The sequence below is a fragment of the Marinicella sediminis genome (assembly GCF_002000055.1).
Lineage (GTDB): Bacteria > Pseudomonadota > Gammaproteobacteria > Xanthomonadales > Marinicellaceae > Marinicella > Marinicella sediminis.
The window spans coordinates 1-57,671 of the sequence record NZ_MVBD01000017.1; the positions used below are offsets into that span (position 1 = coordinate 1).

Consider the following 57,671-nt stretch of genomic DNA (forward strand, 5'->3'; position numbering starts at 1 on the left):
AGGGCTGTGACCATGATCGGCGATCGGTCAAGGCAAACTGCCACCAAGTCACCGGCGCCTATGCCCCTGGCTTGCAAATAAAGAGCCAACTGACGGCTGGCCAGCTCCAACTCACCATAAGAGATGACCTTGCCTTCATGCAACAAAGCGGGGGCACCGGGGGTACTTTGAGCCTGACTTTCAAACAGTTGATGCAAACACCGATCTGCAGCCAATTCAACTCCGGTGTCGTTGAATGCAATCAACAACTGATCTTTTTCGATTTGACTGAAATAATCATAGGCATGAAGGGGTTTGTCTGTGCTTGATAAGACGTTGTCCAACAACACACAAAAATGTCCATACAGTTGCTGAATGTAGGCTTCTGAAAAACAGTTCTTATTGTATTTCAGATTGATTTGGTAATGATCGCTGTGCTCCAGCACCTCTAATTCCAGTTCCCGCTCACCCTGTTGCACAATGCCTTCAACTGGTTTGACACCCATGGTTGCATAAGTGTCTTCGGCTAAACCCGCGTCTTGTATGAAATTCTGGAATACGAACGTCACTTGAAACAACGGTTCACTGTTTGCTTGATTGGGTTTGAGGTCTTTAATGATTGCTGGCAATGGGTAATTGGCATGATAGAGCCCATCGACCATGGTAGCTTGAACCTGGCGAATGAAATCAATCAATGGTGCATTGGCATCAGCCGTCAGACGCAAAGGGATCACATTGACAAAGTAACCAAATTCCGTCTGGAATTTTGGGTCCGTGCGGCCCATTGAGGGCATCCCATAAATGATTTCATTTTGGCCTGAATAATGGCTTAATAAAACATGAAATGTGGTCAAAAAGAGTACAGACGGTTGGGTGGTGTGATCCTTGGTAAATTGTTTGATCAATGCAAACTGGTCTTGGGACAATGTCTGGGTTAAAACACCTGCATCTACCTGACTGGTATTGAGGGCTTTTCTGTCCGGAATAATCGTCAAACCGGGTAAGGAACCTGACAGTTGCTTTTGCCAATAACTTTGATGAGACCGCCCTTCATCAGAAGCCAATAGCTGGCTTTCCCACTGGGCAAATTGGGCATATCCATTGACCACATCAATGGTGGGTTGGGATTGTCCGGAGCGGTGGGCCAAATAAAATTCAAACAGTGATTTGAGCAAGATCAACGAAGAAGTCCCATCAATGATGGCATGGTGAATCACCACCAGAAATACATCCGCGTCATCAAACCGATGCAAACTAGCCCGATAAAGCGGACCTGTGACCATGTCAAAAGTTTCTTGAAATGCGGCCTCTAATGTTTGCTGTTTTTGCTCAGCGGTCAAGCCTGGATGCTGCAGCACATTGATTGATTGTTTCAAGTTGGTTTTGTGGCTGAAAAACAATCGATTTTCTTGTTCCTCGACACAAGTACACAACAAAGGGTATTTTTCCAGGACTGACAACCACGCGCTGTGTAACGCATCAAGGTCAGGTTCGGCATTGAACTCAAAGCACAATGGCACATTGTAAGCGGTCATTTCAGGTGCCCGTTGTTGTACCACAAACAAACCCTGCGCACCAATTGACATGGGGAAGTGTTGCACCACTTCACCAGTCAGTTCGGCATGGTCTGATGGTTGTGCCAAACCAGCAGAGCCGAGCAATTCCATCAGCTTGGGTTTGTATTTAATGATGTCCTCTTTGATGCTGGGCGTAATCGCCCCTTTTGCAGCAAAACAATTCAGTTGATCACCTTCAACTGACAACCTGATGCCTTTATTGACCAAAACAGTGAGAAAATCATGGAGTTCTTTCATTGCCTCATCCCCTTAAAAAGTTAATTTTTGAGTTGAGTCTTGGTCAGTGTCTTCACCGGCCTTAAGCATTTCCAACATGTCTTCCAACTGTTGAGGATTGCTTTGCTCAGTTGTCTGGCTTTCTTGGTTTTGCATGTGATCACCTAAGTAAAATGGTCTTTTTGGTCGCGGCATGGGTTGTAGAACAAAGGCATCAGAAGGCGCTCCCCTGGTATCCGATGATTCTGGTATTTTGAACACCCGCAACTGTTCCAATTGTTTTTCAAATTGCGCACCCAAATGATTTGAGAATGCCTCAATCGTCACATGTTCAAACAAGATACTTGGCAGAATATCAACGCCCAATAAATGATTGAGTTCTTTGATCAACGCAGCCAACCCCATTGAAGACACACCCAATTCAACATAATTCAGGTTTGTGGCCACCTGTTCGGTGGGGGTTTTCAATAAACCTGCAATGAATTGTGTGACAAATACCCGGGCTTTTTCCTCAACGGTCATCACCAACTCACTGCTTGCTTCAACCACTGAATCGTTGTGCTCTGGATGGTGAAAGATGTAGCCGGTGTTTTGAGGTTGTCGGTCTGCCTGTTTGAATTGCAGTTGTTCAATGACCATCAATATATGTCCCTGAGCATCAAGGATGTTGACATTCACAGCACCTGAATCAACGTGTTCAATCATCACATACTGTGGTGCACCTGCGGTCATCAGGAGGTGCAATGACGCAAAACCCACGGCAATTACCGCTGGGTAATCTTCAGTCGGTTTTTCGCGGAGCAACAATGCACGGGCAGGTATGACAATGGCAGCTAAATCAATGGCTGCCAGGCCATCAATCACGTTGCTTTCATCAGACCGGCATAACTCAACAACAACCCGTTCCCCATGATGGTAAAAACTGTTTTCAAAGGCGATATGTTCAACAACAGCTTGTGCTTTGAATTCAGTCACATCAAAAGTCAATGGCTGAAGTTCCCCTGCGGCCAAATCAACATAACTTTGCAAACAGACTGCCACTTCATCGGTTGTTTTACGGCACAGTTCCACACCCATTTGGTTTTTGCTTAAGGGCAGCAAAGAGACTTCAAAGTGACTGCTGTCTTCCACAACCACAGGTTGCTGTGCCCAGGCAGTGTTGGTCAAGTGCAAAACAAAACTGGCTTGTTTATCAGGCATGGAGGCTTTGATTGCCAGCAACGCCATTGCCAGTTGTGTGCTGGGTAAAATAATCGCCTGATCACCTTGTTTTTGCACAAACCGATTTGATTGACTGATTTGGGATGTGAATCGCAATTGACTCAAATCCGACTGGTTTTGTTGCAACAACGGATGAATGACTGATCTGCTGTCTGCCTGACCATTGTTTTTAGCGGCCAGTTGTGCTGCCTTGAGGGGCTCAGTTGCAACCCAAAAACGGCTCCGCTCAAATGGATAAGTCGGCAATGGAACCCGCCTGGCGGTGTTGCCATACAATCGGCTGTAATTCAGTTGATAGCCTTTGACAAACAAGTCACCAAGGGTGCTCAGTTGTTCCAGATAAACCCCTTCATCAGGCTCGCCAGGCTGCACCACATGGGCTTCGCATTGCTCAATACAGTAATTACCAAAGTTCTTCAGGGCAACCTGCTCTTTAACGGTAAAGCCATCTACCACCCCTGCAAATACAAACCCTGACTCACGCGTGTCCAGCCAACCTTTCAGCTGTAACCTCAGTTCCTCTGCACTTCTGGACACACAGGCCAGTCGATGCTTGAATGTGCTTCGACCAGACAACAATGTATGGCCAATGTCCAGCAAGGAAAAATCTTGACCAGTCTCAAGCCAGGCAATCATGTCAGTGATCTTTTGTTGCAACTGTTGCGCCGTTCTGGCACTGAACACAATCAGGTTACCAAGGGTTTGGTCAATGGTGCCTGGCCGCTTCCCGGGCTCTTCAAGGATGATGTGTGCATTGGTTCCACTGAAACCAAAAGCACTGGCAGCCGCACGACGAGGCTGGTCATTTTCCGTAGTCCATTCTTTGAGTTGGGTGTTCACATAGAATGGTGACAGGTCCTGGCCCTCGGTTTCGTAAGCCGGCTCTAGATGAGGTGTAGGTGGAAGTTGTTTGTTTTTCATGGCCAACAACAATTTCAGTACTCCGGCAACCCCAGCTGAACCCACCGTGTGACCAATGTTCATTTTGACTGAACCCAGCGCATGAGTTGGACCGTTTTGGGCCTTGTTGTCAAAAACGCGTTTCAATGCCAGGTGTTCAATGGAATCACCAAAAGCCGTACCTGTTCCGTGTGCTTCAAGGAGTTGCACTGAAGCCGGATCAATTTCAAATCGCTCATACACCGATTCAAGCAATTCGATCTGGGCTTTTGCGTTGGGCGCAATGATGCCATTGGAACTGCCGTCCTGGTTGATGCCACTGCCAATGATGGTGCCATGGATGTAATCACCATCTCGTTGTGCGTCAGACAGTCTTTTGAGGACCAGTACACCGGCGCCTTCACCCGGGACAAAACCATCACCCTGGGGGTCAAATGAGCGACACGAACCCGTCCCTGATAACATGCTGGCACGGTTAGCGACCTGGAAAAAGCGTGGCGTTGGTTGCAGGAAAATACCACCAGCCAGTGCCATTTCAGTTTCTCTGATCCACAAACCCTGACATGCCAGGTGGATGGTCACCAAAGAACTTGAACAAGCTGTGTCAATTGCAATTGTGGGTCCACGCAGATCTAATTCATAAGCAATCCTGGTAGGAATCATCGATTCGGAATTGCCCCAAAATGATTGGGCAGGCGGTTCTGAAGTGATTAAACTGTCATAATGTGAACCACCACAACCCACATAGACACCGCATTGTTTACCACCGATTTTATCTGTGGCATATCCGGCATTTTCCAGGGCTTTCCAGGACTCCTCCAGGAAGATCCGTTGTTGAGGGTCCATGTAAGTGGCTTCTTCAGGTGATATCCTGAAGAACTCAGCATCAAATTGATCGATGCCATTAATAAAACTGCCTCGTGTGCAATAATCTTCGGCATTGATCTGCGATCCCGCACACTCGGCCTGAGGCCATCTGGTCACTTCATCAACCAACTCCCTGCCTTGTTGTATGTGGTCCCAAAACTCATCCAGTGAATCGGCCTGAGAGAAACGGCCGCTCATTCCTATCACGGCAATCGGTTCAATTTCAGCCTGACTCAGCGTTGCGTGCTGCTCAGCTTGTACCTCCCTTTGACTGGGATTCCAGAAACGGGATTCCTGGTTCACAAGATCCAAGCGGGTTGAAGGTTCAACCGAATTGTTTTGTGGCTGCCCGACCAGGGCTGGTTGAGTACCCTCCGGTGCTTGTTGCCCAGAAACCACCGCGTGGTTTTTATTGATGTGTTGCGCCAATGACTCAACATTGCTGTGTTCAAACAACACCACCGTTTCTAAATCAATGTGTAATGCTGAGTTGATGTCACGAATCAAGCTGACTCCAATGATTGAATCAACGCCATACTCTGCAAACGGTGTTTTGTTTTGGATGATTCCTGGTTCAATTTTCAAGGCGCTGGAAAGGCTTTGTTTGATCACATTCTGGATTTCTGACAAGCCCATTTGGCTGCTTTGTTGAGTCGTTCGCTGAGCGGTTTGTTCGACCACTTGCGCATCAACAGCTGCCGTTTCATCTGATGCCTGGTGTGCCAAGGTTCCAGCGTAATTCTGCGTGACATACGCTGCCAGTGACTCAACGTTGCTGTGTTCAAACAACACCACCGTTTCTAATTCAATGTGCAACGCTTCATTGATGTCTCGAATCAAGCTGACACCAATGATTGAATCCACACCGTAGTCTGCAAACGGTGTTTTGTTTTGGATGATTCCTGGCTCAATTTTAAGCGCAGCTGATAGTTTTTGTTTGATCACATCTTGGATCTGTGTGTTCATGATGTCCTCTGAATCGAATGAGGTTGTGTCTTGAGTTTGTTTGACAGTGGGTTGGCCTTCAACATGTTCAATCGGCTGGTTTTGCCGCGGTGCTTGCGACGGAATTGGGTATGGCTCAGACTCCTTTTCATTACCATTGACCTGGCGGGTCAGGCCATCGCTTTGTGCGACGATGATTTGTTGACCCAATGAGTCGGCGATTTTGGCAGGGAATTGAACCGCATGAAAACCTTCATCAAACAATACATTTTGCCAGGTTTTTGAGTTCAGTCCTGGGTTGCCAGGGATGCGCAACTCACCATCTTCATACAACCACCAACCTTCAAGCAAACCAAAGGTAAGGTGACCAAACAGTGTCCAGGTACCTATTTCATTGATCAGTAAAACCCCTTCTTTAGCCAGTATCGCTTTGCTGTTGCGGATGGTTTCCCGGATGTTTGGGGTCGCATGCAACACATTGGTTGCAATGACTATGTCGTAATCTGCAAATTGAGTCGCTTGTTGATTCAATGGTTTTGAAACATCAAACATACTGGTTTTTAAGTATGGCATTTGAGGTGCATATTGCTGTTCTGCATACAGCAAAAATGCTTTGGAAATATCGGTGTAACAGTATTCATCAATGCGGTCTTTGTAGCCATCAAGCAATGGGATCAGCTGTGATGTGGTGCCACCAGTTCCTGCGCCCACTTCGAGAATCCGGATTTTGTGCTGGGGCGCGGTTGTTTGTAAATGGTCCAGCTGAGCTTTGAGTGCTTCTTTCAGGACCCGGTTATAAAAATCTGCCACCACGTTGTCTTTGTAGATCCCTTCAACCAATGCCATGGATGAACCAGGGAACATGACTTCTGTGGCCAGCTTACGTCCCTGTAATACCTCAGGCAATGATTTCAGGCAGGTTTCCAACAGGGTGATTTGGGCTTTTCTGTTGGGGTTTGTTGACCACCTGGCTGTGGCTGCATGCCACTGATTCCACAGCGTTTCTGTTGAAATGGTCGCGTCAGCAGAAGTCAAATCGTGGTTGTGTAAATAAGTCAGCGTGCTGTGTAACCATTCACGATAGAATTCCGGGACATCAGCATCCATGTTTGCCTTGGTATCGGGCTGTTCAAGATCGACACCTGAGTGACGCAAAATCGACGCCAGTAACTGCCCGGCCAACTCATCCAGCTCACTGCTGTTGTATTCGTTCTCCAACGCCTTCAGTTCATCGGGTGGCAGGTTCGCTGTTTCAAGTTGACTCATGTCAACCACTTGAGTCGAGGTAAATTGCCTGGCTGGCGCCAAAGTTTCTTTTACAGACAAGTTCTTCAATGCTTTTGTGCCCAGGGTTTTGATCAGTCCCAACTGATCAAACGGTCCTTCCATCAATTGTTGCAATGCCTCAAGGCCTTCCTCTGATTCGATGGAGCCAATACCCGCACCTTCCATGATTTTTCGATAACCCTCGTTACCCACAATACCAATGTTCCCCCAGTAGCCCCAATTGATGACTTTTGTGACCCATTTGTTTGATGCAGAAATGGCCGATGCGAAAGCATCTTTGAAGGTACAACCTGCTGAATAATTAGACTGGCCAGGCGTCTTAAAGAAAGAAATGATGGAAGAAAAGAACAACATGAAATCCAATTCACAATCCCGGAATACTGATTGCAGGTTTACGCTGGTATCAACCTTGGCCCGCAAGGTTTTGGTAAACGCCTCATCGCTCATCTGGGCAATGCTTTGATCTTTCAAAACAATCGCAGAATGAACCACACCATTGATTTGGGGATGAATTTTTTGCAATTCTGATGCCATTGATTTCAGCGAGTTCAAATCAGTTGCATCGGCTTGAAAATATAAGGGTTGATTGCCTTTTTCACCCAATAATTCACACTTGGCTTTGATTTCAGCATTGAATTCGCTTCTGCCAATCCACACTATTTTTGCATCGTATTGCTCAATCAAGTGACTGCTCAACAATTCGCCCAAGCCACCAGCACCACCCAGGATCACATAAACGCCGCCCGCTTTGTATACCGGCTTAAACTCTTTGCCCAGTTCAACCTGACCCAGACCCATGCGGTACCATTGACCATTGCGGTGAGCCAGCGGATTGCCCATTGGGTCAAATGGTTGAGACAAACATGATTTGGCCTGGGTTGTGTGCAAAGACTCAATGTCCAACAACCTGATGTCCCAATGCGGGCACTCCTTGGCCAGGCTACCTACAAAGCCAATCACACCACTGTGGCAAGGATTGATAGATTGCCTTTGGGTGACGAGTACAGCTCCCTGGGTGATGATGGTTAATTTCAGCGGCTGGCTGCCTTTTTTGTCGTTGATCAATGCCCGGGTCAATTTAAACAAAGCAATGACACCGCGTTCCTGTTCCTCGATCATGGCCTGGAAATCTTCTGCGCTTTGGGCTTCCTGCTGGACATCAGGAGCCACCCAAACCAGTTCGTCAAATTTGGCGCTGGTGATCCTGTCAACTTCTTCACTCGTCGGCGCCGTCACCCACCGGGACTTTTGGATGTGCCCGAAGTCTTCACGCAACCACTGTTCCTGGTCTGCTGTGGAACAAACCAGGTATACACCCTCTGCAGGGGTGACCGCTGGTTGGCTTTCTGGTGATTGAGGCAGAACTTCCCATACTGGAGCCAATGCATTCAATTGCTCGCCAACCACGGTTGGCTCAACGGCGCCTGAAGGCAATGGTTTACCAAAAATTTTACCAAAATTACTCCGATCAAAAGGTTTTGATAAGAAGTTTTTCATCCTCACCAATACGACCCCGTCGTGATCCAACAGCGTGACTGTCACCCGGTGATCACCTTGGCTTGATGACGCATTTTCATCTGACCAGGTGACATACCCATAATGCAGTTCAGTCAATGGACCATAAATTTGAATTTCTTCCACAGAAAATGGCAGGTTCAGTGCCTTATCGATTTGATTAAGTTTCAACAAACCCATCGAGGTATGTAAAGAACCGTCCATCAATGCAGGGTGCAGCAAATAATCGTCTGCCCCTTGCTGCAAATGAGCGGGTAATTGAAGGACTGATAAAGCCTCAGTTTGAGAGGCGTGAATGGTTTGAACAATCTGGAACCCTTTGTCCAATTCCAATCCTGAATTGTGAAGCAATGAGTACAAACCGGGTGCATCATAAGCCAATTCAGTACAGCGGGATTGAATCGCTTTGATATCAAGTTGCTGTCTGGGGTGGGCGTGTTGATCAAAAGACAGCGCGCCTTTGCTCAACACCGTGTTTTCACCCGCTTTGAAGTGTGTCACATCAAAACCAACCTGCATTTTTCCAGGGTGCATGGTGATTGCTAATTGACCACTGTCATTATCATCATGAATGTAGGGTTTAAACCAAACTAAATCGCGGATGGTCGTCACCTGAGAACCGACGGATAACTCACCCGCCTTACGGGCCATTTCCATGTAGGCGACACCTGGCAGGATTTTCTTCCCGTCAACCACATGCTCAGTCAAGAAAAACTCCTGTCCATTCAACATGGTGGCAAATTTTTGTGCTGTAAGGGTTGATACATTCATGTGAACCAACGGGTGTATGGTACTTAACTCCTCACCATGGTGACCGGCTTTGCCTTTTCCAGCATTGGACTCGTTGATGATCCAGTGTCGGTTGCGTTCAAATGGGTATGTGACCACTGAGAGTCGTTGTGGCTTTTTGGCTCCATACAATAGCGTCCAATCGATGGCCGAATCAGACACCCAAGCCGCGGCAATGGCAGACCAGTCCTGACTGGCCATTTTATCAAGTTGAAATTCCCGGACTTCTGTTTTGTCTGGTCCCTGCAAAGCCGGTCCGCTGATGTTCGTGAATACGTCAGGGTGATCTGTGTTTCCTTGTGCCACATCTCCCAATTTATCAACGAGATCAGTTTGATTGGTCGCCACCACACATAATTTATGAATCATGGTGTCTCGCCCGACTTGTAATGTGTATGCAAGACCATTCATGTCAACGGTGTTCTTATGCAAAAATCGCAAGAGTTTATGCACATATGTCTTGAGGCTGGTTTCCGTTTTGGCTGACAGTGGGATGACAAACAGATCATGCTCATTAGCCACTGGCATCACTTCAGGTGGCAAGTACTCTTCCAGTAAAATATGAGCATTGGCGCCACCGAACCCAAAAGAGCTCACCCCACCCCTTCTTGGTAAATCTTTACCGTTGCTGTCTTTTGCCGGAATCCAGGGCTGTGTTTCTTTGACAATATAAAAAGGTGTTCCAGTCAAATCTATGTATGGGTTCACTTCCTGCACATGCAAAGAGGCAGGTATTTGTTTGTTTTGGATGGACAAAACCAGCTTCAAAATCCCTGCAATGCCTGCCGCGGTTTCCAGGTGACCTATGTTGGTTTTCACCGAACCAATGCCACAATGCGGGGCTGCTGGTTGTTCAGTGCCAGCGCGCTTGTACAACTCATTGAAAGTCCGTTTCAATCCTTGGATCTCAATGGGGTCACCCAAACTGGTGCCGGTGCCATGACACTCAATGTATCCGATGGTGGACGGATCCACGTGCGCTTTTTCATACACATCAATCAGCAACTCTGATTGGGCATTGGGATTGGGGGCTGTCAAAGCGTTGGCCTTACCACCATGATTTTCACCGGTCGCTTTGATGACTGCATAGATTGGGTTGCCATCTGCTTCGGCCTGGCTCAATGGTTTCAGGAATATGGCTCCCACACCCTCGCCCCTCACATAACCATCTGCGCGGCTGTCAAATGTTTTGCATTTGCCATCAGGGCTGAGCATGCCTGCTTTACCAAACGTGATGAAGCCAGATGGTGAGGCCATGACCTGAACACCACCGGCAATGGCCATGTCACAACTGCCACAATGAATGGACTCAAGGGCCCGGTGAATCGCCACCAATGAACTTGAGCAAGCAGTGTCCAAAGGCGCACTTGGCCCATGGACGTCTAACAAATAGGAAACCCGGTTTACCAACACGGAATGTGAATTCCCGGTTGATGTGTACGCCTCGATACCAATGTCATTGGTGGCCATGATGTCCACATAATCATTCGTGGCAACCCCCACAAACAAACCGGTTTTGGTACCGGAAAGGTCAGCAATTTTATGCCCGGAATCTTCAACCGCAGCCCACACGCATTCTAAAAACAGACGCTGTTGAGGATCCATGAATTCGGCTTCATGAGGTGATATACCGAAAAACAAGGAATCAAACTTGTCAATTTCCTTCATGAATCCGCCCCATTTTGAGTTGGATTTATTGTCCTCTTTTAACGGGTCGCCATAATAATCTTCCCAGTTCCAGCGGTCTCTGGGAATCTCAGTAATCATGTTGACGGCATTGGCCAGGTTATCCCAGTATTCATCCAGATTTTCTGATTGTGGCATGGACCCGCTGATGCCGACGATGGCGATGGGTTGATCGGTGAAGCGATTGGCCAATGAAACAGTTTGTTGTTCACTGGTTGTTTCAACCCCTGCAGGCCATTTGCTTTGTATATCCAGTAACGTTGATGGATTTTGGACCTCTTGCAAAGGAATCGGTTTTGCCGCAGTGGCTTTTTCCCGGGATGAACTGGCACCACTTGTTGAGTGAACTTTACTGACGGCTTCCTGATGTTCTTCTGTCAAACATGTGGTCACATCATCAATAGATGGATATTCGAAAAACAGCACAGGGGTTACGTTCAATGCGTAATGCTCATTGATTAAATTGGCAAAACTGGTTAACCCGATCGAATCAAAACCAAGGTCAAGTAAAATGGCATCTGATGAAATGTCACTTTCGTCTAATTTCAGGAAGTCCATCACCATTTGAGTGAGTTGTTTTTTGACCAACTGACTCAATTCTGAATTCGCTTCAGCAGGCTCTGCTGCCGCTGTTCGTTTGTCATTGGAGGATTCGGATTCCTCACTTAAAACGGGTGTTGTGTCTACCTGTTCAGTGAAACCAAAAACCTGTTCAACTTTTTCCCGCTCACCTTCCATGATTGCAATTTGCGGGTACCCCGAAGCAATGCCACCCAACAGGGCTGACAGCCCCGTTTTCACGGAAAGTGGCACAATGCCCAGGTTATTTTTGAAGAACACCGCAGTCGCTTCATCAATTTGCATACCACCTTCAGCCCAGATGGACCAATTGAAACTCAAGGTATTCCCACAGCGCATGTCTGACTCGGTGAGCCGCTGGCGCTTGTGCGCAAAAGCATCCATGTAACTGTTTGCAAACGCATAATCGCATTGGCCCGCATTGCCGCCAACTGCAGACATGGAAGAGCACATCACAAAAAAGTTCAGGTTATCTTCCCGGGAATGTTGATCCAAGTGAACAGCACCCAACAACTTTGGTGCCAAAACAGCATAAAAATCTTCGCTGTTTTTATCCCGAATATAAGCATCCCTCAGACAACCAGCGGCATGGATAATGCCATCAAAATGGCCAAACCGCTCCCTGCCACGGGCCAATGCATTGGCCACTTCCTCACCATCGGTGATGTCTGTGCTGATGTATTCAACCTGACCACCCAAATGGGTCAATGCGGTCAGTTTTTCTTCCAATTGTGCTGACATGGATGAGCGACCCAATAGCACCAGATTGGCTTGGTATTCACGGGCCAGGTGTTCAGCAAATATCAATCCCAGACCGCCTGCTCCACCACTGATTAGATATGTACCTCGGTGTTTGATTGGTGCTGCCAAGCTGTCATCATTTCCGGCAAAAACCGGTTTGGTGGTTGCCAGGGTTCGTTTGATGTATCGGTCCTCGCCCTGGTAGCGCACCACTTCTACTTGGTGAGCATTGATGGCAAACTCCTGAAACATCAACTCCCAGGACCGGCCTGCGGTTTGTTGGTCGCCGATGAGCTCAACCGTTTTACATGAAAATTTATGACCTTCTTGTTTTAAGGTATTGGCAAATCCGCTGACTGCAGCATGCAGTGGAAAATGGCCAGGTTCTGACGAATGATACGCATAAATGATTTGAACCTTATCCTTGATGTTACCCGCCAATAATGCCTGACTGAGGTGCATTAAGGCAAAGATTCCAGTGTTCAATGCCGGCTTGAGCAGAGCAGCGTCTGCCAATTGAGACTCATTTTTTGGTAATGAATGAGCACCCCAGGTGAAACAAATGTTTTGAATGGTGTGCCCTTTTTGCTGTAAATCACCGACCAATTGCACAAAATCTGCAGGGTTTTCTGGGTTGAGGCCATACAACCCGTTGCTTTTCACCTCAAATTGTTCACTTTGATGGACACGAATTACCTGTTGATCAGATGCAGATATTCCTGAAAAGGGATGATCAACGTCCTCAAACAACAGTACCGTGTCGACGGTGTTAGGCAAATGCACAGGCAATGGCGTTGATTCCCATTGAGGTGCATAAGACAATGGCACGACCCCTTTTTCGTTGGGCTTTTCATGGACTTCTGTCAATGGCACACCGACACATTCACGCACTTTCACCAACACTTTCCCAGTGCCGTCAGCAATCACAACGTTCATTTTCGACAGATTTGACTTGCTCTTTTTGGCTTCTTTCACTGCCGTGACGTAGCTGTAACACTCTTCAGTCAATGGATGTAGTACTTCCACTTCGCCAATGGTATAAGGGACAAACAGCTCATCCACATCATCACCAATGGCCGCTGCCATAGCGACTTGTAATGAACCATCCATGAGCGAGGGGTGCAGAACAAAGGATTTCAAATCCAGGACGCGCGCAGCTGGCAATACCAGGCGGCCAAGTGCTTCGTCGTCATTTTTATACACTTCTTGAAGGACTTGAAAACTTGGACCAAGATAAAGCCCAAGGTCTTTGAACAATGGGTAAGCATCTTTACCTTCAATGGTGAAGGTGGTTCTTTTTTTGATGGCCTGGATGTCAATGTACTCATCCTGAGCAGCTGTATCCTCGGGTGTTTGATAACTCACCCTACCCTGTGAATAGAGTTGCTTGTGATGGTCTTCTCCTTCGCTGAATGTTTCAAAATGAACCTGGCCATTTTGTATCTTCAATTCAGTTTTGGCGATGGTTGGCTGATGATCCTGTACAGTCAATGGGCTGACCCAAAGGATGTTTTGAATCTTCTGTACTTTACGACCCAGTGCCAACTCGGCAGTGCTTCGGGCCAAGTCCAGATAAGCAACGCCAGGGAGCGTCGGGATGGCAGAAACCAAATGATCGTAAATGTAAAATTGATCATCCATAAAGGTTTTCTTAAAAACCTGCCTTTCAAACGTAGACTCATTCACATCAATCATTGGATGAATGAACGCACCTGCGCTGGCCGTTTGAGTGGGCTCTGCTTCTTCTGGCCAATGGCGTTTGTCAGCAAATGGATAGGTGGGCAGAGAGACGGTAATACCCTTAATTAAATCACGAAACCCCTGCCAGTCCTGCAAGAATCCTTCCGCCCACAGTTGTGCCAACTTGAATGGGTCATACTTGTCGTAAAGCATCTGTGCAAAAGATTGTTGTTCGGTACCATCCAAAACTCCGGATATACCTTGCGTTGACTTAACCACACCGCTGATGATGAAAGGCGAGGCTTCATCTGCCAGTAATAATCCAAGTCTTTCAGCCAACTCATTGATGTCTGATGCCAGTACCACTGCCCGGTGATCAAATGATTTTCGGCGCAGCTGCAAGGTGTAAGCCACGTTATTGGGGTCTGTGCCGTTCTGATTCTCCACATGCTGTTTCAGGCGCCTGGCCACATCCTTGAGTTGTGGCTCACTCCTGGCAGAGATCGGGAACACGTACAAATCCCTGTCATCACTGAGATCCACTGGCAAGTCTGTTGCCTGGTAACTTTCTACAATGATGTGTGCATTGGCACCACCGGCACCAAAAGAACTGATGCCTGCCCTCAGGGGATATGTGATGCCATCTATTTCTTTGGGCAACCATGACTCAGCTTGTTGTTGAACAACAAAGGGCGTACTTTCAAATTCGATGAATTCATTCAATGTTGATGAGTGCAGCGAAGGCACCAGGGTTTGGTGACGCATTTGTAGCAGCACTTTACAAACACCAACGATACCGGCGGCGGCTTCTAAATGGCCGATGTTGCTTTTAACTGAGCCGACAGAACAACTTTGTTGCTCCACATTGTAATCAGCAAATGCTTGAGTTAAACCGGTGATTTCTATGGGGTCACCCAATTCTGTTCCCGTGCCATGAGCCTCAATGTAGCCGATGGTTCTGGCGTCCACACCACCCCTTTTTAAGGCATCCAGGACCAGTCCACTTTGCGCCTTGGGGTTAGGCACAGTATAGCCACCACTGCGCCCACCATGATTGACCACAACACTTTTGATCACGCCATGGATGTTGTCATTGTCTTGTTCAGCCTGGGCCAATGGTTTGAGATAGATGGCACCAATGCCTTCACCTGCCACATAACCATTGGCACCTTCACCAAAACTCCGGCAATAACCGTCTTCCGACATGGTGCCACCTGACACCAGGATTTCTTGTTTGCTCTGATGTAAATCCAGGTTCACCCCACCAGCAATCGCACTGGTGCATTCTCCATTCAGGATGCCTTCCACAGCCAAATAAATGGAAGTCAGACTTGATGAACAGGCCGTATCGATGGTCATGCTGGGACCAGAAAGGTTCATCCAATATGACACACGGTTAGCAATACTCCACAAAAAAGAGTTGGGGTTAACGGTGTTGTTGTGGGCTTTTTCATCAACTCCGATCATTTGGAACATGGCCCACACAGCCCCCACATACACACCCACCTTGTGAGGACCTTCTCCTTCACCCAGTATCTCAGGGTAGTAGCCCGCATCCTCAATGGCTTCGTATGCCACCTCAAGAAACAAACGCTCCTGAGGGTCCAGCATTTCCGCTTCTCTTGGAGAAATGTTGAAAAACAGAGAATCAAATTTGTCGATGTCGCTGACAAACCCACCGCGGTAATTTAATGGCCTGGCAGACTTTAACCTCTTTTTCACCCGCTCCATAGGCAGGTCAGTGATGCAGTCTTTTCCATTGAGTAAATTGTCCCAAAGTGCAGCCAGGTTATCTGCTTTCGGATACCTGCCAGCCACCCCTACCACAGCGATGTCGTTGGAATTAGTGCCCCTATTATCGACCGGTCTCACCTCAATTGCCTGGCTGATGTTTTGGTTTGTTGTTTGCGGTTCTGGTCTTTGTTTGACCGGTTCTGATATAAGCTGATCCTCCCCAGAGCCGGCAACCTGATGATACTTAACCAGGAGGTATTGCTTATTCCCTGGCTGATACTCTGCGTTATGTTGCTCATTGAGCGTTATTTCCGGGATGGTGTCCAGCTGCTGAGAAAACTGCATCAAGGCATCAACAATTTGCTGCACCGAATCTGCCGACAGCCCCACAGGAATGGCCAAACGCACCAAGCCCTTCAAACGCGAATGTTTTTGCATGCCGACACTGTGGCTACCGGCGCGAATACCGGTCTTTAAAAACAACCAGGCCAAGAATGACTCTACAGGGTAGGCAAAATTTTGTAATTCAGGTATCTGTTTGACATCCACGATAATGCAATGACCACCCGTGGTATGTTGAACTGGGAAATTGTGTTCTTTCAGGGCCGCTGAAATTTGTACAACCGCATCCATTCTGGCAGCCACAAGCGACTCAATTCTGGATCGACTGTGTAAGGCGGCGGCAATCAGTTTTTTGTCTATCACGTCCAAACCACAGCCTTTGGCATCTGTCAGTTTGGTCAATTGATGCCACAATGATTGATCATTGGTTGCAATCAGTCCACCTGTATTGACCCCAAAATCTTTGGCCAAACTCACTGTGATGGCGTCGGCACAGCGCAATATTTCATGCACAGTGTTCCACAAATCAGTTTTTTCTCCTGCTTTTTGCGCGTCAACGAAAATTGCATTTTCAATGATTCGGGTGGCATCCATAACCAATGGCACCTCGTGTTCAGTTAAAAAGGCCTTCACCGTTTTCAACTCGTCCAATGACACAGGTAAACCACCGGATGCGTTGTTGCTGACTTCGATGACCACAAAGGCAATGTCATCCTCAGCGTCCAACACCTGCGCTTTCAGTGCAGGTACATCCACACCGCCGGCAAACAACACATTGGAACCGGTTTCAAAAACATGTGGGTGAGGTATTTCAACTGGATTCAAACCATGTTGGATCTCTGAAAACACCCAGGTTGGGAACAATAAATTCTGTAAAACCTTCGCCGTACCCTGCCAGGCTTCACAAAGCACGGATTCTGCAGTCCGCCCTGACTCAGTCAAAACAAAATAAGAAAATGGAAATATTTTTTTCAGTGTTGCTGTCAGGTCATTCGACCGGTGCAGTTGCTGATAAAGTACTTGCATGTGGTCTTCAGTGACTGAAGGATCAAGCTGAGCCCAGGAATCTGTGCTCAAGTCAATGGGCACGTCTTTACTGTTCACGGCAAGGGGATTGAAGTGATGACATGAGAGCAATTCTGCCCGCCCATCAAAGGCACCCGATTGCAGGTGGTTCACGGCATTGATTTGTGGTGCTGTTTTTGGGGCACTTTGTATTGCCGGCTCTACCTGTGATGAACCCTCTTCATGACTGGCTTGTGATGTCGTCAAGGTTTGCATTCTTTTGGGGTCTGCAATCATCATTACAACATCGATGGCGCTTTCGCTGTTTTGGTTTGTGGCTTCTCTGCACAGGTATATGGTGTTGTTTTCCGGCCTGAATTTATTCTTAAACTGCAGATTTCCGATGTCATTGAAGATATTCTGTTCCCTGAGGTTATCCAACAAACCATCAACATCATCGTCTTTGTTGTCTGGCTCTTCCAGCTTGGGTCCCAAGGTGGCGCCCAGGCTGAGTAAGTCACAACCTTCACCAATCAAGACGTCAATGATCTCAACGATGGTGTACTCCAATCCACCCAATGGCATGTCTTGTGGATAAAATTCCAAATCCATCAAGTAACCGTTCAGTTTTTTTGAAAGTGGTGAAATGATCACAACATTTTGTAAATCACCATTGATGCGGGTGGTGAAAATCCTGTGCTGTTTATCCAACGTGCCGTCCAATATTTCCTGCCTTGCTACGTGAACCAACGGATTAACTTGCGTTCTGGTCGAGCACCATTGATCTATCACATCAACAATTTGTTGGGCTATCTGCTCATTCGAGCCAACAATGAACTCTTCGGTTTGACACTCACCGGCTTTTTCAAATTTATTGACCAAATACCGTAAACGGCGCATTTTTCCGCCTTGCAAAGAAAATTGTTGCAAGCCGTGTACCCGTTGCAGGGCGCCAAAAGGTGTGGCTGTTACGTTGGTGCTACCAATCTGCCTCAGGTGTTGGTTCACCAACAGGTTGAATTCCAGGTTTTGCTTTCTGCTGTAAACAAGAAATTCGTTCACTATGGTCTCAAAGTAAGAGTCCGGACCTGTGTATGCATAAGCCAAAACAAGTTGTCCATACTGACTGAAGTGGATGTAGCCCTGACGATCAGCACCAATGAACAGTTGCGGCGCAATGATTCGGGTGCCACGCGATACAGATGACTCACCCTTGTGTTCATCGTAGATCGATTGAACCAATGGGCCCAGGTGTTCATCGGCAAGCGCCAAACGTTCTGAGATCACAATGGGTTGCATCAATTCAGATTGACGATTGATTGGCTTTGCAACGGATGATGGTGCTTCACTGGATATTTTGGCTGCACTGTTTGCTGGCTTATTTGAAGCAAATTTTTCCAGCAAAACCGCTTCATGATTCTCCACAAAATACTGACTTAAATCATTGATGTCAAAATTTTCAAACAACAATGTTTTTGACAGTTTTCCAAAGACATCCTCTAACTTTTTGATGATTTTCAAAACATAAAAAGAATCAATACCCAGTTCCAGAAAAGGTGTGCCAGAATCAAGCTGTTCAGTGGGAATTGAAGACACTTCCGAAATGATTGATTTCAAAAGATTGTCGGTGGCTGTGCGTAGTTTTTGCTTTTTCATTGTAAGCTCTGAATATTGAGTATATGCTCCCAGTGCGTGGGGGCATGGCAGTAATGTATTTCACGTAAAAAACTGTGTGAAAGTATGGTTAAGGTCAACCTGTGATGTGTGGCTGCCTCGTGCTTTGACTGGCACTGGGTGACAACCACAACATGCATCACAAACCTTCAGTATTTTTCTGTCAAATGGCGGTAGCTTTTGGAATACAAATGGAAAAGTAATGACGAAGTAACCAACAGGAAGATCGCCATCAAATACCAATGCAGCTCAAATAAATAATAGAGGAACAGCACAGAAGTCACTGGTAACAGCAGAGCGAAACCCAATGCCGGTTTGTAGTTGAACAACAAACTGACCGCCCCAAGTAACTGGATAAACTTCATCAAAGCCCAAAAATAGGTGGTTTGAATTAAGCCCGTAAAAAACGCATCATCTGGTTTGGGGGCCATTTCCATGTCTAAAAAGAGGTACATGCCCCCATCAATGGCTCCAATCAAATAAAACAACCCCAATAAATACCTTGCAATAACTTGAAATACCTTTAGTTTCATAACCTCAACTTCCCAAATAAAAATTTTCATTCAAGTCAAAACAACCCTACTCAATGATTGCCGAAAGCAACAACAACCCCAACAAAAACTGATGGAGTTGTTTTGATCAATGGCTACTTGACCTATCCGAATCTAACTGTTATTCACCACGCAAAATGTCTGCTGGCTCTAAGCGGACCACTTTTCGCGTAGGCCAGTAGGTGGCGAACATCACGGCTGTGCTGATGATCAGCACCAGACAGACTGCGATGATTAACAGCGATGACCCATCGATACCGAACAACTGCGACATCCCAAAACCCATGGCACAACCAACCAGCAAACCAGGAATGCCACCCCATAACAGGTGCTTGAAACCTAACCAAAGCAGCTCCCTGGTGATGCGATCATCACTGGCTCCCAAAGCCTTCTTCACGCCAATTTCCTGCGCTTTGGCGTTGACCGTGTTGGACATCACACCATAAATTCCACTGGCAGAAAGCACCACAGCAGCAATTCCAAAAATAAGAAAAATGGCACTGCCGAAGCGCAAAGGTGCAATGTTCCGACTGACCGTCTCATCGTAGGTTTCAATGCTGAAAGCAGGCAGATCAGGATCCAGCGACAGCATCACCTGACGCAATGCATCTGTGACTTGTTTTTCCCCAGCCTGCATGCCCATCGCTATATTCAGTTGGGTTCCAGGATCTTGCGAATAGGGCCTGAACATGGTGGGCGGCTTGCCAACATCATCCACTGGAGATCCTTGAATCGTGTGCTCTACCACACCAACAATCTGCAACCAGTTAGGCTGGGAGTCATCTGACTCAACCACCCTCACCCGCTGCCCCAAAGGATCTTCATCTTTGAAGTGTCGGGCAACAAAGCTTTCAGTCACAACGACACTGTTTTTGCCTAATCCTTTGTCACTGGAATCAAAATACCTGCCTTGCAGCAGAGAAACCCCTAAATTCTGCAGGGTGCCAACCGTCGCCGTGATGTAATTAACCCGCGGATACGACGTGTTGTCTGTATCACTGTATTCTCTGTTTTCCAGAGCGATGTTTTTCCTGTCACTGTAATTACCCGGCAACGCTGATGAAATCATCACCCCATCAATTTCGGGCCGGTTCTTTAAATTGGCTTCCAGGGATTGTACAAATTGAACTTTTTGCTCATCAGTGGCGTATTTCGACTCTGTCAGGATCAAATCACTGACCAACTTGCCAGAGGTATCCGCACCGTAGTCTGCTTCCGTGGCTTTGTAAGTGGCAAAAGAGATCACTGCTGCCGCAATCAACACAGCCATTGAGATAAAAATTTCACCAATGACCAGTAATTTATTTATCCTGCCGGTTTTTTTACTCGTGGCTCCCCTTGTTCCATCACGTAAAACGGCATTGAAGTCACCACCCGTGTTTTTGAGTGCAGGAATCAACCCGGTCAGTACAACCGTGAGAACAACAAACATCACCAACAACAAGATGGTGAATCCATCTATGCCAAACACCCACCAAAATGGCGGTTTGTCAATTGAGAAAGATGCGGTTGCAGACTCGGTCAAACTCAAGCCCAGACTGATCAACCCAAGCGCCGCCAGCCCCGCCACCAGGCAAATCAGTACGCTTTCCAACATCAACTGTCCCACCAGGCGGTACTTAGGAGCTCCGAGTGCCACACGAATGGCCGTCTCTTTGCTGCGTTCGATGGCCCTGGCAAGCATTAAATTCGCCACATTCACTGAGGCCAGAATCAAGATCAATATCGCCACAATGTGCATTGAATAAACAACCGTTAAACCATCACCAACCACTGCCATTTGAAAAGTGTCAACGTATGCACTGATTCCTGTGTTGGTCTTGGGATACCGCTCGCTCAATCTTTGCATCACAGTATTGATGTCAAGATTGATTTGTTCTACTGACGCAGAATCATCCAACCGTGCAAGTCCATACACATGTTCTGCCTGGTTGCGATTGACCGTGCTGCGGTTTTGCTTCAATGGCAACCAGAGCTCAGCCCTGACTGGGAAAGAATAGCCTTTTGGCATCACTCCTATGATTTGGTGTGGCGTGCCATTGATTTTCAGGCTTTCACCAATCACCGAATCGGCGCCAGCAAAGCGGTTTTCCCACAAATCATGGCTGATCACTACAACGGCCTCAGAATTCGGCTGATTTTCAACATCATTGAATCCCCGACCCAAAGCTGGCTTAGTGCGGGTGACCTGAAATATGTTGGGTTCTGCCAAGGTGGCGCTGTATCTTCTGACCCCATCGCGGCCAGATACATTCACACTCTTGCTGGTGTAGCCACCAAACTCAGTCAACCCCTGTAGATTTGTACTGATTTCATGATAGTCACTGAGGTTTAGTTGATCACCCGTTTTGAAGCCGCCTTCCGAAGCACTGATCTGAACAATCTTGCTGCCATTTTCAAATGGCAAATCCTTGAATAACATGGTATTCAGGAATGAGAACATGTATACGCTCAAGCCAATTCCTGTGGCCATCACGAGGATGGTCAACAGGCTGAACCCTGGTTTCTTAAGCAGCAACCTTAAGGTGTATTTAATATCACTGAGAACCATCAGCTTTGAGCCCTCTGTGGCATCGTCACAGTGTTGCTGGTTGGTTTATCGCCCACAACCTTGCCATCAAACAATTCGATGATTCTTTGGGCTTTGCTGGCTGACCTTGGATCGTGGGTCACCATACAGATGGTGGCACCATCTGCGTGTAACTTATCCAGCAAGTCCATCACCGCGTCGGCATTTTTTGAGTCCAGGTTACCGGTTGGCTCATCCGCCAACACGATGGCTGGCTTACCTGCAATGGCTCTGGCCACGGCAACCCTTTGTTGCTGTCCACCTGACAGTTGTGAGGGGTAGTGTTTTGCCCTGGGTGTCATGTCCACTTTCGCCAAAGCTTCGGCCACCATTTGTTGACGCTGCTCTTTATTCAAGTCATCTCGGTAAGTGAGCGGCAATTCAACATTTTCTTCAACGCTCAAATCACTGATCAGGTTAAATGCCTGAAAGACAAAACCAATTTTCTGATTACGAATGCGCGCACGATCTGCTTTTGAGATGCCTGTCACTTCATGACCAGCCAGCGTGTACTGACCTTCACTCATCACATCAAGCAAGCCCAATAAAGATAACAAGGTTGACTTACCACAACCGGAGGGGCCAGATATCGACACGTATTCACCCTCGTTGATGGTCAGGTCAATGTTGTTCAAGGCATAAGTTTCAACCTCATCCGTTCTGAAGACTTTTTTAACGCCTTGCAATTTAATTAAAGCTTTACTCACAAATTAATACCTCATTATCTAAATCATTTAATTGATACGAAACTTGTCATAACCATCAAAGCGTGACGGGTCGGACACGATGATTTTGTCACCTTGTCTGAGTCCGTTTTCAACCTGTATTTGATTCACAGAACCCAGGCCCCATTCCACCTGTATACGCTCAGCCAAACCGGACTCCATCAATTTATAAACGGATGAAGCACTGAGGCTTTGGGAAAACAAAGGGCGCTGGACAAACAGCGTTTGTTCTATTTCAGCAATTTTAATTTCACCATCAACACTCATGTCAGGGCGAACATCAGATGGCAATGGGTCGGTGAAGCTGACATCAACTTTCACATTACCATTGATGACTGCTGGGTCAATTCTGGAAATGATGCCAAAAAACTCACTGTTCCTGGTGTCTATGAGAACTTTTTGCCCAATGACGACTTCTCTGATTTGTATTTCAGGTATTTGCAGCTCTGCAATCAAAGAATCTTGTTGAGCCAGCTTCGCTACGTTGGCTCCAACATTGACACGCTCACCGATTTCTAATGGCACATCAAGAACAATGCTGTCAAAACTGGCCCTGACTTCAAGGTCCCTTACCTGTCTTTTGATGCGGTCAAGACGCTTCTTTGTTTGCTCAAGGTTGGCCAAGCGCATTTTGGCTTGCGCCTTATTGTTTTCACGCATTTTTTCGACCAGTTTAGTACTCGCCACCCAGCGCTGTTCTGCTTGTTCCATAACAACCCGGGAACGCTGAAAATCGAGCTCTGAAACAGCGCCTGTTTTGACCAGTTTCTTACGGGCTTCATACTCTGTGACCGTCCTTTCAAATTCCAGCTTGTTATTGTCAGCGGTATTTTCTTGAGAGATCATGGCTGTTTCGTCAGCAATCTTACCGGCATTGACCTCTTCCATCATGGCTTCTAATTCCCATTCAGTTTCAGCCTGGAGATCCTTGATTTCCTGATTGTGTAACTCAATGATCAAGTCGCCTTTTTTAACCACATCTCCGGCTTTCACCAGGTTGCGCTCCACCTTTCCTTCTACTCCTGCAGACAACCAACGAATGTTGTCGGGCACAAGCACGCCTGAACCGCGAACCATGACCGTAAATTTGCCTGATTTCACCTCAGCCACAGTCAGGCTTTCTTCATCTACAGAAAAATCAGACTGGCCTAAAAAGACCAGATATTTGACAATAAAGAACAAGATCACTGCTGATACAGCAACGTAAATGTACTTCTTGTAACTCGCCGATTTCTTCGGGCTTAACTCAATATCCATGGTTTAGTAGTGTCAAAAATGAGTGGGTGTGATGAATCATAAAATTCGGTTAACTTTGTCTTGCACATGGTTTATATTTTTATATTACAATCATGTGTTTAGGCATGTTTTGTACCCTTTTTTTCGAATCCGCATAAGTAAAGCAAACATTGGCTCAGATACCGCGGGAAAAGAAGGCCCTCTTGAACACAACTTGCGCATCAATTTATCCTTTTACAGTACTGACTTCGAGGCTGATGTGCAGTGTTTTTGTGTAGTATAGTATAATATAGCATGGGTTTATACCACAAATATTATGCTGCAATCGCAACATCATTGGGATTTGCTTATCAGCCCTCATTTTTTCTCCTCAATTACTGCAAATTGCTGATTTTTTCCTGACAAAAGCCTCTTCCGGCCTCCACTTAACACGACTGAGCTGAGGGTTTCATGTGATGATGCTGAAGCCTCGAATGACTCATTGAAACAGCTGTCGTGAAGGACGCGGCACATCATCTGGCAACCTGGACTCAAAATGTTCAATGTATGATTCTTCCCCAATGTCTTTTATGATCAGTCTCAACTTATCCAACAATTGTCCGGTCACTTCAGTTTGTTGGTATTTGGCTGCTCTGATCCACATTTTCTGATAATGTGGCAATGCCTTGAGGTGCGCCCCGGATCCCATATGGATATCGCACTGAATACCCTCTAAAATTCCTTGCATTTGACCACTGTCCTGATGTTTGCATAACTCGTCCAAAAGGGCTTGCGCTTTGGTTAATTCACCCCGTGCCACACGTTGCAACAAAACATCCAAACTTTGTCTGAATTGGAACCCGGCAGGTGAACCTTCATAAGGGATTTCCTCAATGATTTTATCTTCATAGGCAGTGCTCTGATCGTTATCTCCCAATTCATGCCATGAATGCGCCAAAGCCCGCCATGTCCATATCAACCGATGCCATGCCTGGTGCTTAAGGTAGACCAATTCTGCCTTGTTCAACACCTTCACCCGCTGTGGCCAATGTTCACCAGACCTGTGATAAGCATCCAAAAATAATACCGATTGTTGAAAGAGTGGCAATGAATCATGAGGCACCTCACTGGAATTGGGATCCAGCCAGTCCGTCACCAAAGCCGCGGCAGTTTTGAAATCCACACCTTGGGGCGATTGCCCTTCATTCAAAGCACTTGTGGCCATGACCAACCAGGCGATTTTTCTTTGCTCATCATCAAGAGCATCAAATGGCTCAGTCCTGGAAAGTAAATCTGACTTCCAGGCCAAAAGGTCATTATCAATACCCGCTTGTTTGAGCAATAGAGTCAATCCAGACACAGCGGAAAAGAAGCCCTCATATTCACCACCAAACCACAGCCTTTCAAGATGCTTGGCCCAATGGCGACGATTGATGATCAAATTATTAGACAAGCTGCTGTTGGGTTGTTTAAGCACCACATCCACCAATGACCTGACACCTTCACAAATGACTTGACTGAACAGCAACCCGATACGATCATTGCTTTGTTCTTGCTCATGCAAAAACCCCAAACAATCAGCTGCTATGGTTCTGCCATGTGGGAATCGATCAATGAATCCTGCCTGTTCCATGACAGCCAGCCCCTCACTAACTTTGGCTTCAGAATCCCCCAAGGCTGTCAACAATTTTTTGGCTGGGGCATAGGCCTGTTTCTGATCACAAACCATCATGATCATTTCCAGTAACAAACCAGGGGTGTTTTTGCACAACACCAGTAGTTTTTTCCATACCTCCGGCAATGATTGCCATTGCCAGGCATAAAATGCCTTGATCAAAGGCTGATTGTCTGACAAAACCATGTCTTTCAATTGCTTATTCACTTCGTCCAAATCAACTTCAGCACCCAACATGGGCAGGCACTTTTTGATCAGCCAGGGGTTGCCACAAAGGGCGCTCATCAAGCTTGCCGGAACCGCTTCAACTGAACCTGTATGCTGCCTCAATACATGCGAAGCGAGCAACCTTTGATCATGAGCATTCATCGGCTGCAGACTCAACCTGATGTTTGCATTTGACAATGGCCTGTCTTCCTGCTCTGTAATCACGATCACTGATTGGCCGTTGTGCACCAGTGATTCAATCATGCTGACCCATTGTGCTGACAGGATTGTTTGATCGATTGCACTCAGATCAAATACAAAACAACAAGCAAGTTTTGCGATGGCTTTGACATCGGTCTCAAGTGCTTCAATTTGCACCACTTCTTTGACCATACCAAGCATCTGCTCAGGATCCAGTGAGTCCTGTCCCAAAGCAAAGTAAAAACCATGATCGATGTGTTTTTTTAGGGCCAGATAGGCGCACACAATGTGGCTCAAATGAGTTTTACCCAACCCGGCTTTGCCCAGTATGACAGACAAACTACCTCGCTCTTCGCTGAAGCTTTGACGTATGTGCTTGATCAACGTCAATACCTGGCCATCGCTGCTGTTGAACAACAATGGCGGCAACATTGAATTTAAAAAGCCAAATAACCGTTCATTCAATGGTCGAAGTTGGGACATCGTCTCAGCATCCGGCATATTTGGCCTGGCAAAAAACACCACTGGCCGATCACCATAATGGATCAACAGCGGGCCCACATACAAGGGTACAGGTTGCAATGCGCCGGTTTCATACCCATTGATCACCTGTAATGCCTTGCGGGTTTCAACCACAGCTTGTGCCAAATCATGTCCCTCTGCCAGTTTGTGCAAAAACGTTTCAAAAACATGGTTCGCAATTTGTGGCAAACTGGCCTGGGCTAATCCAATCACATGACAGACTCCACATGTCAGAGCCACTTCACTGATTCGACTCAGTTTCTGGCCATCACTCAGGTCATCATGGACAGGAACTGACGGGGCGATGAACCACAATGGCACTCGGTGCTGGCCCAGTAGTTCTGCAACCAGCCTGACATCGGTCCATTCATCACCGATCAATATTTCAATGTGCTGCTCAATCGATCGGATGGGGCCATTGTAGTAAAAAACATGGGTATCAACCTGGCGGGTCATCAACTGCTCTTTGAGCTGTTCAAAGGTATTTGAAAAGTCACCATCCAAAGCAAAGTGACCGCCTTGTGCGGTGACTTTAAACAGTAAGTTGATCAAATCGCCAGATACTCTTGAGAGCCCTCTTGCCGTCTCACCCTCCGGCGAGTGACACAGGATGCGCAATGGTTTATCTGCCGCATGTCCTTGACCAGTGGCTGGCGAGGTTTGCGGTGACAAAAGGGTGTTGATGTTTTGTTCCATTGCAGAAGCAACACCCAAATCAAAGATCAACGGCTCAGCCGGTTTCGTGTCTGGATAAACGCGAGAAAATGATTTCGTCACGCTTGAAAGCACAAAATCCGAATCTGGCAACACCGTCAGTTCCCAGGGGGTATCTGACTGTTGATGGGTATCAGATTCTATTTTCACCGTTAAATGATGATAGCCGTTTTCTTCAATGATTTCTTTGATGTGCAACAGTTCATGGTTGTCACCCAACAATTCATCACCCAAGTTACGACCCACTTGAATGGCCCACTCAGCAACTTTTGATAACGCTGCGTTTTCTTCCGGAGCCAGTGGGAACTCAAACAAATACTTAACCAAAGATTGTTTGAACGATGATGTGGCAGGCGATTCAAAGCCATCCAACACAAACTGTTTGGTCAATTTTTCTGATTCGAATGAGACGGTCAGTTGGTGCGCATTTTGAACAGACCTGTCTGAAATGGTTAACAACATCATTGATTGCCTGGTTTCCTCGTTATCATCATTGCTGATGATGCCCTCTGAATGTGTATTCAACATTGGTTTCACCTTTCAGCGGCAACGCCGCTTTGATTTGAATGGCAATTTCCTCTGCACCTTCACGCCTGATTGCCAGAGAAATGGCATGTTCATCACTCAACTCAATTCGCCAAAAACGCCACTTTTCCGGCACATCCTTTCGTCCCGTTTTGAACTGAATATTAAGCTCATCCTCATCATTAAAGATAAAACTGAAATCCGACAATGGAATACTCAAGCCCATGCCACAGGCTTTTACATAAGCTTCCTTTAAGGTCCAAAGGTCAAAATACCGTTGCTTTTTCTTTTCCAGATCCTCCAACGCCAATAACTGTTCGACCTCATCAGGCGAAAAAAAAGTGTCGGCGATGTCCAGCCAGTTACCTTTGCGCTCCAGGTATTCCACGTCAACACCCAGGTACTCATGCTGAGCTATGGCCAGCATCACCAGATTTTTTGCATGGGATATGTTGAAATGAACCCTTGGTGCCTGGGTTTCATTGGCAATGTAAGGTCTTCCATAAGCATTTGTTTCAAATTGCCATTCCCTGGGTTCTACATCTTTGTGGTATTTCGACAGCACCACCCGCAATAGTGAACGCGTCACCATGTATTGGTGGCGGTCTTTGGCAAAATAAAAACGCGACATCTGGGATTTTTCAGCAGCAGACAAGAGGCCATGGCAGTCTGACTTCACCTTCGCATCCACTATGGCCTCATCTTGCACATACCACAGATCGATTTGATTGCTTGCGATTGGCGGTGAATTCATTTTGATCACTGCGTTTGCCATCAATCTGCCACCCATACTGTTGGCTTGACGCCCTTCAAATCAAAGGACATCGCCAACTGGGTTGTTTTGTTTTTTGTGTACCGTTGCATGTCATTCAGCAAGCTATGGTTAAGCCGGTGTGGTTTGCATTGTTTGGCTTTTCAATGACCGACTCACAGCCTGATCAAGTGAATGCAGGTTTCGACCAAATTGATTCATGGTGTCGATGGCCACAGATTGATGCTCTTCGGTCATGATGTATTTCACAAACGTCGCCAGGGTTCCACTTGGACCCAGGTCCATAAACACGTGATCCCCCTTTTGCAGCAGCATCTCAATGGTTTGAGAAAACTCCACTTCTTTGGCAAGGATTTGCCACATGTGTTGTTCATTCAAATCAGTGATGAGACTCGAATTCACCGCCGAGAAAACCGGCACCGAAGGCTCACTGAATGACAGGCTTTTGGCCATCTTCAAAATGTCACTTTGATGACGGTCCATCAATGGTGAATGAAATGCATAGTGGATGGGTAATCGCTGCGTGACGATGCCCTTTTTTTTCAATTGACTTTGCAAGTCAGCGATGTCATCTGCGGTACCGCTGTAGACACTGTTTCCAGCAAAGTTGTGACCTGACAACCAACATTTCTGAAACAAATGCTCATATGCTTTGAGTGTTGTTTGAGTTTCCAGCACCGAAAGCATGCCACCTTTGACGCCATCGGTTTCCAGGGTTTGTGCAGACTCTATGCAAAATTTCAATCCAGCTTCCAAACCAATCGCCCCACTGACCACCAGGGCCGCCATTTCGCCCAGGCTATAGCCAACCATGATGTCAGGTTTTATCCCTTGCTCCATCAACACCTTGGACAAACTGAATTCAACACAAAGAATGGCCGGATTGGTAAAGAGTAATCGGTCGAAAGGATCACCCAGGTTTTTCTCCGGTCGAAGTATTTCATTGAGCAAAGAGGTGCCCAGGTAATGGTAGGCCAACTCATCACAATGATTCATCCATGACCGAAAGCGAACATGCTGTTCATACAGTTCCCTGCCCATGTTGAAATACTGGGATCCCTGGCCTGAAAACATGAAAACGATGGGCTTACTCATGGTTTCAGATGACTTCTAACTCATCAATGTCAAAGTAACCTTTGTAGCCTTTCATATAGACGGCAGCCCTGTGACCAAACAAAACGGTGGCTTCAGAGCTTGTCTCTAAATCATCGTACGATGTGAAGCTTGATTTAACTTTGGTGCCCACGGGAAATCGCTCATTCCATAACGCCACCTTTTCATCCGCGTTCTTTCCTGACATGTCAGCGTGCAGATTGGTTTGAGTTTTCGGTTTGGATTTTGTTGCTTGCTGATCTTCTTTGTTTTCAGCCTGCGGCTTAGGGTTTGGACTGGCAGTTTGTTTCGGAACAGACGATTGTGCCTCATCGGATTGACTGCTTTTTTCCACGTGTCGCTGAATGCTGGCGACCATTTTGGTCAAAACATCGCCATGTCCAAGTTCCGTGAACGTCACATCTCCTTTGCTCAACAACAACCCAACACCATCGGTCCAACGAACAGAACCTGTCAATTGAGATGCCAGGTTTTCAATCACCTCATCGTCTGAATAAGGTTCAGCAGTTACATTGGCAATAACTGGTATTTGCAAAGGTTTGAATTTGAACTTACGCAAGTAATTCTCAAATTTACCCTTGATGTCCTGCATATAACGTGAATGAAAAGCCCCACTGGTATTGAGCGGGTAAAACAGCATGTTGTCCTTTTCAAACAAAGGCTGAATCTTGGCCATATCATCTTTCTTACCTGACACAACGATTTGTGTTGGCGTATTGAAATTGGCCAAATCAACGCCGTCAAATCCATTGACTTTCAATATGCTTTCTATCTGTTCTTTGCTGGCATTCAATACTGCAGCCATGCCACCACCTTCAGCCTGGCTCATCAACTCACCACGTTTTTTCACAATTTTCAAACCAGACTCAAAACTGAAAGCACCTGCCGCTTGCAGTGCATTCAATTCGCCAAGGCTGTGACCCATCAAAAAGTCAGCGTGATCCCCTCCGTCGGCCATCTTCTTCATGAAAGACAATGCACTGACCACATAGAGTGCCGGTTGGGTGAAACGCGTGTTAGCCAACTCTTTTCCTGGATCCTCAAGACAGAGTTCTTTGATCGAGTAGCCTAAAATTTTGTCGGCTTTTTTGACCAATTCAGGGAATTCGTCGAAAAGTTCGCCGCCCATTCCTTTCGCTTGAGACCCTTGTCCCGGAAACATATAAACGTTCATAGCTCATCTTCCTCAGTTGTGTTTAGTGTGTTCTGTAAAATTTACTTGGTTTCAAACCCTCGCCAGGCACAGGGCAGAATTAACGCCGCCAAAGCCAAAACTCAGTGTCAGCGCATGTTTTATTGTGTGGTCCTCCGATTTGGCTGGCACGAAATGACATACCTCACAAATCGGTTCCTCTAAATTTCGGCATGGGTGCAATGCTTTGGCTTTCATTTGAAGCAAAGTCAGAATACATTCAACGGTTCCTGCCGAACTCAGGCCATGCCCAATCAGAGACTTGCTGGTATTGATCCAGGCTTCATTCAACCCACAATGCCGGATGGTTGACAACTCCGTTTCATCACCCAAAGGTGAACCTGTTGCATGCGGGTTGATGTAGTCGACTTGTTGACGGTTCCATTGGGCGTGTTCAAGGGCTTGATTGATCGCGGTGATTTGGCCTTCGCTGGATGGGTTCGGATTGCGATTGCCGTCCAAACAAAAGCCCCAACCAGATATCCGGGCGTAAGGGTCTTTGGCTAAGCGATTAACTTGATCTGACCGTTCAATCACGATGGCGCCACAATTCTCACCAAATATAAAGCCATCACGTTGTCGATCAAATGGGCGGGCCGCCAGTTCAGCCTGTGCGGCAAATTGTAATGACCCCATTGCCCCCGCGGCCGTAAACCCCTGGCACTCCCAATAGGAAAGATCCATGAGCGCGCCTACAACAATGCAGGCGTCAACCTGCCCTGATTGCACAGCTTGGGCTGCTTGGATGATTGCAATTTGGCCGCTGGCCGAAGCGCCACCCAGGGTGTATGCGAATCCTTTGATGCCGAATACTTCAGAACACAATGCACAGGTGTCACTGTCCATGAAGTTCATCGCATAAGCTGGCCGCAGGAATGCCTCTCGACCTGCGAACTTGTTTTGAACCAGTGCAATTTCCCGTTGTTGAAAATTCGAGCCACCAACAATCAAGCCAATCCGATGCCCCTCCAGACTGCTCAAATCTGCATCTTGCCAGGCCTCATGCAGCGTTGCCAGCGCCACTGTTGATGACCATGAAGCCGTACGCAAATGTTTGGCTGGTAGTGACTCAGGCAAACACAAGTCTGTTATTTCGGCACCCAAGAAAGCACTTTGTTCGTTGCTTGCTGTGGCGTACTGGCGGCCTTCACGATTCATCACTGAAAACTCATGATTGCCATTGAGCATGGCCCTGGTGACTTCAGCAGCACCCTGCCCGATGGGAGTGGTGACGCCAAGACCAGAAATAATCAGGTCCGGCTGATCACTGTTTTTCATACAACAAATCGACCAACTCTCCAATGTTGGTGGCACCTGCCAATTCAACCAGTGGCACATTCAATGACAACGATTCCAGGGTCATCATCACTATTTCAGAGCGGTCCATGGAGTTGGCCCCCAAGTCTTTCAGTGCATCGCTTGAATTGATTTCATGTGCAGTCAGCGAAGGCAACACTTCTGTGGTATTTTGTACGACTGCATCAAATATTTCTTTTTTTTCCATTGTCATTTCTGAATTAAAATTGATTGGGGATAATCAGCCTGGTCCACAGAGAAGACACAGCAAACCAAATGATTTAACCCTCATTGTTCCCAGGGAAATTGGCCAGTATCTACGTAAGTACTGATTTTATTGATGTTCTTGACATCACTGAATATATCTTGATTGGTCTTCAGCGCCATGGCTTTGTCGCTGATCAATCCACCACTGAGTGAGTTCATGTAAGTCTTGTGCTTCATGATGGCGCTTTTATCTAACCTACGCAATCGCAACAGATGCTTGCGAAGCAGGTTGTCGACATTGTCATCCAGGGCGTCGGCCAGTCCCCATTGCACAGCTTGTTCCGCGGTAATTGATTGGGTCATCAGGGTCATGTAATTGGCCTTTGATTCACCCACTCGCCTGATCAAAAATGGAAGTACACATGCTGGAATGAGGCCAAATAACAATTCTGACAAACCAAAATCAGCGCCTCTTTCACACAAAACCACATCACAAGCGGCCACAAATCCCACACCTCCTGCATTGGTTTTACCTTTGACTTGAGCAATCGAAATATAAGGACCTGTCGCCAGGTTTAACCAAATGTTGTACAAAGGTTCTGGATTATTGGGGGCTTGAAAAGCATTGGCCTTCATTTTTTGGGCAATCTGATTGAAGTCCGCCCCAAAACAAAACACCTCCGGCAACCCTTGTAAGACAACAACCTTGGCGTACTGCTTGGCTGCTTCCAGCAGCTCATCCATTTCTGCAATCAATTTATCATTGATGGCATTTTTTGCTTCCGGGCGATACATTTGAACATACAAAATGTCCTGTTCTTTTCTGATTCGCAGGGTTTCATAGCCCCCTGACTGTTCGTGTGCTAGCCTAACCATACGTACTCTCTGTGAAATTCTTTGATTTGTTTCAAAAACAAAGTGGGTTGTCCCAGGGTTTCCCTGGCTTCTGGAATGAAGTCTTCATCAAGAACCGTGTTTCGGGTGCCAAACTTGAGGGCTGTACTGCCAGTCAGAATACCGTCGTATTCCTCCATGCTCAACTCATGACGGGCATCTAACTTGTCATTAATGTTGAGTGCCCGCAATTTCTGCTGACCTTCTTTGGTGACCACCAAACTGAAGAACTCAGAGCAACAACCAGATCCATATGAAAACACACCAATGCGTTTGGGGTGTTCAAAATCCCCATTTTCTATGGTACTTGTCAATGCCAGAGCTGCGGTTGCCCCCATGATATTACCCACCCGTTGGCAGTAATCCAACCCAGGCAGCACCCGCAGTGAAAAATCAGCTTCAATGACATCTGGTTTGGCCTTCAACAGCTTGCGCATCATGTTTCGATGAGCCCCTTTTACCATCCCGCCAAACGGCGTGTGATAAGCAATGTAATCAAAGGTTTCATCGAATTTGACCCCTTCAACGCGTTTACAATATTCCAAAAAGGCATTTTCACAACAGTCAAGGTATGACAACAATGACAAATCAGAATCACCCGCATCCGCGTCTGGTGATGGTCGGCAAGTGTCCATCACTTCATATCCATAATAACCATTGGCACCCACATCAATTTGAGCAATTTTCGGCTGGTCACTGATCAGCATGGCCACGGCGCCAGCGCCATTGCTGGGTTCGGCAAAAGACCAATCCGCAGTCAGGGCATCTCCACCTTCTTCCACCATGAAGCGGGAAATATCTGTGGCAATCACCAGAACCTTGGCACCGGGTGAAACCTGAGACAGGACCATGTTTACAGCCATTTGTATGCCTGCAACGCCTGAATAACAAGCGTTCTTTAGCTCAAACAGCCGACAGTTTCTGTTCAGTCCCAACAAATCATGGCAATACGTACTCATCGACTTACCAAAGTCAAATGATGACTCGGTACAGGTGATAACCATTTCGATGCGGTCTTTTTCTTCATCAGACAAGCTGTCAATCAATGGCTTGGCGGCATTGACACCAAAAGTGATTGGGTCCTCAAAAGGCAACGCCACCGTTTTTTCCTTCATCAACAGATTTGAAATTCGCGACATGTCAAGCCCTCTGTGCTTGGCCAATTTTTCAACATCCAAATAGACGGTGCCACCAAAGACATTGATGGCTTCGATTCCTACAATTTTCATACGATGTATATTCTTAAATTATTATCAATCCCTCAACAGGGGAGATGGATTAGCATTGCCATCCTGAGCCTGTCGCTTCATTCTTTGAAACCAGGCCTACAGGTCATTGTTTATTGCGCTGTTATTGAATGAGGCTCCTCTTTTGAAGATCTATCCAGATTAACTGTTATTTAAAGTCGAATAATTTCGCACGATTTTGCCCTTTTCTTAAGCGAAATGATGCAAATGTATTTTTATCTTTAAATTGTAAATAAATATTATTATAAAGTAAATCTGAAAAGTACTGTCCTGGTATCTTACCATAAGAATGTCCTGGAAAAATTTTTGTGCTTGGTTTTATATATTTTTTCAAAAACTCCAGACTTTCAAACATTTCATAGGCCGCAGCAGTGTCTGGACAGGTTCCACACCCTTCCGCAAAAAGCACATCTCCCGTGAATAAATTGTTGCCCACCATGTAACAAACACAACCCGGTGTGTGCCCTGGTGTGAACAAAGGACGGATGGACAATCCGCCAACCAACCAAGGCGTTTCTTCAAAGGTTTCCAAACGAGGATGTTCAAATCCCGAAAAACCGGCCTCTGCTTGAGACATCCATATGGGACATTTGTAGCGGTCTGCCACCACCTTCGCCAAATTGATGTGATCTGCATGTGTATGGGTGATCAAAACACCTGCCAGCTTTGCTCCTGCTTGCTCAACGGCCAGATCCACTTTGTCCATTTCCCAAGCCGGATCAACAATAACTGCCAGCCTGGTGTCACGATCAATCAACAGGTAATTGTAGTTTTTCATGAACTGATAAAACATCTCCAGCACAACCACTTCCGGTTCACTGCCAAACACGCTGTTCATGCCAACAAAACTTCTCATGGCTGTTGATCCTGCTGGCGGCTGGCGGTCATAAGGCGATTGATCTCTTGGCTCATGAACCTGGCTGTTTCACACATGAGCTGCTCTGCAACCTCTGCCACCCGCCGGTTTCTCCAGTCAGCCAATGGCGTGTCCTTTACCCACTGATTAAAGGCGCCAAGGGCTGGGCCCGTGTGTACCTGAAAGTCTATTCTTTTTTCACTCATGCCTTGAAGCGCATACCTGGTAGTGAGGCTGAAATATTTTTTGAATACCAATGCGAGCTGATGTTTTTTACATTTATGTGCTTTTTCAATGATTTTACTGTTCCCTTTTTGCAGGTGATACTGCTCTACTTCAGCCCAAACTGCGGCGAAACCCTGTTGAAAATATTTTTGCTCAATTTGTTTTCTGGTGGCTTCGGGGATGTCATCCCACCCACGGTATTGTGAATACAAGTCATACAGTTTATTGGCTCGGGCTGCAAAAAAATTGCCCTTTTTAAGCACCTGTACCTTGGCTCCAATCTCAAACATGTCACCAGCCGGCGCATAGTCAGTGTCCTGAACATTGATGCTTTGCAACATGTCTTTCACCTCATCACTGGTGGCCGCTTCCACAGTGCATTGATTGATTGAGCCTGTGAGGATGAAATCGGCCCCCATCATGAATGCCGATGCGGCAGATTGTGGCACACCAATACCTCCCGCAAGCCCAACATGAATGGCATCTTGATAAGCGTATTTTTCCAGCACAGTTAACCTGAGGGACTGAATGGATGGCAACAACACGGAGGGTATTCCCCGGTCTGTGTGTCCCCCTGAATCAGCCTCCACACAAATGTCAGAACACATCGGAATTAATTGGCTCAATTCACTTTGTTCTTTACTGATCTTGTTTTCAGCCAACAACGTCTGAACCATTTTTAAGGGCGGTGGCGAAAGGAACTTCTCAGCCACTTCTGGTCGTGATAGCTTGGCAATAATTTTATGGGCGCATTGCACCGTACCATCTGCCGCTCGTGATAAGCCACTGACCCGGTAATAAACCAAAGCCAATGTCATTTGCATATAAGCAGATGCTTCAACAATGTTTACGCCATGCTTGACGTACATGGCCACAGTGTTCAGCTCAGCCTCGGGATTTTCCATTTGGCTGATCAAATTAACACCAAAGACTTCATTGACAGCCAATTCAGCTTGTATGGCAATGATGTCATTTTCAACGGCTTGTATATCCCTACCTCCGGTGCCCAAAAAACCCAGCAGCCCTTTTTGCGCCATGGCCACAACCAACTCTTTTGAAGCAATTCCCTGATACATGGCACCGGACAAATAAGCGTACTTGATTTGGTACCTGCTTTTGAACTCAGCTGACCCAAGTGATTCAGGTGTCAGCGAACAAAACCATTGGTCAGATTGCACAGGCTTTGACTGTTTCATTGCTGTTCTTCCATTGCTGTTTTTCATAGTCATTTTTCTTGCCCGCTGAGCACGGATTTCTTCACTGACGTTTTTCCATCCGTTGTTTTTTGATCAAGGGTCATAGCACGCAGGTAAAAATTCTTGATTTTCATCAGCACCTGTCCGGACTCACTTAAAACGACCAGCTGGTAACGATTGAATTTACTGCTCCTGGCATTACCATCTTGTAAATAACTGACGTGTACATAACACGTTTTTGTCAATGGCCGGATCATTTCTATTTCGTCCACTGCAAAAGGCACAAAAACCTCATCAATTTCATCGGTTGGAATGATTGCTGAAACGGTTTGCAATACGCCATCCAGTAAAGCCGGGTGCATCAGGTATTTTTCAAACCCAGGCTCCAGGTGTTTGGGCAAAGTCAATTGACCCAGGCAAAAACCTGCCCCAACATAAACTTGCTGCACACTTTGGAAAGACTTTTTATAGGTGAAACCAATCTTTGAGAATTGCTCATAAAAGGATTGTCCATCCACCATGTGATCACATGCTTCCTGAAGTTTTTTCAAATCATGAGTTTCATTTTGTGCGTGCAACACAGTATGGCCGAACACCATTTTGCCCTCAGCATGCAGCTGCGTTTCGTAGCCATCTGTTTGTGAAACAATCCGAAACTCGGTGTTGTCACCAGCGGCTCGCATGAACGTTTGCAATTCAGTGTCTGTCCCCAAAAACCTCAACGGGTGTGACCAAATGATGTCCTTGAGTTTAACCACTTTGCGCTGCCCGGCCAGGTTGCCTGCGACACAAGCCATTTCCAGGTAGGCAGCCCCTGGGAAAACACACGATCCATTCACCTGATGATCTGTGGCGTAATAGGCCGTTGATGACAATCGGGTAACAAAACTGATGTCACTCAAAGTTGAGGTGTTTTCAGTCACCAGCGGGTGCAAGCCAGGCGTTTCAACTGGCTGTTTCAAACTGAACTGACTCACCGGTGATTTGCTTTCATCGATGATCCAACAACGCTCACCTTTGAATGGGTATGTCGGCATGGCTATTTTCGGCGGCAAAGCATCGCCATAAATGGCGCGCCAATCAATGGGTAAACCAGCCAGCCAAGCGTCCATCAATTTGCTCCATTGTCGCTCTGTGGCAAGGTCATGCAACTGTTGCCTGAGGCTTTCATCGATTCGCTGATTACTTGCTTTGTGACTTGTCACTGATGTTGCAAGCTGGGCGTATTCCGCCCCACTGTTGCCAATCCACAGCGACAATTTTTCACTCAGATCTGCCACCGAATTGGACGGAATGGCCAGCCGGTGTTGCATGGCTTCCCGACCAACTTGCGATGTTAAACACAGCGCGTGTAAACAAGTCTCAGGATGGTTGGTTAAAAACGTTTTGATCAGGACGGCATACTTTTGAAGTTGAGTTGCCGAACCGGCTGACAAAACAAAGACATTGTCCGACAGCTGATCGTATTGCTGTGGTCTTATGGACCGATATGCTTCCAAAACCACACACGCGTTGACTCCACCAGCACCGAATGAATTAACCAGTGCCCGGCGCTTATGCTCAGCGGCCGGCCAGTTTATCAGGTTTTGCTGCACGGTAAAGCCAGCAGCAGTGAAATCGATGTCTGGATTCAATTCGGTGCTGTGCAAACTGGGTGCCACTTGTTGATGTTGCATTTGCAAAATGACTTTTGTGATGCCGGCAATTCCTGCCGCAGACTCTGCGTGACCCATGTTTGACTTCACCGAACCCAGCATGCGTTGCCTTACTTGGCCATTGCCATTCAATACTTGTGCCAATGCAGCGACTTCAAGCCCATCACCCAACTGGGTGCCGGTACCATGACCTTCCACATAATCAATTGACTCAGGCGCACTTCCGGCAGCCACTAAAGCCTGGGCAATGACCCGGGCTTGTGAAACTGGATTGGGGGTTGAGTAACCATTTGAACGGCCACTGTGGTCATGAGCACCGCCCAAAATCAAACTGTGGATGTGATCACCATCCTCTTCGGCTTTTGACAGCGGCTTCAACAACAAACTCCCCACCCCTTCGGCTGGTACAAAACCATTGTCGCCGGCACCAAAGCTGCGACATTTACCGTCTTGAGACAACATTCGCTTTTGACACATGGACAAGTATTTCGCAGGATGAAGGTACAAGTTAACACCACCGGCCAGTGCCATTTGGCATTCGCCACGCCTGAGGCTGTCACAAGCCAGATTCACTGCCACCAAAGAAGATGAGCATGCGGTGTCAACGGGCATGCTTGGGCCATTCAAATTGAGCACATACGAGGTGCGGTTGGCAATCGACCAAGGCATGGCGCTGGGTGTCAGCAGATCACCCTTCTCCCAGGCCTCATGGGCAAGCAGGTTATAGGTATTGGTTGTCACACCCACAAACACGCCCACGTCCGCACTTTTGCCCTTAGGGGCAACCTTCATGAGCTCATCTTTGGTGTAACCGGCATCTTCAATCGCTGACCAGGCCGACATCAAAAACAGCCTTTCTTGCGGATCCATCAATTTAGCCTCATGATGAGAAATATTGAAAAACCCATGCTCAAACAAATCGACATCTGCCAGGAAGCCGCCCCATTGGCAATAAATCTTACCTTCTTCTGCCATGGCTGGATTGGCATCAAACCACTGTTCATGATTCCAGCGATTGTCTGGTACCTGCTCAATCAGATGTCGACCTGATTTAATGTTTTCCCAGAACGCATCCAAATCATCTGATCCGGGGTATCTGCCGTGCATACCGATCACGGCAATGGCTTGAGTAGCATCTTGCTGCGCGCTGATGTGATCATCTTGACCAGCCCCAATGAGCAGACCATCGTTGGCCAGTGGCTTCAATACCGCACCCTCTCTTTGCTTATGATCAACGGGTTGTCTGTCAGTTGCTTGCTTGTCCCTGATGGCAAACTTGTTCATCAGCTTATCTGGCACCAAGTCAATCAATGTTTCGGTCAGCTCAGCAATATTGAGGTTGTCAAAAAACAAGGTTTTCGGCAACCCACCCAGGTCTTTTTCCAAGTTCGCATTGAGCTTGCCAATCATCACAGAATCAATGCCGTAGTGTTCAAAGTGTTCGCTGACATCAACGCGGTTGGGCTCCAGGTTGATTTCCTCGCCAATCAACTGCTGCAAGTACCCCTCGGTGCTGAGTTGCAATGCAGCCGAATCCATGTGCTCTGTCAGGTGCTGTACATCACTGTCAGCTGCTGCAGAACCCGCTTGCATCAACGTTGAACGCAGTTGTTGTGCATCACCGTAAACGGGTAACGCGTAGTTGAACCCGGAATTTAAAATGCCCTCCATCAGTGCTAAGCCAGTTGTTGTCGGCAGTGGCGCCAAACCTGTTGCGCTTTGAATTTCCGCCTGTCTGTCTGGCGATATTTGCATGCCGCCATCGCGCCAATATGGCCAGGCAATAGAAACACTGTGACCTTGCCTTTGACCTTGTGCAACCAGGGCTTGACGGTTTTGAACGAAAACATCGGCAAAACGATTGGCAAAAGCATAATCACACTGGCCCACGTTACCCAACTCGCCAGCCAATGATGAAAACACCACAAACAGATCCAGCTGTAGGTTTGCTGTGGCTATGTCTGAATTTATGATGCCCGCCAATTTACTTTGCATGACCTGTTGGGCCTGCGCAGGTTCTTTGTGGATCAAATAGGCATCTTGGATGGCGCCGGCGCTGTTGATCACGCCGTTCAAACCACCTTCAAATTCATCCTGGCTCGTTGCAACCATTGCTTTGAATGCAGCAACATCACACACGTCAATTTGTCGATACATCACCTTGCTGCCATGGGCTTTGAGGTCCTGCAACTGTTGTTTCTGTCTGTTCCCGGGTTCAGAGCGACCCAACAAAATCAAGTTCGCCTGATATGTCTGAACCAAATACGCTGCAACCAGGTAGCCCAGCGAGCCAAGGCCCCCGGTGATCAGATAATTACCACCTTGCTTGAATACACTGTCGCTTTGCTCAATGGAAGCCATGCCTGTGTCAGACAGCACACGCCTGAAGCGCTGTGTGGTGCTGGCTTGATTTGTTGCAGTAATTAAATGCCGTATCTCCTCAACAGCCATACTCATGTGCGACAACTCAGTGAAGCAAACAGGCATCCAATCGGCTTCATTCTGGTGGGCTTGTGCACTGCTCAGAGCAATCGTTTTTGCTTGTAACAATGGGTTTTCCATCGCCGCTGTTTTCAGGAATGCCCCCATCGCAGCCCCCATGGCTGAAGGCATGTTTGCTGATTCAAGGTAGGCACAAACCATCTGTATGGGTACATGACCTTTGCGTTTCGAAAGAGCCTGACAGAGGTTCAATAAAACCAGGAAAACCTCATCCGCTGCAGCTGAATCCGGATAAGCCTGAAGCGCATCATGAGTCACCGCTACATTCATCACATAAATGATTTTTATGGCTTGCGTACCTGCCTGGTAAATGGCGTCGAATAAACGCTCAAAGTCATTGCCATTCATGGTGTTAATGGACCATTTATTCGATGAGAGTTGTACGAAACCATCAGCAGCAATCACTTGATGAAGCATCCGGTTTTCATCCACTGATGGCATGGGTTTTGTGGATATCAACACCGTTGGGGTATCATCCTCTCCTGCGTCGCCCTGGATGGTTGGTGCAGGTTCCCAGCCGGCAGTGAAACACAACCCTGTAAATGGTCTGGTTTTTTCGGTGACTTGTTCAATGGTTGCTGTTGATTCTACCGCCTGTGGCAGACCAATCGGCAACCACGTACGTTCTTGATCGAAAGGATAAGTAGGCAATGATACTTTCCAAGGTCGCTGAGCTTGGTACAACCGAGACCAATTGACCATTGCGCCAGCGGTCCAAAGTTTGGCCAGTTTCCTGAAATCTTCGGTTTTGATGACGACATCCAGGTAAGCCTCACCTGCCTCGCCCTCCAACAATTCCGAGGTGCTTTCACCTTGTTCTTTGAGGTTTCTCTCAAACCAGGTTGCCTGGCTTGCCTGGTCACCCGATTTTTTGACCGCTACCCATTGTGACAGTTGTGTACATAAATCTGCCCTGCCTTTGACCAGCAAGGCCAGCCTGACTTCCATGGCTGTTCGACCGACTTGGGCGGTATAAATGATGTCAGCAAATGATTCATCATCGGCCTTGGCAAGATAGGCTTGCATTTTTTCGGCATAATTGAGCAGTGCTTGCGGATTTTTTGCAGACAACACAAATACTTGCACATCGGCTTGCTTAAACCCAAACTGGTCTCTTGGTGGCTGTATGTACTCCTCTAACACAACATGTCCATTCGCTCCGCCGGCGCCAAAAGAACTGACACCAATGCGACGTGGGCGACCGTCTGTAACTGGCCAATCTGAATGTGTGGTTTGAACATAAAATGGAGAAGATTCAAAATCAATGTTTGGATTGGTGGTTGCCGCATGCAACGAAGGAACCAACTGCCGGTGTTTCAGCTGCAACAGTGATTTGGTGATGGCCGCCACACCCGCCGCGGATTCCAGGTGACCAATGTTGGATTTGACCGATCCGATTGGACAGGATTGAGGCTTTTTGATGTGGTCTGCAAAGACCTTGTTCAAACCAGCCACTTCAATGGGGTCACCCAGGGCCGTACCGGTGCCATGGGTTTCAACATACCCTATGGTGGCCGGATCAATGTTTGCTTTGTGCAGCGCTCGGGTGATCAACTCGGATTGTTGTGTCGGGTTGGGTACCGTGTAACCATGGGTTTTACCACCGTGGTTAATGGAAGTGGCTTTGATGACACCATGGATTTGGTCATTGTCCTGTTCCGCTTGCACCAACGATTTAAGGATGACCACACCAACACCCTCACCCGGTACATAACCATCTCCGCCTTCACCGAAACTGCGACATTTACCATCGGTGGCAGCAAAATTTCCCTGGCTGAGAACCAAATATTTCTGCGGATGCAATGACGCATTGACACCACCAGCAATGGCGGCATCAATGTGCCCATGGCGGATGTCTTCACAAGCCAGGTGAATGGCAGTTAACGACGATGAACACATGGTATCCAATGCCATGCTGGGGCCATTTAAATCAAAGAAATAGGAGACCCTGTTGGCAATGGAGCCGAATGATGAGCTGGGAGCCACAGGCTGACCCGCCAATGCGGTATCATGGCCAAACAATTCATAGTGCCCCCACATCACTCCCACATAAACCCCAACGGTTTGTTGTTGGAATTTATCTTTGTCGTAACCAGCATCTTCGACGGCACACCACGCATTTTGTAAGAACAAACGCTCTTGAGGGTCCATCAATGACGCTTCTTTGGGTGAAATGTTAAAAAACAGGGGATCAAACAAATCCACCCCATCTAAAAAGCCACCCCACTTGCTGTAGGATTTGCCCGGGGTGTTTTTGCGCGGATCAAAATGGCTGCTTGCATCCCAGCGCGAAGCCGGTATTTCGGTCACACAGTCCTTGCCTTCTTTTAAATTTTCCCAAAATGTGTTGATGTCATCAGCCATTGGGTATTGGCCACTCATGCCAATGACCGCAATGTCATGGTTTTTGCCAGCGGCCCTTTTGGGCTGCGTGAGCATGGTTTCTCTGAGTTGTAAAGAACGCTTGCTTCTGGTCGGTGGGACCACCATTGCAGCCACCTTGGTTTCCTTCTCAGCAGTGATTTGAGCAAGTTTATCCGGGTATTTTTCAATGAAATATGCCACCAGATCCCGGGTGTTTTGGTGCTCAAAAAACAAAGTCTTTGGCAAAGGTCCAAATGTTTTTTGCAGTGTATTGGTCAAATCCATGGCCAATATAGAATCCATGCCATAGGTCTCAAAAGATGCCTTGGCTTTGATTTGATGGGCAGGTAATTTCAAAACATCAGAAAGCACCTGAATGAAAAAGGCTGTGACTGCTTTTTCATCAACATGGACTTCGCAGGCCCCTTGATTGACCGTCACAGGCATGGCAAGTTGTCGGCGGTTCACTGATGCCAATGATTGTGTCATCAAATTCACATCACCATGCATAACCAGGATTTGATGACCTTGCATCTGTAAACCCTGATAGAATGCCTTCATTCCATCGCCCACTGGCATCGAAGCTATGCCGGCATTTTGCAACAGCAAGGATTCTTGTTGGTCAGAGAGTCGCATCCCGCCGGATTGCCAGTATGGCCAGTTGATGGACAAGGTTTTGCCCTGGCGCTCGCCCAGTTTGACCCTGTCTTGCCTTATCCGCGCATACTGATCCAGGTGACCATTGGCTGCAGCATAATCTGCCTGCCCCGCATTGCCAAACACAGCGGCCAGGGATGAAAACATCACAAAGAAATCCAAATCACAGGCCGCCGATGCTTCATCCAAATGGTGAACACCAGCCACTTTGGGGTGCAGGACATCCTTCACTTGGGTTGTGTTGTGCTTGATGATGAAGCTGTCTTTGACCATCCCAGCAGAATGGAAGATGCCTTTGATCGGCCCCAATTGTTGTTCAATCTTTTGCAGCACCAATTTGGTTTCAGCCAATGATGCTAACTTCAACTGCCGATAGTTGATCCTGTCACCATGACCTACCAGTGAACCGGGTATTTCCGCTGTGGCCTGACGACCTGTGATCACCACGTTCGCCTGATTGGTGTACTTAAGCACTTCTTCGGCAAACAGTTGACCCAACCCCCCTAATCCTCCGGTAATGAGGTATGTACCATGGTCATGGAACACCTGGTTTTGCTCATTTACCGCAGGTTTAACAGTCTGCCAAAATGGGCTTCGTGTTTGGTCTCCAATGACTTCAATCAAGCCATGTGCCAATGAGTTTCTGCCTATTTCCAAAGCTTTGATCACGTCAGCGGCTTCACTGTCTGAATCCACAAACACCAGCTGTGTGGTCAATTGTGGGTTTTCCGTTTCTGCCGTTCTCAACAGACCTTGCAAACCAGCCAAGACCTGATACGGATCGCTGTTGGCAACCGCAATTTGCAGGAAAACTGATTCACCTTCAACTTCATTCAACAGGTTTTTCAAATGACCAAGGGTTTGCACAACCACCTGTGTGTACAGTTGATCGCTTGCACGCTTCAGGCGTTGACACTCACTGTTTTCAATCGCTGCATCAACGAGTGCACAATCAACCTTGGGTAAACCGACCAACAACACTTTTCGCAGGTCTGTCAGCAATGGCTGCAGGTTGGTCTTTTCCATGTCATCATGTGTTTCTGGTGCAATCCATTGTTGGGTTGCCAGCATGGTTTGGTGATCGGCTTGCTGGCTTTCTTTACCTGGTATCTCCTGCACCATGAACTCTTTCAGCTCAACACAAACCCGTCCGTCCTGATCACAGACAACCAGGTCAAACAAATGTGGCTGATCCGGACCTTGGGCATAACGAACCCAGCAATACATGAGGGATTCAGTGGCACCCGTGATTTGGGTGTCATTGACCCAAAATGGAATGGTTGGTGACCGCCAGGATGTCTCAGACAGGTCAGTCATCATGCCTATCATGCTTTGTAGTGCACTGTCCATGATGCCCGGATGCAGCCAAAATCGGTTGTGTTCTTCACCATCCTGGACATGGTTTAAGTCAAGTTCAGCAAGCACTTGATCCTTGCCTTTGTGGATGGTCCTGATGCCACGGTTGGCACCACTGAGTTGCACACCCATGTCAGCAAATCCGGCATAGATTTCATCACCACTGATCTGCCTGGCATTGATTTGTTGCTTCAACTCATCGATGTCAATGGTTTTTGCTTCACAATCAACCATGCTCACAGCATGACCCACACAATGCACCTGCTCCTGCTCAGACTGGCATGTACTGACGACCTCAAAATCCAGGCCCTGGTTGTCAGCTGGGAACAATTTCACTGTCACTGTATGGTCGGCCGTGGGCACACATGCAGATTCCCAGACCAAATCACTGATTTTCAATTTCAAATCGTGCTGTGATACACCATTGGCATCGGCCACAGCGAAGTGGATCATCTCCAAATACGCCGCCGCAGGCAGTACTTTTTGATCATTGATTTGGTGACCAAACAAATAAAACTCGTGTCCTGTGAACTGGCTTTGATAGGCCAGCTGAAACAGGTTAGACCGATTCTGCTGCACCAACGGATGCAAAGCCTTGCTGTTCACCATATGAACTTCAGCTTTGGCTTTTTGTGCTGCCCAGTGGCGCTCCCGGGCAAATGGGTAACCCGGTAAACTCATTCGCTGAACATGGCGATCTTCATATAAATCCGCCCAGTTCAATGTCAAACCCTTGACCCACAAAGAAACCAGCCTGGACCACTGACCACCTGCCATCCAACGCTTGACTGCATACTGCAAGTCATCATCTGAGCCAAACAAGGACAACAACTCACCCGCTTCTTCAACATGACCAAGGATCACTGTTGTCTTGTCATTTTCTCCTGATACATGGTGACGCAAGGATTCACACACCTCAACAACATCTTTCGCAACCAGGCCCAATCGATGGTCCATGTGCTCACGCCCAACTTGTAATGTGTAACTCAATGAAGACAACTTAATGTCATCGTTTGACTCCAAAAAGGTCAACAAATCCATGGCTTTGGTTTTCAGCTGTTCTGCGGTCCGTGCCGATAACACAATGATCTGATCTTGAATGATCGGGTCATTTGCCATTTCCTGAATTGGTGAACGGTGTTCTTGAATGATCACATGGGCATTGGCTCCACCCAGACCAAAAGATGACACCCCTGCGGTCCTGAGCCGTGATTTACTGACGGATTCTGCTGTGCTTTTCCAAGGAGATAATTGATGCTGTACCTGGAATGGCGTACTGGTAAAATCAATTTCTGCATTGGGTTTTTCAGCGTGCAATGATGGCGCCAACATGTTGTGCTTTAATTGCAACAATATCTTTGTCACACCTGCGATACCAGCGGCTGATTCACAATGACCGATGTTGGATTTAACTGAGCCAATGGCTATTTTATGGTCCTGATCTGACAGCGTTGAGAAGACCTGGCTCAAACCGGCTATTTCAATTGGATCTCCCAATTCTGTTCCAGTGCCATGCGTCTCGATGTAACTGATTTGATCGGCCTTGATTTGACTGTGATGCAAAACATCTTTGATCAAAGCTGCCTGCGCCCGCGGGCAAGGCACGGTGTAACCAGCGGTTTTACCACCCGCATTCAAAGCGGTGCCTTTGATGACCCCATAAATGTGGTCTCCATCTGCTTCAGCTTGGTGAAGCGTTTTCAGCACCACAGCCCCAACACCTTCGGCATCTATGAAACCATCTGCGTTGGCGCCAAATGCTTTACATGCATTGCCGCTGGAAAGTGCCGACATCGCCGAAAGCCTCTGGTAATGATGATCGTCCAGGATCAAATTAACACCACCAGCAATCGCTGCTTCGGATTGCCCTGACTTGATGCTTTCTACAGCCAAATGGATGGCCGTCAGCGATGATGAACAGGCTGTATCCACAGACATTGAAGGCCCATGAAAATCAAACAAATAGGAGGTTCTGTTGGCAATCGAAAAATGATCAGGTTCAACGTTGTACATTGAGTTCATCACCCCAACAAACACCCCTACTTTTTGTGTTGCTGATAATGTTTTTGGCGTGTGGCCGGCATCCTCTATGGCGTGATAAGCGGCCTCCAGGAAAATCCTTTCTTGCGGATCAATCCGCTCAGCTTCTGCTGGGGACAGTTTGAAAAACAATGGGTCAAATTTGTCCACATCATCAAGAAAACCGCCCCACCGGGTATAAATTGAGTCTTTTCTGCCCCGTTCAGGATTGTGGTTTTTTCTCCAGTCCCACCGATCTGAAGGCACTTCTGATATACAGTTAATTCCATCTCGCAGGTTTTCCCAGAACGCATTGACATCAGCTGCATTGGGGTAGCGCCCGCTGAGTCCAACTATGGCAATGTCCTCATGCACCAAAGCACGGTCAGATGTTTGTCGTGAGAAAGCAAATCTTATGTCCCCTCCCTGCCTCATCATGGAAGGGGTATCAGGTGATTCAACCTGCTGGCTCACCATTGCATCTTCAGTCCGTTTTGGCTCATTTGCCTGACCAGTGATCGCTTGTAATTCTGCGGCATTATGGGTTGCCAAATGGTTTACCAAACCCCTGATGTTTTGTACTTCAAAAAACAAAGTGCTGGTGATGTTTGAAAAATGTTTTCTTAACCGGGCAGTGAATTGGGTGATTAAAATGGAGTCCAGACCGTGTTCAATGAATGATTTATTGATGTCAACCTGGGCCACCGGAATTTTCAAGTGCTCAGCCAGGATGTGCTTGATAAAGTTGATGGCTTGTGCAGACTCCTGAGCTCCCGAAGAGGCCGCTGTTGGCGCTGGCAAATGCCTGGTGGTGGCTTGAACCGGTGCCAGCGATCGCACGGAAAAGTGCTTCAACCCGATGATCACCCGGCCTTCATGGTCACAAACATCAATGTTGAATTTAACCACCTCATCATCGAGCCTGCTGCCGTTGGCCAATCGGGTCCATGCAAGCATGGTAGGTCCGGGAGTGCCATTGATGACCACTTGTTCAACGGCAAAAGGCAGTGAAGCGACATCATGAACATTCGGTTCATTGAGCACCAACAATAAAGTTGATTGCAATGCACTGTCGAGCAAACCAGGGTTAATTATGATTTCCTTGGAAGTTTGATTGGCTGGCTGTTGCAGATAAGCCAACACCTCATGATCATTGCATTTGAGCGCCCCCAGACAACGGTGGGTGCGCCCATATGAGACCCCCATTTCAGCAAAACGGTCATACAAGTCTTCGCTTGAATACTGCGCCTTTTGCATGCGGGCTTGAATCTCGTCAAGGTCAATGTGTGTCGTCGATTCGGCTGATCCAATCCATGCAGACCCCTGACAATGAATGCGTGGTCCAGTTGCTTCATGGCTGGATATTTCAAACTTCACTGAAATGCCATCATGGGTCTGTGAGCGGGTAGGCAATAAGGCCGTTTTCAAAGCGTGTTGATCGGCCACGAAACAAGGCTGAGGCCAAACCACATCATTCAATTCAAGCCGGTTTTCTGCCTGTTTTTCGGGCAATGCTGCTTGAATGGCAGCCCTGACCATCTCCAGATAAACAACCGCTGGTAAAACTTTTTGGTTATCGACCTGATGGTCCACCAGGAATGGTTCATGGCCGGTAAACTTCGATAAATAGGCCTGCAGACTGAAATCAGATATATTCTGACTCAACAATGAATCAATTCTGTCCCCGCCAACATGCTCCGTCCTCTGGCCCGGCGTCAAATGGTAACGTTGTGTATCAAATTGATACCCTGGCAGGCGGCCAGGTTTTGCTGGCAAACCTGTGGGATATAAGGATCGCCAGTCCACCTGCTTACCTTGTAACCATTGATCTGCCTGATCCATCATCGAGGCTGCCACATTTGAGCCATCAATCGGGGCCGCCTCAAAATGATAAAGGCCCTGAGGTATGTTGTCTCTGATCAGCTGCTCAGAGACTTGTGCGCGGAGGTATGTTTTGAGCCTGTCATGAAGTTTTACCCGCTGACTTGATGGGCTGCCTTTTTCCAACACAATCGCCACTTTGTGCTCGTGATGATCACGATGAAGCTGCATGGTGGCAAGGTACTCAACAATTGGAAATTGTTCAGCGTCGGTTTCAAGCCTGGAACACAAATACCTGATATTCTTTTGCAAAGCTTCAATGGTTTTGCCAGACATCAACAATACCCTGGTCATTTCCGGGTGCTCTGGCTGTTCTGGTGCCGTACGATCAGGTTGTTCAAGGATCATGTGTACATTGGTGCCTGAAGCCCCAAATGAATTCAGACCGATGATCATTTTGGTCTGTGGTTCAACCGGCGTATGGCCAAGCAACAAGCCGGCACCTTGATGAGCCATCAGGTTACGATGAATGGTGTCTTTGGTCAGTGATGGGATGCCATACAGTGTTCTGTTTTTAAAGCTCAGCATTGCTTTTAACATGGCAGCCAAACTGGAAACACATTCCATATGACCCAATATTGGTTTCACGGTGGTAATGGCCGGCAAAGCATCCATTTGGTGGTGGTTGATTTCTGCCTGTGACATTTCTTCATGGGCATCTGTAAAAACACTGTATTCCACCAGGTCAGATATGTTGTTGCCCATGCCCTGGGCTTCAAAGCTGGTCACATCTGTAACAGCAATTCCAGATTCAGTGATACACTTTTTGAGCAATTCCTTTTGTGCATTTTTGCTCGGCGAGAACATGGAGTGTCCGTCTCGTCCGTTGTAATTGGTGGCCACTGCCCTGATGTTCGCGTAAACATGGTCGTTTTGTTCTTCAGCAATATGCTGCCTGGTCAATATCAGACTGACCACACCTTCAGAACGAACATAACCATCTGAGTCTTGATGAAAAGAGTAACACTTTCCAGAACGGCTGGTGATGTTCAACTCTTCCAAAGCACCATAAATTGAACTCACAAAATTGATTTTCACAGCACCCACTATGGCGTAATCAATGTCACCGCTTCGCAATGCCTCTACCGCATGGGCAACACCAACAGCACCACTGGAGCACATGGTGTTGATGACTTCGCTGGGACCTTGAAAGTCAAAATGGTGAGATATCCGATTAGCCAACGAAGGTCCGGACTGATGAAGGATGTAGTTACGGGCGAATGACTCACTGCGATGAACGTCATTGTAGTCACTGCCCTCAGCCCCGATGTATACCCCAACGGTTTTGTCTGACAAACTTGAGGTGGTGTGACCTGCGTCCTCTATCGCTCTTTGAACAGACATCAGCATGTGTCTGAGTTGTGGGTCCATGATTTCAGCTTCTGCAACACTGATGTTAAAGAACAACGGATCAAAATCATAAGCCGTTTTCAACATGCCCCCAGATAAGTTCTTGGGTTGGTCGCTTTCACTGCGGGTCAACAGAAAGTCGGCGGCATAATCATCATAAAGCACCGTTTGCTTTTCAATGGCTGACCAGTACCCTTCTACGGTCAAGTCATTCGGAAACAATCCATCAATGCCAACAACTGAAATCACTGACGGTTGAACGGCATTGGGCTCCACCTGACGCAAGGCAGCAGGCTGCTTGATGCCTGACAATTGATAGTACTTCTCAGAATAGTCAACATGGTGATTGGGACTAACGATGGTTCTGTTGTCATCCGCCAGCTTTTGATACACCCGGAAACGCAAAACACTGTATTCGGGCACAAACCGGTATTGTCGATTGTTCTCAAAATAGGCAACCGCAGAACTCACTCCCGGGGCATGGCAGTCATCGAAAGCCATGAACCCGCCAACATCCAGTAACATGTCACTGTAAAAAAAATCCAATGTCACATAATCCTGCATGTGCAAGCCATCAATGAAGATGAACTGATAGTGTTCCCTGGCCTCCAGGATCTTGGGGAAAATTTCGTAATCTTTGAATTCCAAATGCCTGAAGTACTGATTCAAATTGGCACTTTCAATCTGGGCCAGGCCAATGGATTCAAACTCCACACTTTGACAGGGGTCGATGGCGGTGTGATGTCCTGACCCTTTCTTGTCATGCGCTTCACAAATGAACAGCGCCGACAAACCAAATGCCAGACCCACTTCAAGGCTTCGTTCGATGTTGTTTTCAGCGATGATGTCATACAGTTTGGTACCGATGTCAGATGAAATGGCCCAGGGAAAGATAAACCGCTCTGAACCTGTGAAGTTGGCGACTTTGCCCTCCTCATACAACCGATGTACCAGTTTGTCAGAAAAACGGTCTTTCAAAAAATGCATGTTGTAAGCACCAAATAAAATGTCCGATATGGGCCGAATCAATTCCATTGGTTTTTCATTTTTATCTTTGGCGATACCGATGTTGCTGATCATCACTGAAATCAAATCTGTTTCAAAATCGGTCAAGGCTTTCAATTCATGCGAATGCATGGATAACTGATGATCAAAGGCCAGTCCGGTTGGGGATGGATCTGCAATCAATTCAATGCAAATGCCACCTGATTCACACACCACATATACATCAATCAACACATCCACAAGGGCAATTTTAACCGTCCAGTCGCTGGCGCTTTCATTGGGTGGGTTGTAGCTGTTCAACACCTTCAAAAATTCATTTGCTACGGTGTTTACTTCAGCCAGGGACAATTTGTTTGCGGGCACCCGAACTTCGCCGGCCTCAACAGTGGCGTTTGCCCCCGACACCGGGTTGGCTTTTATTTCTGGGGCAGATACATGGCTCTTCTGGCTTTCGTTGATCCATGCTTTTATTCTCTCTAATCCTGGTCTTTCGCGTTTCATTGCGAACCTCTAAAGTTTGTGTGTGTGATTTAAAATGCAGAACAAGCGTGATGTTTTCAGAGTCCTTTGTTGTCCCTGACCAACTGTTCAAGGTTCCCAAGGGCACCAACAACAGCTTGGTAGTCAATGCCAAAATCTTGCAAAAAGGCGATTTCATTGACCCCCACACTGGCGGCTTTATCAATTTGCTTTTGACAGTCTTCGCGTGAACCGAAAATGCCGGCTGTATTGAAATAACGGGCATATGAATAATCAACCATTTTGGTGATTTCCTGTTCCGAAACATCCTTCCCAGCTGCCATCATGTGTGGTTTCAAGCTGCTTTTAATGTACTCTTTGAAGGGCTTTTCAACCACCGACTGAACCAACTCCAAATCCGGGTGAACAAAGGTGTGCATCATCAAGGAAATCGTTCCTTTCATTGGGTCCAGACCAGCTTCCTCCCTGGCTTTGCGATAAACAGCTGTTTTTTCCTCCAGGGCATCTAAATCAATGCCATAGAGCATGGTGAAAACGTTGTATCCCATTTTGCCGGCGTATTCAAAACCGGATTCAGATTGGGTGACATACCAAACGTTCAAATCTGCCTGAATGGGTTGGGGAAATGCCTGTACAGAGAACATTTCTCCACCTGGGCCTGGGTAATCAATGGCTTCTCCACGCCACAATTGTTGTACCATGGGGATTCGCTCATTGCGCAGATCAACCCGGTTTTCATAGGTGTCAGGAGACAAAATGAAATCTTTTTTAGCCCAACCATTGCCGAACCCCAGGTCAACCCGACCACCAGATAAAATATCCACCATTGCCCAATTTTCAACAATTTCAACTGGATGGTGCAGGGTGATGGTAACAGCCGCTGTCCGCAGTCTGATTCGTTCAGTCAAAGGGGCAAAATAGGCAGCCATTAAACTGTTGTTTGCATAGATTGATCCAAATTCACTGAAATGACGCTCCGGGAAATAGACCGCTTCGAATCCAGCCTGATCTGCGAATTCAACCAACTGTCTCGTGAACTGGTATTTTTCTTTGTTGCTGACTGTTTTTCTGACGTCCGAAAAAAACAAGAAGCTGAATGCCATATCAGGATTTAAACCCGGCTTGGTTTGTTCGTCTTTTTTCGGATCGACTTGCTTACCAGCCAAAAAATCCGTCAAGTTTTTATTGATTGTGGAATCCATATTTTTATCTCAGTTACACGGTGTTAATAAACTGCGGCTGTTTCAAGCCACTTTGTTTTGGGTCTTTTTTTCGTTCAGAATCTTTTCAGCCAATACGTTCACTGTTGAATATTCAATCAGCCAATTAGGCGGAATTTGCAGGCTGAAATGCTTTTCCAAAAGGTTAGTCATCTGAATCGCAGTGATTGAATCCAAACCGTAACTCTGGAATGATTGATCAAATTCAATCACCGTTTTGTCAATGCCCAATGCCTGTTCCATGATTTGGATGATCAAACCGGTGTAAGACTTTTTGTCTGCACCGGGTTCCATTGCGTTGGCAGTGACCGAATGTTGTGACGTTTGTTTCACCAACCCCTGTTCTTTTACCGGAGGTGCGTCTTGCTCTGGCTTGGGCTGTTTAACGGGGGGACTTTGCAACTCCTGATTGGTTGTTTCCAATTGCCAGGCCGATGCAGCAGATGTCTGCTGTCGATGTTCACTGCGCTGGATGGCGGCCAGAATTTCTGACTCCAAAGCAGGTGATATGTCTTGATCTTGCAATGAGTTCAAAAACTCACTGAATTTTTGACGCGTCATCTCACCCCGATCAAAACTCAACAGATTTGCTCTGATTTCTCTGTTCACCGAACTCGCACTGTTTTCCAGACCCAACGAAGCCAGCACCTTGGTTTTGTTGGTGACCGGTACATAACCCACCACCTCGCGGTCTGACAACAGTGAAAGTTTCATCACCTCGAGGGCATCCGTTGCACTGATGCTGTCCACACCCGCTGCCGCGAACTGTTGCAGTCGGTTTGCCATGTCGGCCTCATCCACAGCACCATCCACATCCCATTGTCCCCAACAAATTGACAGGCATCGTCCTGTTCGTTGATGGTGATGGGCTAAGGCATTGCGGTGTCGGGCAAAGGCATTTTGAAAAGCCGTGGAATAGGCATAACTGGCCGCCCCCCTCAGGCCAAATGAAGCGATCGAAGAATACAGCAGGAAAAATTCAATGGGATGATCTTTGGTTGCCTCATCTATATTGATGGTGCCAGCCACCTTAACAGCTGCTATTTCACTGAAGGTGTTGACGCTTTTATTGATAATTAAATCATCAGAAGACCGCCTGGCCATATGCAATACACCATTGATTTGTATGCCTTGTTCTGACAGGCTTTCAATGCATTGATCCACTGCATCACGATTCAACACATCAACAGAATGATAGTGTACAGTCGCCCCTGCGGCCCGCAACTGATCCAGGCGATCACTCACTGCGGCTTCAGATCTGGTTGATAAGATGATCAAGTTAGCGCGGTAATCCCGGGCCAAAACCCGACAAACCTGCTCTCCTGCGGCACCCAAACCACCCACCATCAGATAAGTGGCCCCTGTGCGAAACTGGGGAACATCCGCGGCCAGGTTGATGATTTCTTCTTCTCTCACAGTGGCCACCAAACGCTGTCCGTTGTCATACCTGATCATCGGCACCGAAGCGGCTTGCAGGTTTTGAGTGTCATCACACAGCCACTCCTGTAAGACGTTCAACATCATCGCATCGCTTTGCTCACGGGAGATACCATTGAAGGCAATACAACGATGACGATGCAGCGGATTTTCCAACATTGCTGTTTTGAACAATCCCGCTAATGACTGCCTGTAGACATCTGCCAAATCGCCACTTTCATGGTAAATGCAGTAGCCTTGTATGTGGTTGGACGCAACATGTTTTAACAACGCTTGAACGGTCAAATACACCTGTTCAATCTGGGCTTCGGCTTGCGACACCTGATTCACATCAGACAAAAACAACATCAGCGCGACAGGGCGATCCACAGCAACAGCTTTCAACATAGCGTCCAGATCAATTCCCGAAGCGGTCAAAGGCACATGAGCCAAATTCCACAGCGACTCTTCTTCTCCGATGATTTCTGCGATCTGCTGACTCAAAGCAGTCAGTTGATCAGCATGCCCCTGCTGGTCACTGAGCACCAACAACTGCGCGCCTGATTGTGCTGTCAAACGATCATTCCAAGATTCAGACTCGAGATCCAAAGCAGCACTTTCCCAATTCTCAGCAATGGTCAGCCAGTCTTTGTTGGTCTTTTGCAATTGGTCATTGGCATTCAGTTCAGCAGCGCCTAACTCAAGCCCTTGCAGAACCAACAAACAGTTTCCGTCACCATCCATCATGGTCAGATCCACAGCACAGGTTTCCTGCCCCAGCTGGTTGCTCATGTTAAGTTGGACCGAGACGATCAAGTCACCGACATTGCCAGGCAACACCGATAAATGATTCATGGCGAATGGATACAAGTGCAGGTTTCTGGTGTGCCCTTGCTCACACAAAACACTGGCCAACATCTGTAGTGTTAAATCCAGGATGGAAGCCGGTAACACCATGCCTTCATCCAGTTTCAAGCTTTGCCGATCCCTTTGGTATGTGAAAACCAGCTGGTCTTGCTTTTGAAACATCCCGGTCAAGCTGTCTATTGATGCATTCACTGTAAACCCGGCATCTGTCAGGGCTTTGCGGTGTTGTTCAACGTTCATCCCATGCGGTGCCAATTCAGCAAGCAACGCGGCCACATCGACCTGCCCCAAGTCAGTTTGGGCTGAATGGCAGGCCCTGCCCTGACATGCCGGCATGTTGGCTTCGGCTCCTTCATGTTGCCCATTGAACACTTCAAATTCGATGGCATTTTTGTGATCCAATCCAAATTGGGCCGCACTGACCCGGGTCAACAAAGCCTTACTTTGGTCGGTGTATTCATGACCAACCCACAACACATTATCTAACTGCAGGCTGTGCTGCGAACCGGCTGGCAAGGCGTGTTGCAATGCCGCACAACCCAGTTCCAGATAAGTACTTGCTGAAACACAAGGGCGATCAAAACACGCATGCTTTCTTAACCAACCGGGTCTGCGATCCAAATCAGTCAGGTATTTATGTTCAACCAAAGTTGATTGGTTGCTGTGCAACAGAGGATGACTTGAAAAGGATTGTTCAACCGTTGTATACAAATCATTGTTGTCTGTTTCCAACCAGGTGAAATCTTCAGCAAATGGATAAGTGGGTAAATGTATGCGCCTGGGTTTGTTCGAACGATACAATTCGTTCCAGTCAAAGGCAAATCCCTTGACCCACAGAGCGGCCAATTTGTGGTGCTTGCCTTTGTTTATCCAGGTCTCAACGGTTTGTTGTAGGTCTTCATCAGCAGCAAAGTCGGCATACAAATCCTGCTTCACCTTGCCACCGCTGTACATCACTCCTTTGACATTTAACTCGTGGTTCCGGAAAGCAATCAATTGCTCCTTAAGCTCTTCAATGTCATGGACCATCAAGGCCAATCGAACGTCCATCGCATCCCGGCCGACTTGTGAGGTATAGGCTATCCTTTCCAATATCAGTGAGTTTGCTTCTGGTAAACCGTGCAGATAATCGAGTAAGTCAGTCACTTTCGCAGCCAGGGCATCCTTGGTTTTGGCCGACAACACAACCACCTGTGGCAAACCATGGTCCCTTCCTGTGTGGCTCAATGCCGGTTCAATGTATTCTTCCAGGATCACATGGGCATTGACCCCGCCGAAACCGAATGAACTCACCCCTGCCCGCCGTGGCAATGGGTTGCCTTGATCATCATTGATGATTGGCCAGTCATCATTTTCCTGCTGAATAAAGAATGGGCTGTTAGCCAACAAAATTTGTGGGTTCACAGTTTCACAATGCAGAGATTTCACCCGCGTGCCGTGTTTAAGTTGCAACATGACCTTGATGACTCCGGCAACCCCAGCTGCCAACTCCAGGTGACCAATGTTACTTTTCACCGATCCCAAACCACAATGAGCCATCTCAGGTTGATCCAGGTCATGTTCTTCGTAAAGCGCTTTGAAAGTGTTTTTCAGTCCATTGATTTCAATGGGATCACCCAGTTGAGTACCGGTGCCGTGAGTTTCGATGAAACCGATGGTTCGGGGATCTATACCTGCTTTGCGATACGCCTTCAACAACAAACTGGATTGTGCTTTTGGATTCGGCGAAGTCAATGTGTTGGCCCGACCACCATGATTTTCAGCCGTGCCCCGAATGACTGCATAAACGTCATCACCATCCTCCTGTGCCGCTGATAAGCGCTTGAGGAACAACATCCCCATGCCCTCACCCCTCACATAACCATTGGCATTCTCTGAGAATGTCTTGCATAAACCATCTTCACAGAGCATCCCCGCCTTACTGAATGCGATGTGTGCCCATGGTGTGATGATGATGTTGATACCGCCTGTTATGGCCGCTGAACATGCACCAGATTGAATGGATTCCACAGCCCGATGGATCGCCACCAGTGAACTGGAACAAGCGGTCTCAATCGGCTCACTGGGCCCATGTAAGTCCAACAAATAACTCATCCTGTTGGGTCCCACTGAAGGCACCAGGCTGGTTGAACTGTAGCCTTCAATACCGATTCCGGCATGGTTGATCAAATCGCTGTAACCGCTGTTTGATGTACCCACAAATATGCCCGTATCGGAACCAGCCAGGGATGCTGAAGAATAACCGGCATCTTCTATCACT

Annotated in this window: 19 protein-coding genes (1 of these 19 running past the window's edge); all 19 read right to left on the reverse strand. The window is 47.2% G+C overall.

Features of this window, described 5'->3' with window-relative positions; genetic code table 11:
- Positions 1-1,793: condensation domain-containing protein (locus tag B0475_RS16355; RefSeq protein WP_157893034.1), on the reverse strand; the 1,793-nt coding region annotated here is incomplete at its 3' end.
- A 12-nt stretch (positions 1,794-1,805) separates the two neighbouring features.
- A complete protein-coding gene (locus B0475_RS17535) occupies positions 1,806-18,719 on the reverse strand; it encodes an SDR family NAD(P)-dependent oxidoreductase (RefSeq protein ID WP_109862419.1) in 16,914 nt (5,637 codons plus the stop codon).
- A gap of 167 nt (positions 18,720-18,886) precedes the next feature.
- On the reverse strand, positions 18,887-19,270 hold the full coding sequence (locus tag B0475_RS16435; RefSeq protein WP_157893035.1) for a hypothetical protein: 384 nt from the start codon (positions 19,268-19,270) through the stop codon (positions 18,887-18,889).
- A 139-nt stretch (positions 19,271-19,409) separates the two neighbouring features.
- The gene (locus tag B0475_RS16440; RefSeq protein WP_077412971.1) at positions 19,410-21,839 is read right to left on the reverse strand and encodes an ABC transporter permease; all 2,430 of its coding nucleotides are present in this window, start codon (positions 21,837-21,839) and stop codon (positions 19,410-19,412) included.
- Positions 21,839-22,564: an ABC transporter ATP-binding protein gene (locus tag B0475_RS16445; RefSeq protein WP_077412972.1), complete on the reverse strand. Its 726-nt coding sequence runs from the start codon at positions 22,562-22,564 to the stop codon at positions 21,839-21,841. Before B0475_RS16445 ends, B0475_RS16440 begins: the two co-directional genes overlap by 1 nt.
- 27 nt (positions 22,565-22,591) lie before the next feature.
- Positions 22,592-23,839 carry an efflux RND transporter periplasmic adaptor subunit gene (locus B0475_RS16450; RefSeq protein WP_077412974.1) on the reverse strand — a complete coding sequence of 416 codons (1,248 nt, stop codon included), beginning with the start codon at positions 23,837-23,839 and terminating at the stop codon, positions 22,592-22,594.
- A 457-nt stretch (positions 23,840-24,296) separates the two neighbouring features.
- Positions 24,297-27,644 (reverse strand): hypothetical protein, encoded by a 3,348-nt coding sequence (locus tag B0475_RS16455; RefSeq protein WP_077412975.1) that lies wholly within the window; start codon positions 27,642-27,644, stop codon positions 24,297-24,299.
- Positions 27,607-28,395, reverse strand: a complete 789-nt coding sequence (locus B0475_RS16460; RefSeq protein ID WP_198538358.1) for a 4'-phosphopantetheinyl transferase family protein — start codon at positions 28,393-28,395, stop codon at positions 27,607-27,609. Before B0475_RS16460 ends, B0475_RS16455 begins: the two co-directional genes overlap by 38 nt.
- A 129-nt stretch (positions 28,396-28,524) precedes the next feature.
- Positions 28,525-29,508: an acyltransferase domain-containing protein gene (locus B0475_RS16465; RefSeq protein WP_077412977.1), complete on the reverse strand. Its 984-nt coding sequence runs from the start codon at positions 29,506-29,508 to the stop codon at positions 28,525-28,527.
- 4 nt (positions 29,509-29,512) lie between these two features.
- A complete protein-coding gene (gene fabD / locus B0475_RS16470) occupies positions 29,513-30,700 on the reverse strand; it encodes an ACP S-malonyltransferase (RefSeq protein WP_077412978.1) in 1,188 nt (395 codons plus the stop codon).
- A gap of 51 nt (positions 30,701-30,751) precedes the next feature.
- Entirely contained in the window at positions 30,752-31,996 is a 1,245-nt protein-coding gene (locus B0475_RS16475; RefSeq protein ID WP_077412979.1) for a beta-ketoacyl synthase N-terminal-like domain-containing protein, read from the reverse strand.
- Positions 31,983-32,222 (reverse strand): acyl carrier protein, encoded by a 240-nt coding sequence (locus B0475_RS16480; RefSeq protein WP_077412980.1) that lies wholly within the window; start codon positions 32,220-32,222, stop codon positions 31,983-31,985. The genes B0475_RS16475 and B0475_RS16480 overlap by 14 nt, the downstream gene beginning before the upstream one ends.
- An 80-nt stretch (positions 32,223-32,302) precedes the next feature.
- Entirely contained in the window at positions 32,303-33,097 is a 795-nt protein-coding gene (locus B0475_RS16485) for an enoyl-CoA hydratase/isomerase (RefSeq protein WP_077412981.1), read from the reverse strand.
- The gene (locus B0475_RS16490; protein ID WP_077412983.1) at positions 33,085-34,344 is read right to left on the reverse strand and encodes a hydroxymethylglutaryl-CoA synthase family protein; all 1,260 of its coding nucleotides are present in this window, start codon (positions 34,342-34,344) and stop codon (positions 33,085-33,087) included. The genes B0475_RS16485 and B0475_RS16490 overlap by 13 nt, the downstream gene beginning before the upstream one ends.
- Before the next feature lie 166 nt (positions 34,345-34,510).
- Complete coding sequence (locus B0475_RS16495; RefSeq protein WP_077412984.1) at positions 34,511-35,218, reverse strand: MBL fold metallo-hydrolase; 708 nt, start codon at positions 35,216-35,218, stop codon at positions 34,511-34,513.
- A complete protein-coding gene (locus tag B0475_RS16500; RefSeq protein ID WP_077412992.1) occupies positions 35,215-36,639 on the reverse strand; it encodes a PfaD family polyunsaturated fatty acid/polyketide biosynthesis protein in 1,425 nt (474 codons plus the stop codon). The genes B0475_RS16495 and B0475_RS16500 overlap by 4 nt, the downstream gene beginning before the upstream one ends.
- Before the next feature lie 29 nt (positions 36,640-36,668).
- Positions 36,669-51,929, reverse strand: a complete 15,261-nt coding sequence (locus B0475_RS17540) for an SDR family NAD(P)-dependent oxidoreductase (RefSeq protein WP_077412986.1) — start codon at positions 51,927-51,929, stop codon at positions 36,669-36,671.
- Positions 51,930-51,985: 56 nt separating this feature from the next.
- Positions 51,986-53,110, reverse strand: a complete 1,125-nt coding sequence (locus B0475_RS16510) for a MupA/Atu3671 family FMN-dependent luciferase-like monooxygenase (protein WP_077412987.1) — start codon at positions 53,108-53,110, stop codon at positions 51,986-51,988.
- Positions 53,111-53,152: 42 nt separating this feature from the next.
- Positions 53,153-57,671 carry the 3' portion of an SDR family NAD(P)-dependent oxidoreductase gene (locus B0475_RS16515; RefSeq protein ID WP_232781904.1) on the reverse strand. It continues 3,059 nt past the right edge of the window, so the window shows 4,519 of its 7,578 coding nt (coding positions 3,060-7,578); its start codon lies beyond the right edge, outside the window; the stop codon is at positions 53,153-53,155.

Bases quoted from the DNA above. Each gene is read 5' to 3' on its own strand.
- B0475_RS16490 (WP_077412983.1), bottom strand. From the start codon at position 34,344: ATGAAAATTGTAGGAATCGAAGCCATCAATGTCTTTGGTGGCACCGTC.
- B0475_RS16495 (WP_077412984.1), bottom strand. From the start codon at position 35,218: ATGAGAAGTTTTGTTGGCATGAACAGCGTGTTTGGCAGTGAACCGGAA.
- fabD (WP_077412978.1), bottom strand. From the start codon at position 30,700: ATGAACGTTTATATGTTTCCGGGACAAGGGTCTCAAGCGAAAGGAATG.
- B0475_RS16480 (WP_077412980.1), bottom strand. From the start codon at position 32,222: ATGGAAAAAAAAGAAATATTTGATGCAGTCGTACAAAATACCACAGAA.
- B0475_RS16460 (WP_198538358.1), bottom strand. From the start codon at position 28,395: ATGAATTCACCGCCAATCGCAAGCAATCAAATCGATCTGTGGTATGTG.
- B0475_RS17540 (WP_077412986.1), bottom strand. From the start codon at position 51,929: ATGAAACGCGAAAGACCAGGATTAGAGAGAATAAAAGCATGGATCAAC.
- B0475_RS16455 (WP_077412975.1), bottom strand. From the start codon at position 27,644: ATGTTGAATACACATTCAGAGGGCATCATCAGCAATGATGATAACGAG.
- B0475_RS16450 (WP_077412974.1), bottom strand. From the start codon at position 23,839: ATGGATATTGAGTTAAGCCCGAAGAAATCGGCGAGTTACAAGAAGTAC.
- B0475_RS16510 (WP_077412987.1), bottom strand. From the start codon at position 53,110: ATGGATTCCACAATCAATAAAAACTTGACGGATTTTTTGGCTGGTAAG.
- B0475_RS16465 (WP_077412977.1), bottom strand. From the start codon at position 29,508: ATGAGTAAGCCCATCGTTTTCATGTTTTCAGGCCAGGGATCCCAGTAT.
- B0475_RS16475 (WP_077412979.1), bottom strand. From the start codon at position 31,996: ATGAAAAACAGTGATCAGCCGGACCTGATTATTTCTGGTCTTGGCGTC.
- B0475_RS16440 (WP_077412971.1), bottom strand. From the start codon at position 21,839: ATGGTTCTCAGTGATATTAAATACACCTTAAGGTTGCTGCTTAAGAAA.
- B0475_RS16435 (WP_157893035.1), bottom strand. From the start codon at position 19,270: ATGAAACTAAAGGTATTTCAAGTTATTGCAAGGTATTTATTGGGGTTG.
- B0475_RS16485 (WP_077412981.1), bottom strand. From the start codon at position 33,097: ATGGTTAGGCTAGCACACGAACAGTCAGGGGGCTATGAAACCCTGCGA.
- B0475_RS16500 (WP_077412992.1), bottom strand. From the start codon at position 36,639: ATGAAACAGTCAAAGCCTGTGCAATCTGACCAATGGTTTTGTTCGCTG.
- B0475_RS17535 (WP_109862419.1), bottom strand. From the start codon at position 18,719: ATGAAAAAGCAAAAACTACGCACAGCCACCGACAATCTTTTGAAATCA.